This is a genomic window from Christiangramia aquimixticola (assembly GCF_048285835.1).
In the GTDB taxonomy this organism is placed as follows: Bacteria; Bacteroidota; Bacteroidia; order Flavobacteriales; family Flavobacteriaceae; genus Christiangramia; species Christiangramia aquimixticola.
The window spans coordinates 546,883-590,559 of record NZ_JBLVTL010000002.1; the positions used below are offsets into that span (position 1 = coordinate 546,883).

At 39.2% G+C, this 43,677-nt stretch carries 37 protein-coding genes; 24 read left to right on the top strand and 13 right to left on the bottom strand.

Going from position 1 to position 43,677, the window contains the following annotated elements; translation table 11 throughout:
* Positions 1–158 precede the first annotated feature (158 nt).
* Positions 159–1,178: an LLM class flavin-dependent oxidoreductase gene (locus tag ACNKXV_RS06135; protein ID WP_417906822.1), complete on the top strand. Its 1,020-nt coding sequence runs from the start codon at positions 159–161 to the stop codon at positions 1,176–1,178.
* Between the two features lie 56 nt (positions 1,179–1,234).
* On the opposite strand, the gene ACNKXV_RS06140 is transcribed toward ACNKXV_RS06135, so the two are convergent.
* On the bottom strand, positions 1,235–1,690 hold the full coding sequence (locus ACNKXV_RS06140; protein ID WP_417906823.1) for a hypothetical protein: 456 nt from the start codon (positions 1,688–1,690) through the stop codon (positions 1,235–1,237).
* A 594-nt stretch (positions 1,691–2,284) separates the two neighbouring features.
* Between ACNKXV_RS06140 and katG the strand changes: the two genes are divergently transcribed.
* Positions 2,285–4,531, top strand: coding sequence for a catalase/peroxidase HPI (gene katG / locus ACNKXV_RS06145; RefSeq protein ID WP_417906824.1), 2,247 nt, complete (start codon positions 2,285–2,287; stop codon positions 4,529–4,531).
* 105 nt (positions 4,532–4,636) lie between these two features.
* Here katG and ACNKXV_RS06150 read toward each other — a convergent pair whose 3' ends face one another.
* Positions 4,637–5,593 carry a proline iminopeptidase-family hydrolase gene (locus ACNKXV_RS06150; RefSeq protein WP_417906825.1) on the bottom strand — a complete coding sequence of 319 codons (957 nt, stop codon included), beginning with the start codon at positions 5,591–5,593 and terminating at the stop codon, positions 4,637–4,639.
* Positions 5,594–5,823: 230 nt separating this feature from the next.
* Between ACNKXV_RS06150 and ACNKXV_RS06155 the strand changes: the two genes are divergently transcribed.
* Entirely contained in the window at positions 5,824–6,759 is a 936-nt protein-coding gene (locus ACNKXV_RS06155; RefSeq protein ID WP_417906826.1) for a ribose-phosphate pyrophosphokinase, read from the top strand.
* Between the two features lie 61 nt (positions 6,760–6,820).
* Here the strand turns inward: ACNKXV_RS06155 and ACNKXV_RS06160 are convergent, their stop codons facing one another.
* Entirely contained in the window at positions 6,821–8,434 is a 1,614-nt protein-coding gene (locus ACNKXV_RS06160) for a Ppx/GppA phosphatase family protein (RefSeq protein WP_417906827.1), read from the bottom strand.
* A 407-nt stretch (positions 8,435–8,841) separates the two neighbouring features.
* On the opposite strand from ACNKXV_RS06160, the gene ACNKXV_RS06165 reads away from it, so the two are divergent.
* From ACNKXV_RS06165 to ACNKXV_RS06215, 11 genes are all read left to right on the top strand, one after another.
* Positions 8,842–9,498: a 50S ribosomal protein L25/general stress protein Ctc gene (locus tag ACNKXV_RS06165; RefSeq protein ID WP_417906828.1), complete on the top strand. Its 657-nt coding sequence runs from the start codon at positions 8,842–8,844 to the stop codon at positions 9,496–9,498.
* Between the two features lie 136 nt (positions 9,499–9,634).
* Positions 9,635–10,261, top strand: coding sequence for an aminoacyl-tRNA hydrolase (pth, locus tag ACNKXV_RS06170; protein ID WP_417906829.1), 627 nt, complete (start codon positions 9,635–9,637; stop codon positions 10,259–10,261).
* 6 nt (positions 10,262–10,267) lie between these two features.
* Positions 10,268–11,203, top strand: coding sequence for a bifunctional riboflavin kinase/FAD synthetase (locus ACNKXV_RS06175; protein ID WP_417906830.1), 936 nt, complete (start codon positions 10,268–10,270; stop codon positions 11,201–11,203).
* A complete protein-coding gene (locus ACNKXV_RS06180; protein WP_417906831.1) occupies positions 11,196–12,515 on the top strand; it encodes an HTTM domain-containing protein in 1,320 nt (439 codons plus the stop codon). The genes ACNKXV_RS06175 and ACNKXV_RS06180 overlap by 8 nt, the downstream gene beginning before the upstream one ends.
* A gap of 69 nt (positions 12,516–12,584) precedes the next feature.
* A complete protein-coding gene (gene serS, locus ACNKXV_RS06185) occupies positions 12,585–13,856 on the top strand; it encodes a serine--tRNA ligase (RefSeq protein WP_417906832.1) in 1,272 nt (423 codons plus the stop codon).
* A 46-nt stretch (positions 13,857–13,902) separates the two neighbouring features.
* Complete coding sequence (locus ACNKXV_RS06190) at positions 13,903–15,687, top strand: tetratricopeptide repeat protein (protein WP_417906833.1); 1,785 nt, start codon at positions 13,903–13,905, stop codon at positions 15,685–15,687.
* 129 nt (positions 15,688–15,816) lie between these two features.
* The gene (locus ACNKXV_RS06195; RefSeq protein ID WP_417906834.1) at positions 15,817–16,125 is read left to right on the top strand and encodes a DUF4286 family protein; all 309 of its coding nucleotides are present in this window, start codon (positions 15,817–15,819) and stop codon (positions 16,123–16,125) included.
* A gap of 86 nt (positions 16,126–16,211) precedes the next feature.
* Positions 16,212–17,045, top strand: coding sequence for a 16S rRNA (adenine(1518)-N(6)/adenine(1519)-N(6))-dimethyltransferase RsmA (rsmA, locus tag ACNKXV_RS06200; protein WP_417906835.1), 834 nt, complete (start codon positions 16,212–16,214; stop codon positions 17,043–17,045).
* The gene (gene mgtE / locus ACNKXV_RS06205) at positions 17,026–18,375 is read left to right on the top strand and encodes a magnesium transporter (RefSeq protein ID WP_417906836.1); all 1,350 of its coding nucleotides are present in this window, start codon (positions 17,026–17,028) and stop codon (positions 18,373–18,375) included. The genes rsmA and mgtE overlap by 20 nt, the downstream gene beginning before the upstream one ends.
* Before the next feature lie 116 nt (positions 18,376–18,491).
* Complete coding sequence (locus ACNKXV_RS06210; RefSeq protein ID WP_417906837.1) at positions 18,492–19,472, top strand: 2-hydroxyacid dehydrogenase; 981 nt, start codon at positions 18,492–18,494, stop codon at positions 19,470–19,472.
* Between the two features lie 3 nt (positions 19,473–19,475).
* On the top strand, positions 19,476–19,868 hold the full coding sequence (locus tag ACNKXV_RS06215; RefSeq protein WP_417906838.1) for a VOC family protein: 393 nt from the start codon (positions 19,476–19,478) through the stop codon (positions 19,866–19,868).
* A gap of 51 nt (positions 19,869–19,919) precedes the next feature.
* On the opposite strand, the gene ACNKXV_RS06220 is transcribed toward ACNKXV_RS06215, so the two are convergent.
* The 5 genes from ACNKXV_RS06220 to ACNKXV_RS06240 all read right to left on the bottom strand — a co-directional run bounded on the left by ACNKXV_RS06220 (position 19,920) and on the right by ACNKXV_RS06240 (position 24,774).
* A complete protein-coding gene (locus ACNKXV_RS06220) occupies positions 19,920–20,573 on the bottom strand; it encodes an SDR family oxidoreductase (protein ID WP_417906839.1) in 654 nt (217 codons plus the stop codon).
* A gap of 88 nt (positions 20,574–20,661) precedes the next feature.
* The gene (locus ACNKXV_RS06225; protein WP_417906840.1) at positions 20,662–22,461 is read right to left on the bottom strand and encodes a GNAT family N-acyltransferase; all 1,800 of its coding nucleotides are present in this window, start codon (positions 22,459–22,461) and stop codon (positions 20,662–20,664) included.
* Positions 22,462–22,502: 41 nt separating this feature from the next.
* Positions 22,503–23,753 (bottom strand): aspartate kinase, encoded by a 1,251-nt coding sequence (locus tag ACNKXV_RS06230; protein WP_417906980.1) that lies wholly within the window; start codon positions 23,751–23,753, stop codon positions 22,503–22,505.
* Positions 23,753–24,229, bottom strand: a complete 477-nt coding sequence (locus tag ACNKXV_RS06235; RefSeq protein WP_417906841.1) for a GNAT family N-acetyltransferase — start codon at positions 24,227–24,229, stop codon at positions 23,753–23,755. Before ACNKXV_RS06235 ends, ACNKXV_RS06230 begins: the two co-directional genes overlap by 1 nt.
* 56 nt (positions 24,230–24,285) lie before the next feature.
* Positions 24,286–24,774: a GNAT family N-acetyltransferase gene (locus ACNKXV_RS06240; protein ID WP_417906842.1), complete on the bottom strand. Its 489-nt coding sequence runs from the start codon at positions 24,772–24,774 to the stop codon at positions 24,286–24,288.
* A gap of 104 nt (positions 24,775–24,878) precedes the next feature.
* Here ACNKXV_RS06240 and fbp point away from each other — a divergent pair, with 104 nt between their 5' ends.
* Positions 24,879–25,925: a class 1 fructose-bisphosphatase gene (gene fbp / locus ACNKXV_RS06245; RefSeq protein ID WP_417906843.1), complete on the top strand. Its 1,047-nt coding sequence runs from the start codon at positions 24,879–24,881 to the stop codon at positions 25,923–25,925.
* On the opposite strand, the gene ACNKXV_RS06250 is transcribed toward fbp, so the two are convergent.
* Positions 25,898–26,329 (bottom strand): tellurite resistance TerB family protein, encoded by a 432-nt coding sequence (locus ACNKXV_RS06250; protein ID WP_417906844.1) that lies wholly within the window; start codon positions 26,327–26,329, stop codon positions 25,898–25,900. The two genes, fbp and ACNKXV_RS06250, sit on opposite strands and share 28 nt — an antisense overlap.
* Positions 26,330–26,482: 153 nt before the next feature.
* Here ACNKXV_RS06250 and ACNKXV_RS06255 point away from each other — a divergent pair, with 153 nt between their 5' ends.
* Positions 26,483–27,505 carry a ligase-associated DNA damage response exonuclease gene (locus ACNKXV_RS06255; RefSeq protein ID WP_417906845.1) on the top strand — a complete coding sequence of 341 codons (1,023 nt, stop codon included), beginning with the start codon at positions 26,483–26,485 and terminating at the stop codon, positions 27,503–27,505.
* Positions 27,502–29,094 carry an ATP-dependent DNA ligase gene (locus ACNKXV_RS06260; protein ID WP_417906846.1) on the top strand — a complete coding sequence of 531 codons (1,593 nt, stop codon included), beginning with the start codon at positions 27,502–27,504 and terminating at the stop codon, positions 29,092–29,094. The genes ACNKXV_RS06255 and ACNKXV_RS06260 overlap by 4 nt, the downstream gene beginning before the upstream one ends.
* Positions 29,095–29,098: 4 nt before the next feature.
* Here ACNKXV_RS06260 and ACNKXV_RS06265 read toward each other — a convergent pair whose 3' ends face one another.
* The gene (locus tag ACNKXV_RS06265) at positions 29,099–30,148 is read right to left on the bottom strand and encodes a hypothetical protein (RefSeq protein WP_417906847.1); all 1,050 of its coding nucleotides are present in this window, start codon (positions 30,146–30,148) and stop codon (positions 29,099–29,101) included.
* 117 nt (positions 30,149–30,265) lie between these two features.
* On the opposite strand from ACNKXV_RS06265, the gene ACNKXV_RS06270 reads away from it, so the two are divergent.
* Both ACNKXV_RS06270 and ACNKXV_RS06275 read left to right on the top strand, forming a co-directional pair.
* Positions 30,266–30,925 (top strand): bestrophin family ion channel, encoded by a 660-nt coding sequence (locus ACNKXV_RS06270; protein WP_417906848.1) that lies wholly within the window; start codon positions 30,266–30,268, stop codon positions 30,923–30,925.
* Between the two features lie 60 nt (positions 30,926–30,985).
* Positions 30,986–33,454 carry a ligase-associated DNA damage response DEXH box helicase gene (locus ACNKXV_RS06275; protein WP_417906849.1) on the top strand — a complete coding sequence of 823 codons (2,469 nt, stop codon included), beginning with the start codon at positions 30,986–30,988 and terminating at the stop codon, positions 33,452–33,454.
* Here the strand turns inward: ACNKXV_RS06275 and ACNKXV_RS06280 are convergent.
* The gene (locus tag ACNKXV_RS06280; protein WP_417906850.1) at positions 33,451–33,960 is read right to left on the bottom strand and encodes a DUF1440 domain-containing protein; all 510 of its coding nucleotides are present in this window, start codon (positions 33,958–33,960) and stop codon (positions 33,451–33,453) included. The two genes, ACNKXV_RS06275 and ACNKXV_RS06280, sit on opposite strands and share 4 nt — an antisense overlap.
* Before the next feature lie 105 nt (positions 33,961–34,065).
* Here ACNKXV_RS06280 and ACNKXV_RS06285 point away from each other — a divergent pair, with 105 nt between their 5' ends.
* Entirely contained in the window at positions 34,066–34,845 is a 780-nt protein-coding gene (locus ACNKXV_RS06285) for an amidohydrolase (RefSeq protein WP_417906851.1), read from the top strand.
* Here ACNKXV_RS06285 and ACNKXV_RS06290 read toward each other — a convergent pair.
* A complete protein-coding gene (locus ACNKXV_RS06290) occupies positions 34,832–36,436 on the bottom strand; it encodes an Ig-like domain-containing domain (RefSeq protein ID WP_417906852.1) in 1,605 nt (534 codons plus the stop codon). The two genes, ACNKXV_RS06285 and ACNKXV_RS06290, sit on opposite strands and share 14 nt — an antisense overlap.
* 56 nt (positions 36,437–36,492) lie before the next feature.
* Positions 36,493–37,173, bottom strand: a complete 681-nt coding sequence (locus tag ACNKXV_RS06295; protein WP_417906853.1) for a ComF family protein — start codon at positions 37,171–37,173, stop codon at positions 36,493–36,495.
* A gap of 63 nt (positions 37,174–37,236) precedes the next feature.
* Between ACNKXV_RS06295 and ACNKXV_RS06300 the strand changes: the two genes are divergently transcribed.
* The 4 genes from ACNKXV_RS06300 to ACNKXV_RS06315 all read left to right on the top strand — a co-directional run.
* Positions 37,237–38,118, top strand: a complete 882-nt coding sequence (locus ACNKXV_RS06300; protein WP_417906854.1) for a hypothetical protein — start codon at positions 37,237–37,239, stop codon at positions 38,116–38,118.
* Positions 38,119–38,182: 64 nt separating this feature from the next.
* Positions 38,183–39,727, top strand: coding sequence for a glycine--tRNA ligase (locus ACNKXV_RS06305; protein WP_417906855.1), 1,545 nt, complete (start codon positions 38,183–38,185; stop codon positions 39,725–39,727).
* 125 nt (positions 39,728–39,852) lie between these two features.
* Entirely contained in the window at positions 39,853–42,849 is a 2,997-nt protein-coding gene (locus tag ACNKXV_RS06310; protein ID WP_417906856.1) for a GEVED domain-containing protein, read from the top strand.
* Positions 42,850–42,926: 77 nt separating this feature from the next.
* Positions 42,927–43,677, top strand: a 751-nt coding sequence (locus ACNKXV_RS06315; RefSeq protein WP_417906857.1) for an exodeoxyribonuclease III, incomplete at its 3' end; no start/stop codon positions are given.

Genomic DNA, 43,677 nt, shown 5'->3' on the forward strand with positions numbered 1-43,677 from the left:
TCGAGTACTTCTTTAAAACCTCTGTATTTGCAGGGGTTTTTTTTATTTGTGTTATAGACGTCTGAAAAATCTTCTCTATCCATTAAGGTGTAAGGAAATAGAAAAGAATAGACCAAGGTGTAGCCCAATTGAATCCGGCCTAAATAATATTTTATTATATGCTCCCAGATAAACCTGTTAATTATTCCATTCTTGACCTTGCTGTTGTAGGCCAGGATATTTCTCACGCTAAAGTTTTTGAAAATAGCGTGGAACTGGCTAAGGAGGCAGAGAGTCTGGGATATAAGAGATTTTGGCTGGCAGAGCATCATAATATGGTAAGTATTGCCAGTTCTGCAACGACAGTTTTAATGGGCCATGTGGCAGCGCGTACTGCAAAAATCAGGATAGGGTCTGGCGGGATCATGTTACCCAATCATTCTCCATTGCTTGTGGCAGAACAGTTCGGAACTTTGGGAACGCTATTTCCGGGTAGAATCGATATGGGACTTGGAAGAGCACCCGGGACAGATCAGGTAACGGCTCATGCTATTAGAAGCGACCGGATGAATTCAGTTTTTCAGTTTCCACACGAAATAGATGAGATTAGAAAATACTTTAAGAATGATAATTCTTCAACAAAAGTTAGGGCGACTGTAGCCGAAGGTGTGGATGTGCCTATGTATATTCTTGGATCGAGTACAGATAGTGCTCATGTTGCTGCAGAAAAAGGCTTGCCTTATGTCTTTGCGAGTCACTTTGCCCCTTCACAGTTGTTTGAAGCGATGGAGATATATTATAATAATTTCCAGCCTTCAGAATATCTGGAGAAGCCTTACAGTATTGCCGGGATCAATGTTATTGCAGCCAATACTAATGAGGAAGCTGAAAAAATCTCTACCAGTTCGCTAAGAATGATGGTTGGAGTGATGACGGGTAATCTTGATTATCTTCAAAAACCGGTGGAAATGAATGATGAGTTGAGAGCGGTTAGAGATAATCCCTCTTTACAAAGAATGCTTAAATATGCGTTTACCGGAGACAAGCAAATGGTCAAAAGTAAAACCGTAGATTTTATCAAGCAAACCGGGGTAGATGAGGTTATAGTCGCATCACATATATATGATCAAAAGGACAGGCTCAGGTCCTTTAGAATCTTCTCCGAAATTATGGAAGAAGTGAATTGCCTAACGGTTTAGACAATCATCCATTATAGCGGCAATTTTCACATGCCTGAAATTATGCTATTTCAAATCTAACTGTTCCCGCCTAAATAGAGAATTGCAAAAACAAATGGAAGGCTGATTAATGTTGAAATCAATGCCGGTTTGACCCAGTTCTTTTTTAAATATTCTTTATCCTTTCCAATATAGCGGTTCCAAAAATATTCATTCAGGATTATAGCGCCGGAAATGTTCAGGATCAGACTAAATTTATTGGATTGTAAAGAGCTTACCGTGATCATCTGGCCAACGGTGAAAATTATTCCAAAAACTAAAACCTGAAACATTCCTTTTCTTTCATTTAGATTCTTAAGATTACTCATAAGAATCACCGCTCCAAAAATGGTGGAAAATAAAGCGGAAAAAGTAATTATAACTCTTTTGGAATATAATCTGGGAGGAAGCGCGGTTATTTCATTTTCTTCTAACTCTTCGTTTTCCTGGTCGGCATTTTTAAATTCTGAATAACGAGAATTTTTTTCAGTCATATAGTTATAAAGTGCTAAAGGAGAATAATCCCGGAATAGGCTGGTCTAATATTTTAAAAGCTTGAGGTTAAAAAATTCCGGAAAATAACTCAGCGAAATCTTCCCATTCAGAAATGATAATATTTATCACGATAAATACTATCATTATAAACAGTACCAGAAGCCAATTTGTAGATTTTATTCCCTCTTTCATATTTGATACTTGAACCAATTTAAATTTAATTCAACTTTAAATTAAGAGACACGATTGTAGGGAGTAAAATTAGTATTTAATTTAATAAAATTAACGGTTAGGTTTATAAAATTGTAAGAATTCAAGATAATTTCCAAACCAAAGTTTTTCATTGATGAATTTGTATTTATAGCTGCTCAATCAATTTTAAATTTCAAAATTCTCAGTAAAGCTGTTAAAATATAAAATCCGATCTAACCTAAAAAGTCCTGTACCAACAAATGTAATGACCTCAAACATTCAGTTTATATTATTCCTATCCAGTTTATTTATGGTTCTATAAAAAGTATAGATAAAAATTATAGAAGTGAAATTCGTAAATTGGAATGTAAATCTTTTAAAAATTAAAACTAAACTTAAATATGGATAATCATTCTGGAAGTAAAGATAATCACAAGGTATGGGAAGTTAATGAATCAAGCAGGTGTCCTTTTATGGGCGGTTCGCTCAAAAATACAGCCGGCGGTGGAACCTCCAATAGGGATTGGTGGCCAAACCAGCTTAACCTGGGAATATTAAGGCAGAATTCTGCTTTATCCAATCCAATGGAAGATGATTTTGATTATGCCAAAGAATTTCAAAGCCTGGATCTGGCTGCGGTTAAACAGGATCTATATAATTTGATGACCGACTCGCAGGACTGGTGGCCGGCAGATTTTGGACATTATGGTCCATTTTTTATAAGAATGGCCTGGCACAGTGCGGGAACTTATAGAATAGGAGATGGCCGTGGTGGCGCAGGATCGGGACAACAACGTTTCGCTCCTTTAAACAGCTGGCCAGATAATGCTAATCTTGATAAAGCAAGGTTATTACTTTGGCCGATCAAGAAAAAATACGGAAGAAAAATTTCATGGGCAGATCTAATGATACTTGCCGGGAATTGTGCTCACGAATCTATGGGCTTAAAAATGTTTGGTTTCGCCGGGGGTAGAGAAGATGTTTGGGAGCCTGAAGCCGATGTTTACTGGGGTTCTGAAGATAAATGGCTTGATAATGAAGCCAGATATGGTGATGGCGAATTAGAGAATCCGCTTGGTGCTGCTCATATGGGGCTTATTTATGTAAATCCGGAAGGCCATAATGGGAACCCGGATCCTGTGGAAGCAGCTCAATATATTCGTGAAACCTTCGGAAGAATGGCCATGAACGATTATGAGACGGTAGCTCTAATTGCGGGAGGACACACCTTTGGAAAAACTCATGGTGCGGCAGACCCTGAAAAATATGTAGCCGAAGAACCTGCTGCGGCGGGAATTGAATTACAGGGCTTAGGCTGGACCAATAGTTACGGGACTGGAAAAGGTGCCGATACCATTACCAGCGGAATCGAAGGTGCCTGGACAGATACTCCAACCAAATGGAGCAATAAATTCTTCGATAACCTTTTCAAATATGATTGGGAATGTATCAAGGGGCCGGGAGGAGCGTACCAATGGCAGCCTAAAAACAACGAAGGTGCCGGTACGGTGCCAGATGCTCATGATCCGGATAAAAAGCATGCTCCTTTTATGTTGACTACAGATCTTTCATTGAAAATGGATCCTGAGTATGAAAAAATCTCAAGGCATTTTCATGAAAATCCTGAGGAGTTTGCCGATGCGTATTCTCGTGCTTGGTTCAAGCTTACTCACCGTGATATGGGGCCAAAAGAGAGATATCTGGGACCGGAAGTGCCACAGGAAGAATTATTATGGCAGGATCCTATCCCGGCAATTAATCATGAATTGATCAATGAGCAGGATATTCAGAATTTAAAATCACAAATCCTGGATTCCGGACTGGCGGTTAAAGAACTGGTTTCTACTGCATGGGCTTCGGCATCGACCTTTAGAGGATCCGATAAAAGAGGAGGAGCTAATGGCGCAAGAGTGAGACTTCAGCCTCAAAATGGCTGGGAAATTAATAACCCACAGCAACTTGGTAATGTGATACAGACATTGGAAGGAATTCAGGAGAATTTTAATAATTCTCAGGATTCGAAAAAGGTTTCAATTGCAGACCTTATTGTTCTTGTCGGATGTGCTGGAGTTGAAAAAGCGGCGGCAGCAGCAGGTCACGATATTAAGGTGCCTTTTTCACCGGGAAGGGCTGATGCAAGTCAGGAACAAACCGATGTGGAAGCGTTTGCTCCACTGGAACCAAATGCAGACGGTTTTAGAAATTATTACCGAAACCGGGATCACATTTCTGCTACTTCAGAAGAAATGCTGATAGACAGAGCCCAGTTACTAACGCTTACTGCTCCAGAAATGACTGTTTTAGTTGGAGGTCTACGGGCAATGGATGCGAATTATGATGGTTCTAAAAAGGGAATATTTACAAACAGACCCGGTCAATTGACCAATGATTTCTTCAGAAATCTTATCGATATGAATACAACCTGGAAAGCGACTTCAGAAGCTGAAACAGAGTTTGAAGGACGCGATCGTAAAACTGGCGAGGTTAAGTGGACCGGAAGCAGAGCAGATCTTATTTTTGGATCAAATTCTGAATTGAGAGCTCTGGCTGAGGTTTATGCCTGTGACGACATGGAAACTAAATTTGTAAATGATTTTGTCAAAGCATGGAATAAGGTGATGAACCTGGACCGCTATGATTTAAAATAAAAATCACCATAGATTTATAGGAAAGGTGGCTAATGGCCACCTTTTTTATTTCCAGCTTCCCTGATTTCGATAATTTAAATCCAGTAGTATTGGAGCAATTTTTGCCTAATTGGTTTCTATGGAATCAAGAAAAGATCTTACTGCTTCTAAGGCTTCTGAAGGGTTGTCGTTCAAAGTTGCATGACCGGAATTAGAAATTTCCACAAACCGGGCGTTAGGAACCAGATCCTGATAATATTTCACTGTTTCCGGCCGGGCTTCATCATATTCTCCTGTGAGAAATAGAACAGGAACTTCCACTTTGGATAATTGATCTATTCGGTCATAATTTAGTAAAGTACCGGTGGCCGTGAATTCACTTGGTCCCCACATATATTCATATACATTGGTTCCAAAATATTTACCGGCAGTATCCTTTTGAGCTGCAGTTCGTTCCTTCCTGCGTAAAAATTTGCTGTAGAAAAGACTTACGGCATCCTTGTATTCCTGATTGTCAAAAGTTTTATTTTTTTCATTACGGCGAATAACCTGCTGGAAGGAATCAGGAAGAGTTTTTACCAGTTCATTCGCATCTTTAATCCATCTTTTTGTGCTGAAATACGGACTGCTAAAGATTATTCCTTTTACATGATCAGGATATTTCAGATAATATTCCAAACTAAGCGCGGTGCCCCAGGATTGGCCGTATAAATATACTTTTTCAAGATCCAGTTCTTTTTTCACCTGTTCTACCTCTTCAATATACCTTTCCACCGTCATCAAGGTGGTATCGGTGATCCGGGCTGATCTCCCGCTTCCCAATTGATCATAAAAAACTATGGGTCTCTCGTTGCTTAATTTTTTTACCGGCTCAAAGCCATAACTTGAGGAGCCGGGTCCTCCATGTAACAGAAGAATAGGAGTTTTATTCCCACGACCATTTATGCGATACCAAACTTCACCCCCCGTAACTTCAATTTTACCTTCAGCTGGTTTTAAGGTTTTTTCCTTATCTGCACAGGAAACAAGACATAGCATAATTGAAATAATCAGGAAGGAAAAAGAAGGTTGATGGAATTTCATGTTTAAAAAAATAGTAGTTAATCCGTGAATTTAATAATTCAATTCGGTAAACCAATCAGCCATAGAGGGAGTATTTTAAATTTTGATTTTTAAGGAAGAATGGAATTCTCGGAGGGCGATATTTTTAATACTTGTAATCTTTATAATTTCCGTCAGCTTTAAAACTGTTTTCGCAAGGAATAATTTCTAAATTTGCATGCACAATAACTCAACACAACAAAACACACAACATGCCTACCACAGAAGCAAAAATCTTTAACTGTACCCAAAGCCGGGAGCTGGCCGAAAAAATAGCGGAGCGTTTCGGAACCAAACTTGGAAATGTTATAACCTCCACTTATAGCGACGGGGAATTTCAGCCTTCGTTTGAAGAATCTGTACGCGGATCCAGAGTATTTATTATTGGATCTACACATCCTGGAAGTGACCACTTAATGGAAATGCTCTTAATGCTTGACGCAGCTAAAAGAGCTTCTGCCAGACATATCACTGCGGTAATGCCATATTTTGGTTGGGCAAGGCAGGATAGAAAAGATAAGCCAAGGGTTCCAATTGCGGCTAAGATGATCGCAAGTATCCTGGAAACAGCAGGTGCAACCCGTATTATTACTATGGACCTGCATGCAGATCAAATTCAGGGATTTTTTGAAAAACCTGTAGATCATTTATATGCCAGTACTGTATTTCTTCCATATCTACGAGAACTTGGGCTGGATAATTTAACTATTGCTTCGCCGGATATGGGTGGTTCAAAAAGAGCTTATGCCTATTCCAAGGCGCTGGAAAGCGACGTGGTGATCTGCTACAAGCAGCGCGCAAAAGCAAATGTTATTTCTCACATGGAACTAATTGGAGATGTAACAGGAAAGAATGTGGTGCTGGTAGACGATATGGTAGATACTGCCGGGACACTTACCAGAGCAGCCGATCTTATGATGGAGCGCGGGGCAATAAGTGTGAGAGCCATTTGTACGCATCCCGTATTGTCTGGTGATGCCTATGCGAGGGTTGAAAAGTCAAAACTTCAGGAGCTTATCGTAACCGATTCCATTCCACTAAGAAAAGAATGTAAAAAAATAAAAGTGGTGAGCTGCGCGCATCTATTTGCTGATGTAATGAAGAGGGTACATGATAACAAATCAATCAGTTCAAAATTTATCATGTAATAAATCTTTTACTGAAATATTTTTTTAAACCCTCTTTTTGATCATTCTAAAAAGAGGGTTTTTAATTTGTGGTAGAAAGCTTTTCGGTTGTTTTGGATTCATCCTCTTCCTCGTTTACAGCGTAGATCTCCACAGTTTTTCCGGTGATTTCCTGAAACAGATCACTTTTTCTGGTGGCTCCCCAAATTTCAAGTTCCGGATCTCCTAAAGTGGTTAGTAGAAGTCGAATTTTACTCTTTCCATTCTCAATTTCGAATTGTTGAACATTTTGATAATGGCTGCGGTCAAGTCCATCGGCAATTCTTAATATCGCGGAGAGTTTTTTCACCTTTTTCCTCACCGGTTTTGAAAGATTACGGTATAAAAAATGTCTTTTAGCCGGAGTGCTGCGGCGATGATATCTGGCTACATGAGCCATAATGTTGATCTCATGCTCGTTAAAACCCCGTAGATCTGCATGTCTAATAATGTAAAGCGCATGCTTGTGATGTTTTCTATAGGAGATATAATATCCTATGTCATGCATAAGGCTTGCATATTCCAGAAGTTCCCGGTCACCTTCTTCCAGGTTTAGGTCAGCTTTAAACTGGTCGAAAAACTGGAGTGCCATTCCAGCTACGTGTCGGGAATGCTCTTCCATCCAATTGCATTTTCGTAAGAGTTCATGAATACTTCGCTTTCGGGGATCCGGGAAATTCGCGACCAGATCCAGTTTAGGTCTTTCTTTGTTGATAAAATCCAGGATCATCCCATCCCGCAAAGCGGCTTCAGAAATTTTTATCTGTTCTATTTCAAATTTCTTGATCATATATTTTAATAGAACCATCCCGGGATTGATAATATCAATCCGTTTCTCGTCAAGCTCGCTTATTTTGGCCCTTTCCTTCCCGGTCAATCCAATAAAATCTGAATAAAGTGAATTGAACTCTTCAGCTTTAAAACTTAGTTCGTTAAGGGTCATGTCTGCGGTATGAGAATTCCTTCTGGCGATCATAGCTCCAATATTCTCCATGGTTCCGGAAGATCCAATGATGGTTTTAACCTTATACTCTTTTACAATGGATTTGATCTCCTTCAGCTTCTTCTTAAAATGTTTCTTAAGCGCTTTTTTCTCCTTTTTTTCAATAGGATCTGTAGTCACAAATTTGGCAGACATCCTCGCCACTCCCTGTTTCAGACTGTTCCGGTAAACAAATTCTTCATTATTTCCAATGATAAATTCAACGCTTCCTCCACCAATATCAACCATTAAAACCATTTCCTTGTCCATGGCAATACTGTGTCGTACTGCATACCCAATCAATTCAGCTTCCTTTTTCCCGGGGATTGCTCTAACCTTTATTCCAACATGGGAATGGACCTGATGTATAAAATCCCCACCGTTTTTCGCTTCTCTTATCGCAGAGGTGGCGAAAGCAAGAATTTCCTCCACCTGCTGACTATCGCATAAAAATTTAATTCTTTTCATCGCTTCCAGGCCTCTTTCCATAGCGGCCTCGCTTAAGCGGTTTTCCATTCCCCTTTCCGCCAGAATTACCATCTCCTTAAGTTTATCGATTGTTCTAAAACTTCCGTCCGGATAAATATCCACCAGTACTGCGTGAAACGAATTGGTTCCAAGATCTATTGCAGCAATGCGTTTTGTGGGCGAAGGGAGTTGAGAATTATTTTCCATAAGTTGAATAATAAAAGAATAAATATTCCGGTCACTTCAATTTAAGGATTTTTGATTCGGATTATTTAAAAGCTTTGTGAAATAATAGAAGCTGCTTCCGGTTAATTCTATCATTTTGAAATAATTCAGAAACAATTAAAAATATTTAGTTTGAAAGGTCATTTCTATCGGAGTATGGTTAGGGAAGGATATTTTTAAATTAAACTGCTGTAAATCAATAATGTGACAAAAAATTTCAGTAATTTAATGCAGCTTTCCCCTCAATTTAAATTTACCGAAGTTTTTAAGTAACAGGGTTTTATAGATAAATAAAAACCCTTACTTTTGCATCCTGAAATTTTTGCGCAAATGAAGGCAGTCCAGAGCGGACCCGACGACATTTGCTAATAATAATTTAAAACAAACAGATGAAATCAATTACGATCAACGGATCTAAAAGAGAAAGCGTAGGCAAGAAGGCAACTAAGGCACTACGTAATGCTGGACAGGTTCCTTGCGTATTGTACGGGGTAGAAGGTGATCCACTACACTTTGCAGCAGAGGAAATAGCATTTAAAGACTTAGTGTACACAGCAGATGTACATACAGTAAAAATTAAATTGAAAGAGGGAGAATCTTTCAATGCGATCCTTCAGGATATCCAATTTCACCCGGTATCAGACGCGATCCTACACATAGATTTCTATCAGATATTTGACGATAAGCCAATCACTATGGAAATTCCTGTTCACACTGAAGGTGTTGCAAGAGGGGTTAAGAATGGTGGTGTATTAAGATACAACCTACGTCGTCTTAAAGTAAGAGGATTGCCAGGAGATCTTCCAGATTATATCGTAGCAGATGTGACTAAACTTAAAATTGGTCAGAAGTTATATGTAACTGCAGTAGAAAGCGATGACTACAAGATTCAGCATCCAGATAACACTGTAATTTGTCAGGTTAGAACTTCTCGTAACATTGTTGCTCTTGAGGACGATGAGGACGAAGATGAAGTTGCAGCAGATGAAGTACCAGCTACTGAAACTGATGATGTAGCAGCAGTAAAAGAAGGAGAAGATAACTAGTATCCTTTTTAATATTTATAATAAAAAGCATTCCGGTAACGGAATGCTTTTTTGTTTTTGTGAATTTTATGCGCCGGTTTTACGCTTTCTAATTTAAAAGTATCTTATAAATTTTATCTTTACGAAAACAATTTGGATGCTTTCATTCTTCGGAAGGATTTTACGAAAGAAAGAGACCGGGAAGAAATTAGATCCCATGAAGAAATTTTTGATTGTAGGGCTTGGAAATATTGGGCCTAAATATGAGAATACCAGGCATAATATAGGATTCAGGATTCTTGATGAACTTGCCCGCGAAAAGGAAGTGACCTTTGAAACCCAGAAGCTGGGAGATGTGGCTACTTTTAAATTTAAAGGTAGAACTTTCGTCATGCTTAAGCCAAGTACTTATATGAACCTTAGCGGGAAAGCAGTGAACTACTGGATGCAAAAGGAAAAGATCTCTCTGGAAAATCTTCTGGTAGTTACAGATGATCTTAACCTGCCCTTTGGGACACTTAGATTAAAAACCAAAGGCAGCGATGGTGGCCATAACGGTCTTAAGGATATACAAACCCAGCTTAATACTACAAAGTATAACAGGTTCAGGTTTGGGATAAGTGACGAATTTCACAAAGGACAGCAGGTAGATTATGTGCTGGGTGAATGGGATAATGAAGAAGAAAAGAAAATGCCTGAAAGATTAAAAACCTCAGTAGAGCTAATTTTGTCTTTTGGAACAGCCGGGGTATCCAATACCATGAATTCATTTAACGGAAAATAGCAGGATTTGAAAGAGTATAAAGGCGCTAACTCATTTTTAAGCGAAAGGCAAACAGTTGTTACCATAGGTACATTTGATGGTGTACACGCCGGTCACCGAAAGATCATTGATCGGCTGGTAAATTCTGCCACTGCCAATAATCTCGATTCTGTTGTATTAACATTTTTCCCTCATCCCAGAATGGTGCTTCAGCAGGAAAGCGGGATCAAATTGATAAATACCATTACAGAGCGTAAACAACTGCTTGAAGAAACCGGGATCGACCATCTGGTAGTACACCCGTTTACACATCAGTTTTCAAGATTGACCGCACTGGAATTTGTGCGGGATATCCTGGTAAATAAACTCAAGGCTAAAAAGATCATAATTGGGTACGACCATAGATTTGGTCGCAACCGTACAGCAGATATCAATGATCTAAGACAATTTGGACGCGAGTTCGAATTTGAAGTTGAAGAGATAAGTCAGCAGGATATTGAACAGGTAGCGGTTAGTTCTACCAAAATTAGAAATGCCCTTTTTGAAGGGAAAGTAGAAAAGGCAAACACTTTTCTCCAGCATCCTTTTAGTATCCATGGTACTGTAGTGAAGGGCCGGGGAATAGGAAAAGATCTTGGCTTCCCTACGGCAAACCTTGAGGTGGCTGAAGATTATAAGTTAATTCCCAAAAACGGGGTGTATGTTATCAGGTCGGTAATAGAAGGCGAAACTGTTTTTGGAATGATGAATATTGGTACTAATCCAACTGTTGGAGGTAAGGAACAAACCATAGAGGCAAATTTCTTTGACCTTGACAAAGACCTTTATGGACAGGAGTTAGATGTTGATCTACTGGTTAGAATCAGAGACGAGAAAAAATTCTCTTCCATTGATGATCTAAAGATCGCAATGAAACAGGATCAGGCTTTTTCATTTCAATATATCAAAGATAATTATGCTTAACCGATGGCTTTTTAAACAGGTTGATAATTCAGCTCTGGTAGTTTTTCGTGCCTTATTTGGATTTTTGATCGCAGTTGAAGCTTTTGGTGCCATTTTTACCGGTTGGGTTCGCAGAACTCTTATGGAACCGGAATTCACTTTTAATTTTATTGGATTCGAATTTTTGCAGCCTTTACCCGGCAATGGAATGCTGTGGTATTATGGCGTTTTGGGGGTGGCAGGTATATTTGTAATGCTTGGTTTTAAATATCGCCTATCCATCATCATTTATACGATCATGTGGAGTGGCGTATATCTCATGCAAAAATCCTCCTATAACAACCACTATTATCTTTTAATGTTGTTGTGTTTCATCATGTGCTGGTTGCCCGCGAATAGGTGGTTTAGTATTGATGCCTGGTTAAAACCCAAGATCAGTAAAATTTCCATGCCCCGGTTTATTTGGATTATTATCATTCTGCAGTTATGGATCGTGTATACCTACGCTTCCGTTGCCAAGTGGTATCCAGATTGGCTGGATGGGAGTTTTCCGGCTTTACTTATGCGTTCCAAAAAGGATTACTGGCTTGTGGGTGAATTTCTTCAGCAAGGCTGGATTCGTTATGCGATCGCATATTTTGGGTTGTTATTCGATTTGTTGATCATTCCTTTGTTGCTGTGGAAACGAACACGATTATGGGCTTTTCTTGCGGCTATATTTTTCCATTTGTTCAATAGTTTCATTTTTCATATTGGGATATTTCCTTACATGTCTCTGGCTTTCTGTATTTTCTTTTTCCCTTCAGCAAGTATCAATAAGATATTTTTATTAGGCAAAAAGAAGTTTTACAATGCCGGGGAAATAATTGTGCCTTCCTGGAATAAGATCCTGATAGGAGCTATGGCTATATGGTTTGTAATTCAAATAAGCCTTCCTTTAAGACACTGGTTTTTTACAGATGATGTTTTGTGGACAGAAGAAGGTCACCGGCTTAGCTGGCGAATGATGTTAAGAGGAAAAACCGGGAACATTAGCTTCAAGGTTGTGGACAAAGCCACCGGAGAAACTGAAATTATCGATAACAAAGAATATCTTACCAGGAAGCAGCTTCGAGCCCTTCCCTCAAAACCTGATATGATCTGGCAGTTCGCGCAGCGACTTGAAGAGAAGTACGCTGCTCAGGGTAAAAAGGTTGAAATTTATGCTGAAGGGAAAATTAGTGTTAATGGAGGCCCTTATAAACCTCTTATAGATCCAACAGTAGATCTGGCTGCTGAAGAATGGCAGCATTTTAAACACCATGACTGGATTTTACCATCAGGATCAGAGTAATTTTCTTGCCTGCTTTTGTTACATTTGCGGCTTAGAAAAATTTTAACGGCAAATAAAAATTCAGGTCTCATGTTACAGGTTAACAAAATTGCAGAACATAAGGAAGAATATATCAAGGCACTCAAAAAAAGGAATTTTGATGCCGAATCTGTTTTTAACGAGATTCTAAGTCTTGACGAGACCAGAAGGGCTACTCAGGCAGAGCTGGATAACACTTTGGCAAATTCCAATAAGATGTCAAGGGAAATTGGTCTCATGTTCAAGAATGGCGAGCATCAAAAGGCTAATGTTCTTAAGGAAAAGACCAGTCGGTTAAAAGAAGAGTCTAAACAACTTTCAGAAAAGTTGTCTTCTACGGTTACTGAATTGCAAAACCTGCTTTATACGGTTCCAAATATCCCTCACGAATCTGTTCCTGCGGGAAAATCTGAAGAAGATAATGAAGAGGTATATAAGGAAGGAGATATTCCGGTGCTTGCTGAAGGATCTTTACCTCACTGGGAACTGGCCAAAAAATATGATATTATAGATTTTGAACTGGGTAACAAGATCACCGGAGCCGGATTCCCTGTTTATAAAGGAAAAGGTGCCAGGTTACAAAGAGCCCTGATAAGTTATTTTCTCGATAAAGCTACCGAAGCGGGTTATACCGAATTCCAATTACCATTGTTGGTGAATGAAGCTTCAGGTTATGGAACAGGTCAGTTGCCCGATAAAGAAGGGCAGATGTATCATGTAACTGAAGATGATCTTTATTTGATTCCAACGGCTGAGGTACCTGTAACTAATATGTTCAGGGATAATTTGATGAGCGAAAAGGATTTTCCGGTGATGTGCACCGGTTACACGCCATGTTTTAGAAGAGAAGCGGGATCTTATGGAGCTCACGTTCGTGGCCTTAACCGTTTGCATCAGTTTGATAAGGTAGAAATAGTAAGACTTGAAAAACCGCAAAACTCATACGCAGCTTTGGATAGCATGGTTGATCATGTAAAAGGATTGCTTAAAGAATTAAAACTTCCATACAGGATCTTACGTCTATGTGGTGGAGATCTTGGTTTTACCGCTGCGCTTACTTACGATTTTGAAGTTTTTTCAACTGCTCAGGACAGATGGCTGGAAATTAGTTCGGTTTCAAACTTTGAAAATTTCCAGGCTAACCGATTAAAGCTTAGATATAAGAATAAGGAAAATAATAAAGAACTGGCTCATACTCTTAACGGAAGTGCGCTTGCATTACCAAGAGTGCTTGCAGGAATTCTGGAAAATTATCAAACCCCTGAAGGTATTAAAGTACCAGAAGTACTTGTACCTTATTGTGGTTTTGAGATGATAGATTAATCTGATATTCACCATACTAAAACAGCGCAAATGTTTATATTTACATATGCGCTGTTTTGTTTTTATAGCTTTATGGTGGCTGGCTGGTTGCGGACTATATGCCCAAAGTGAACAGCTGGCAAAGAACTTTTTTGATCAGGGAGAATATAAAAAAGCCCTGAGTATCTACGAGAAACTTTACAAAGAAAACCCTTCCAATTCTATTTACTTCAATGGGGTAGTTTCCACTAATCAGCAGCTTGAAAATTTTAAAGAAGCTGAAGAGCTGTTAGTGGCTAAAATGAATAACTCGGCCAACAATCCCGCGATCCTGGTGGAATTAGGGCACAATTACCAGCTACAAAATAATGATGACCGAGCCACCCGTTTTTATGATGAAGCGCTCCAAAGTATAGAAGGGAGGCCAAATTATGCCTATTCTATTGCTCGTACTTTTGAACAATATAGTTTACTGGATTACGCGGTTAAAGCTTATGAGCGTGCCATGGAAATGAATGCAGACCGCAATTATAACCTGCAGTTAGCCAAAATTTATGGAGAACAGGGCAAGATCGAGGAAATGTTTAGCAATTACCTCGATCTTATAGAAAACGATATGAAGTTTTACGGGCTGGCCAACCGGGAATTCAATAATTATATTTCTGAAGATCCAAATGCGGAACCTAATATCATCTTTAGGAAATTATTATTAAAACGACTTCAGGAAGATCCGCAGCTTTTATATAATGAAATGCTTAGCTGGCTTTTTGTTCAGCAAAAAGAATATTCCAAAGCATTTGCTCAGGAAAGGGCGATCTATAAAAGAGGTGATAAAAACCTTCAGGGGATTTTAAATCTGGCAATTCTGGCCAGAGATTCAAAAGACTTTGAGGCTGCCCGCCAAATTGTGGAGTATGCTATTGAGGAATCTCCTTCAAGGGCTTTCAATTTACAGGCAAGACATTTTTTAATCAGCCTTAAGTTAGAAACCGCTTCGGCAAAAGAGCTGCCGGGTATTGAACAGGAATTTAATGCATTGCTGGCCGAGTATGGGAAAAATCCTGAGACACTTAATTTGCAGATAGATTATGCAAATTTTTTCGCCTACCGTTTAGATCAAAAAGATAAGGCAATAGAGCTGCTGAAAAATACTTCTGATCTTCCCTTATCATCTTATGGCAAAGCTCAGGTTAAAATGGCTCTGGCAGATATTCTGGTAATTCAGGAAAAATTTAATGAGGCACTTATATATTATTCGCAAATTCAGAATCTGGTAAAGAACGATGGGATGGCGCAGGATGCGCGGTTTAAGGTGGCCAAAACCAGTTATTATAAAGGTGATTTTAAATGGGCAAAAACGCAGCTTGATATTCTTAAGTCCTCAACTTCTCAATTGATCGCAAATGATGCCATGGAATTAAGTTTGTTGATCAGCGATAATTCCTTAGAGGATACCACTCAAACAGCTTTAAGAAAATATGCCCGGGCCGATTTGCTGGCCTATCAGAAAAAAAATGAAGAAGCTATAACCCAACTGGATTCGATTATCTTTTATCATAAAGGAGAAAAGATTGAGGATGAGGCTTTGTACACTCAGGCTAAATTATTCGAAAGGGAAAAAAATTATCAAAAAGCAGAAAATAACTACTTGGAAATCATCAATTCATTCGGGCAGGATATCCTTGCTGATAATGCACATTATTTTCTGGCAGAACTTTATGCCAATCAGTTAGCAGAACCGGAGAAAGCTAAAGACCTGTATGAGCAAATTATCTTTAACTTTGCAGACAGTATTTATTTTGTGGAAGCCCGCAAAAAATATAGGATATTGCGGGGAGATACTATCGAGTAATTGCAAAACAGCAGGAAAACCTGAATTTTTAGTTCCGGAAAATACTTTTCAATTTATCAGGTTACCTTTGCAACCAGAAATGTCAACCTAGTTAGGATCTTTTATCCTTTTTTAATACAAAACGAACAGATGTATATATATAATGTAACCATAAACGTGCAGGAAGAGATCCATGATCAATGGGTTAAATGGATGAAAGAAGAGCATATTCCGGAAATGCTGGATACCAAAAAATTTCAGAAAGCTTTAATGACCCGTGTGTTGGTGGAAGAACCAATGGGAGGGATCACCTATTCGGTTCAATATACTACCGAGAGTAAAGCAATGCTGGAAAAATATTACGCTGAGAATGCTGATAAGATGAGGTCCAAATCAAAGAAGTTCGAAGGTAAATTTGTTGCCTTTAGAACCGAACTTGAAGTGATTTCAGAGCAATAAAGGCCTTGCTTGTTTTGGCGCTTCGGCAGTGAAGTGCATTCTCCTATCTTACGGGTTATCCCCGGCCTACCTAATCAAAAAATATCATGAAAAAATATAAGCCAACATTTAACAAGCCTTCAGCTAAGGATGACCAGAGTGTAAGAGCAAAAAAACATCTTGGGCAACATTTTCTAACCGATGAAAATATAGCCTCCAAAATTGCCGATACCCTTGGATACGAAGCTTATAATAAAGTTCTTGAAATTGGGCCGGGAATGGGCGTGCTTACCAAATATCTTTTGGAAAAAAAGGCTGAGGTCCATGTGATCGAAATTGATACAGAAAGTGTTGAATATCTTGAAAGCAATTATCTTCATTTACGAGGGAGAATTCATGAGAAAGATTTCCTGAAACACGATCTGTCAGAGATTTTTGGAGAGGATCAATTCGCTGTGATCGGGAATTTCCCGTATAATATATCCACGCAGATAGTTTTTAAGGTATTACAGCTAAGAGACCAGATTCCGGAATTTTCAGGGATGTTTCAAAAAGAAGTTGCCAAACGTATCTGTGAAAAGGAAGGCAATAAAACTTATGGGATCTTAAGCGTTTTAGTTCAGGCCTTTTATGAAGCCGAATACTTGTTTACGGTGCCTCCGACAGTGTTTAATCCTCCACCAAAAGTGGATAGTGGAGTGCTTAGGCTCAAGCGTAAAGAAAATTTTAACCTGGAGTGTAACGAAAAGCTGTTTTTCACCGTTGTAAAAACTGCCTTTAATCAGCGTAGAAAAACCCTTCGTAATAGTTTAAAAAGTCTTAATCTCCCCGATAATTTGAGGGAAGATGCTATATTTGGCAGTCGGCCGGAACAACTCGGTTTCCAGCAGTTTATTGAACTGACGCAAAAAATTGAGCCGTATGCAATTTCAAATAACTGATGAATTAATAGACAAGATCCAGTTTCTCATCGAAGAAAAGAACGATGAGGAGTTGTTGCTGCACCTTGAAGATGTGCATCATGCTGATATTGCTGAAATTCTAACCGAAATCAACCTGGAAGAAGCTACCTATCTGGTAAAGCTTTTAGACAGTGAGAAAACGGCTGAAGCTCTTATGGAACTGGAAGAAGGGGTGCGGGAACGCATTCTTGAAAATCTTTCCCCAAAAGAGATCGCTTCAGAGCTTATTGAAATGGATACCGATGATGCTGCCGACATCATTTCTGAACTTTCCTTCGAACTCCAGCAGGATGTAATTTCTGAAATTACAGACGAGCAACATGCCGATGATATTGTAGAATTACTACGATATGATGAAGATTCGGCAGGGGGACTTATGGCCAAGGAGCTGGTAAAAGTCAACGAAAACTGGAGTGTTACTGGGTGTATGGCTGAAATGCGCAAGCAAGCCGAAAATGTGACCAGAGTCCATTCCATTTATGTGGTGGACGACAAAAATAAGCTCAAAGGAAGACTTTCACTTAAAGACCTGCTAACTGCATCAAGCGATGCCAATATCAGCGATATTTATATCCCTAATGTAGATTATGTAAATGTGCATACAGAAGGGGAGGAAGTGGCCAGGATCATGCAGAAATATGACCTGGAAGCCATTCCTGTTGTTGATGAAATGAGCCGACTTGTAGGTAGGGTCACCATTGATGATATTGTGGATTTCATTAAAGATGAAGCTGAAAAAGATTATCAAATGGCGGCCGGTATTTCTGAAGATGTCGAGGCAGATGCCAGCATCTGGAGACTTACCCGGGCGCGTTTACCCTGGTTGATCCTGGGGCTATTTGGCGGACTTGGAGCTGTTTATGTGATGAAAAGTTTTGATGAAGCTTTGTCTGAATATGTTGAGCTATTTTTCTTTACCCCTCTAATCGCTGCGATGGCAGGTAATGTTGGAGTACAGTCCAGTGCGATTATTGTTCAGGGACTGGCGAATGATAATCTTAAAGGCAGTCTGTTTAATCGTTTATTAAAGGAAATAGGATTAACGCTGATTAACGGGGTGGCTCTTGGAACCCTGGTGATCATATTCGGTTGGATAGTAGGGCAACCTCAAATTGTTAGTTTAACCATTGCCCTTTCCCTTATAACTGTAATTATTATAGCGGCTCTTATTGGAACTTTTGTGCCAATCATTCTGGATAAGCAGGGTATAGATCCGGCAATCGCAACAGGTCCTTTTATCACCACCAGTAATGATATCTTTGGGATCTTTATTTTCTTTTATCTGGCTCAAACCATCCTTGGTTTTTAGATTCACTGCGAGGTTTCTTCACAGGCTTATAATCATTCTTTAAATTTGTTGGTGTACCTTTTAATTCAGTTTTAGGGTGCGTAAAATTTAATTATTCAATTTAAAATTTAATACGAATGAATATTCTTCATGCCGATACCAATCATCCTGCTTTAATTGAAAAACTTCAGCAAGCGGGGCATCATAATATTGAGGGTTATGAAATGTCGCGGGAAGAGATTTTACAAAATCAGCAACAATACGACGGGATCGTGATCCGAAGCCGGTTCAGAATAGATCGGGAATTCATAAATGCAGCTCCAAATTTAAAATTTATTGCCCGTGTAGGTGCTGGTCTTGAAAGTATAGATGTGGAATATGCTGAAAGTAAAGGCATAAAATTATTTTCGGCTCCGGAAGGCAATAGGAATGCTGTTGGAGAGCATGCGCTGGGAATGTTGTTGTCTTTATTTAACCGTTTGAACAAAGCCGATAGAGAAGTGCGGGAAGGTCTCTGGCACCGGGAGGAAAACCGTGGGGAGGAACTTGACGGTAAAACTGTAGGTCTTATAGGTTATGGAAATATGGGGAAAGCCTTCGCTAAAAAATTACGCGGCTTTGATGTAGATGTTATGTTTTACGATATCAAACAGGGAATAGAAGACGAGAACGCAAGGCAGGTGGATTATGACGAATTTTTTGCCAAGGCAGATGTGGTTAGTTTGCATACCCCCTGGACACCCCAAACCCATCAAATGGTCAACAAAGAATTTATTAGTAAATTCAAAAAACCTTTCTGGCTTATCAATACTGCCCGGGGGAAAAGTGTGGTAACAGCAGACCTGGTGCTGGCTTTGAAAGAGGAGAGAATTCTGGGAGCCGGGCTCGATGTACTGGAGTATGAAAAATCCAGTTTTGAAAGCCTTTTCAGCAATAAGAAAAATGTTTCTATAAGTGCTTCAGATAAAATTCCAGAAGCTTTACAGGAATTGATGTTTATGCCTCATACCATTTTAAGTCCTCATGTGGCGGGATGGACAAAAGAATCGCATAAGGGACTGGCTGAGGTTATTGCCAATAAGATCAATGCTGAATTTGAACCAGCAAAAACCGAATAAACCATGAAAAAAAGAGTAACCGGATTGGGTGGATTTTTCTTTAAAACGGAAGATCCCGATAGCATTAAGAAATGGTATAATCAACATCTTGGCCTGGATACAGATCAATATGGCTGTACCTTTTGGTGGAAAGACAAAGATGGTAATGATTGCTCCACACAATGGAGTCCTATGGATAAAAAAACAGATTATTATAAGCCTTCTCAAAAGGAGTTTATGATGAACTTTCGGGTTGAAAACCTGGAAGAGCTATTAAAAGTTCTTAAAGAGGAAGGTGTGGAGATCGTAGGTGAAATGGAAACTTACGAATATGGTAAATTTGGCTGGATCATGGACCCGGATGGCAATAAGATCGAATTATGGGAGCCTGTGGACAAAGTATTTCTTAAAGAATAATATAAAAAAAGCCATGCGATGCATGGCTTTTCTATTATATATAAAATTGTTTTATCCCTGAGCGCTCAGTTCGATTAGAGCAGACTTAATGGATTCTTCACCTTCAATGGCTTCAAAGGTCATGTTTTTCACAAGAGGATCTGCTAGTGACATCACCAGAATAAAAGCAACATCATCCCGGCTAATTTCTCCGCGTTTATTAAGTGAATCTTTCGCTACTTCCACTTTAGCAAGCCCAAGATCGTCTGTCAATGCACCTGGTCTTACAATGGTATAATTCAAACCGCTGTCTCTAAGATATTCATCGGCTTCTTTTTTAGCTTCCAGGTAGTCTTTTAGATCTTCATTTTTGGATGGATCATCAGCTCCCATGGAACTAAGCATGATGAACTTTTTTATATTGGCATTTTTCGCAGCATCGATCACTTTTTTTGCACCATCTCTGTCTACGGCTATAGTTTTTTCTTTAGGTGTGTCTCCGCCAGAACCTGCTGCAAAGATCACTTTGTCTATGCCCTTCATCACATGGCTAACATCGCCTTCAAGGTCACCCATTACAGCTTCTACCTCCATGTCTTCGAACTGCTGCCGCTGTTCCTCTTTTCTTATAAGGGCAAGAGGATTAAAACTTTCAGTATTATTAAGGATTTCAACGATTCTTTTTCCTGTATCACCGGTTGCTCCGGCTATCAATATATTTTCCATAATTTTTCTTTTCTTTTGATTTGCAAGATAATAAGGATTGTAGCCAACCCCAATCCTGCAGGCCGGAATAACAGTATCTTAACAAGGTTTATACAACTGAAGTCCGGGCTTCAAGCTCTTTCTGAAATTCTTCCATTACCGGTTTAACCGTACTTTCGGGAAGATCGGCAATTTTTATATACATAAGACCATCCACGGCATCATTAAATAGCGGATCCACATTAAAAGCTACCACCTTTGCATTCTGCTTGATGTATTTTTTGATCAAAACAGGAAGTCTGAGATTCTCCGGTTCAAGTTCGTCGATTATCCGGTCGAATTTATTGAGATCGGCTTCACTTTCATCAAATACCAGATCCTTATCTGCATCCTCCAGTTTTACCTTAAATTCTTTTTTAGGATGTACATATTGAGCTACCTGGGGATCGTAGTAATTCGATTTCATGAATTCGATCATAAGAGACTTAGAGAAATTGCTGAATTTGTCACTTATCGTAACTCCACCAATCAAATATTTATGCTCAGGAAATCTAAGAGTACAATGCACTATTCCTTTCCAGAGCAAAAATAAAGGCATGGGTTTTAACTGATATTCTTTTATGATAAAAGCCCTTCCCATCTCTATACTCTGGCTCATCATTTTATGCAATTCCGGGTCGAATCTAAAGAGGTCCTGAAGGTAAAAACCGTCGATCCCATGATTGGCATAGATCTCATTCCCCATCCCCATTCTGTACGCCCCGGCAATTTTTCCGGCCTCATTATCCCATAAAAACAGGTGGTGATAATGTTCATCAAATTTATCCAGATCTGTACTCTTATTGGTGCCTTCTCCAACCTCTCTAAATGTGATCTCTCTTAACCTGCCAATTTCATTAAGGATGTTGGGAATTACTTCTCTTTTAGCCAGAAACACTTCATAATTTTTACTTTGCAGTAGTCGCTTATCCAATTGCCGACAAATTTCCACCTCCCGCTGCATGAGATCAGCATTAGTTTCTGTAGCTATATCTTTTGGAGATCGTGGAATTTTAAGGGATTTGGGAAGTTTATCCAGCAGTTTTTTCTTTTCAAAAACATTGGCCAGCATGTAGGTTTTTCTTCTTAAAAAGGCAGTGTAGGTTTCCAGGTTGGTATGCTCCTGTTGATCTTCCACAGAGATTGGTTGGCCAATTCTAACTTTGATCTTTCTGCGTTTTTGTGATAACATCTCACTGGGCAGTTTGGCAGTTCTAAGCACATCGCTCATACTTGCCAGCCTGTAAAAGAATAAGCTGTTTTTTGCATGAAAATAGATGGGTACTACCGGAACTTTCGATTTTTGAATCAATTTCATTGCCGAAGGTTCCCAGGGTTTATCCACGATTATTTTTTTGTCACGGTTGGTTGAAACCTCTCCGGCAGGAAAAATTCCCAGTGCATTTCCTTCTCTTATATGCGCAATGGCTTTTTTCATTCCCCCAAGACTTGATTTGGCGTCTTTGTGGTCTTCAAAAGGATTTACCGGAAGTATATATGGTTTTAAAGGATCCAGCCGGTGTAATAAAAAATTAGCTATTACCTTATAATCAGGTCTTCTTTCAAGTACCAGTTTCATTAGCAACATCCCATCAATTCCTCCAAGCGGATGGTTGGAAATGGTAATGAAAGGGCCTTCTTTTGGTATACGTTTTAGATCCTTCTCCGGGATGTCAAAATCGATCTCGAATTCACTTAAAATAGAATCTATAAAGTCGGTACCCTTTAAGTCCTTACGTTTGTCATACTCACGGTTTATTTTGGAGAGCTTGGTGGTCTTCAATACCAGCCAGCCAATCCCGGTGCCTAAGAACCCATATTTTTCAAGGTTTATAACAGAGGCAACTTCTTTTGCGCTTACGATTCCCATAACTGGTTAAATTGGTTCGATCAAAAATAAGAAATCAAACATTAGTTTTCGGCTACCAGTTGTACAGTGTTTTGGGTAAGTTGTTTTAAAAGTACCTTTTTATCTTTTTCCAGGCTGTTAATGGCAGCTTCGTTAAAATGCCGAATCGTATACAGAGAAACTCCTGTTTTATAATCCACTTTGAACCTTGCCTTTAAGTGGCGAATAAGTTTATCAAGTTGATTGAATCTATTATCCACACATACTTTAAAGCTAATCGCCGAATTCTGAATAAGATCCACCTTTATTTGATATTGGTGAAATAGCTTAAAGATTTCAGAAATATTCTCTTCTACCATAAAGCTGAAGTCCAGTGATGAAAGGGAGATCAAAACCTGATTTTTCTTTACGATAAAACAGGGGACTTCGGGGAAAATTTGTTTTCCTTTTGTTACGGCTGTACCTTCTTCTGAAGGGTTTATAAAAGACCGAACGAATAACGGGATCTCTTTTCGTTGTAAAGGCTGAAGGGTTTTTGGGTGAATTACCGATGCACCATAAAATGCCAGCTCTATCGCTTCTTCATAAGAAATTTGATTTAGGAGCTGAGTCTGGCTGAAATATCTTGGATCTGCATTCAAAACACCGGGAACATCTTTCCAGATAGTTACATTTTCAGCATTCAGGCAATATGCCAGAATCGCTGCCGAATAATCTGAACCTTCCCGGCCGAGTGTAGTGGTGAAATTATTGGAATCAGATCCTATAAAACCCTGAGTGATATTAAGTTTTCCAGGATCGATAAATTCTGAAATCCTGTTTTGAGTTTTGGTCCAGTCTACCTGTGCATCCCGGTAAGTTGAGTCGGTTTTTATAAATTTTCGAGCATCCAGCCAGTTGGAAACGATATTTTCAAAATTCAAATATTCACTAACGATAGTGGTAGAGATCAATTCCCCAAAACTTACGATCTGGTCGTAAACAAAATCATATTTATTGGATTTGTTATGCTGCAGGAAATTTTCAAGCTCGGTAAAAAGTGTTTCAACCCGTGAATGAATCGATTCCTGCCGGTTTGGAAAAAGTTCGTTTAAAATTCCTGAATGATAAGCTTTGACCTCGTGAAGTAATTCCGGAGTTTCTCCAGATTGCAGGTAATTTGCAACTACCTGTTCCAGCATATTGGTGGTTTTTCCCATAGCTGAAATTACGATAAGCTTATTTTGAGTACCGGTTACTTTTAGAACTCTAAGCAGATTTTTTACTCCTTCGGCATCTTTTACAGATGCTCCCCCAAATTTAAAGACTTTGATCACTTCTTTTTCGCGATTTCCTCGATTCCTCTTTCTTCCATATGCACTGTTTTCCAGCTTTCCTTTATTTGTGCGCCTGTATTTTCATAGAATTCAATGGCGTTCTTATTTCCTTCAGAAACCACCCATTCAATTCGCTTCACTCCATTCTCGTGACCATATTTTACAACCTGTTGATAAAGTGCGCCACCAAGACCGGTACCTCTCATGGATTCCCTAACAATTAGATCTTCCAGGTGAACAGTTCTTCCTTTCCAGGTAGAAAATCTGAAATATACCAGTGCCATTCCTTCAATCTTTCCTTCCACATCTGCTACGAAGCATTTGAAATTTTCATGATCGAAACCTTCCTTTTCCAGATCACTTACATCGACATCTACATCATCAAGATGATTTTCGTGGGCTGCCAGTTCCTTGATTAGTTCAAGTACCTCTTTCATGTCTTCTCTTCTGGCTTCTCTGATAGTATATTCCATAGTTAAGATTTTTAACAAAAATACAGATTGAAAACTATAAGGCTATTAAAGCCATCTTAAAGGATGCCTTTATTTTCTAAATATTGATGCATGGCCTGTTCTGTCATTTGCACGGTATCCCAATCTTCGAGCACATTTGCACCACTTCTTCTGTAGAAATCTGCAGCCTCTTTGTTCCAATTAAGAACCACCCATTCAGTTCTTTTTACTTTTTCTTCTTTGGCAAATTTGATCACCTGAGTATATAAGGCTGAGCCAAGACCTTTCCCTCGAAATTCTTCTCTTACGATAAGGTCTTCCAGATGAACGGTTTTGCCTTTCCAGGTGGAGTATCTAAAATAGACAAGTGCCATCCCTTCAATTTTGTTATCAACTTCAGCAACAAAACAGTGAAATGCAGGATCTTTCCCAAAACCATCACGAATAAGGTCGCTTTCATTTATAACCACAGCATCCGGTTCTTTTTCAAATTCGGCAAGTTCCCTTATGAGCTTCAGAACCGCTCCCATGTCCTGTTTATCTGCTTTTCTAATATTTATTTCCATGTAGAATCTTTCCAACAAATTTAATCATTCCAACTAATGCTTACGAAAACGTTGTAGTAATTTTAAAATTTAATACTTTAGCGGCCAGAAAAGAAAAATATCCCATGCCAAAGACAAATCAAACTTTAGGAGAATTTATAATCGAAAATCAGTCAGATTTTCCGGGTTCTTCAGGAGAGCTTTCCAGATTGATCAACTCGATAAGGCTTGCGGCCAAAGTAGTGAACCATGAGGTGAACAAAGCCGGGCTTGTGGATATTATTGGAGCTTATGGAGAAACCAATGTTCAGGGGGAAGATCAGCAAAAGCTAGATGTTTACGCCAACAACAAGTTTATTCAAACCCTTACTAACCGTGAGATAGTTTGTGGGATCGCTTCAGAAGAAAATGATGATTTTATTCAGATTAAAGGTCATAAAGGCGATAATCAGAACAAATATGTTGTTTTGATGGATCCTTTGGATGGAAGTTCTAACATAGACGTAAACGTTTCTGTAGGAACAATCTTTTCAGTATACCAAAGAGTGACACCAGTTGGAACTCCTGTAGAGATCGATGATTTTCTACAACCGGGGAACAAACAGGTTGCGGCCGGATATATAATTTATGGAACCTCAACCATGCTGGTGTATACCACCGGGCATGGGGTGAATGGATTTACTCTTAACCCTGCTTTGGGATCATGGTATCTTTCACATCCAGATATGCAATTTCCTGAGACGGGAACCATCTATTCCATCAACGAAGGGAATTATGTGCATTTCCCTCAGGGAGTAAAGAATTATATCAAATATTGCCAGGAAGAAGAAGGGGATAGACCTTATACTTCTCGATATATTGGGTCAATGGTTTCAGACATTCACAGGAATATGATCAAAGGCGGGATCTTTATGTATCCAAAAAGTTCCAAGGCCAGCGATGGCAAGCTTCGATTGTTATATGAATGTAATCCTATGGCATTTTTAACCGAACAGGCCGGAGGAAAAGCCAGTGACGGTTTTCAGAGAATTTTGGACATTAAGCCTACAGAACTTCATCAAAGAGTACCATTCTTTTGCGGAAGCAGAAAAATGGTAGAAAAAGCTGAAGAATTTATGCAGGAAGCTGAGAATAAATCTCAGTCTCAGTCATTCTCTCTTTCAAGCAAATAGCGGTAATCGTCAAAGCTTAACTGCCCACTAAAGATCTGTACAGAACGTTTGATGATACCTTCAGAAGCCTGACTTGAGAAACCAAGGCCAATTGCGTATTTTTTGATAAGTTCCATCTCTTCGTCATCAATTTCATGATCGGCGAAAATGATCTTGAATAAATCGTGTAGACGCTCCAGTCTTCTTTCTATACTATTGTATCCGGAAAGTGGGAAAGCCAAAGGATTATCTATGATCTTGGCATATTCTTCTTCATTAATATCCAATTTACGCGCAAACCTTTTAAGCAATTCTTCTTCTTGCTCATTAATATCTCCGTCAACTGCCGCAAGGTTAACGATGGATGCGAAATGACTTAAATTTCGTAGGTGCTCTCCTGAGCCAAATAAATCTGAAAAGGACATTCTAAATATGATTTTGTACTACAAATATATATAAACCCTCAGGTTTTTAGTCTCAAAGCTCTCCAAAATTAAGTATTCACAATCGCTAATCTTTTCTTAATCCTTTTTGGTTAAAAGTTCTATTAATTAAATTCCATGTTGTTCGATAATATTATGGAGATACCACTACTGGCTTTTAATGAAAAAGGAATTTACTGTGCAGAGGCAGATGTCTATCTGGATCCATGGAAACCCGTGGATAAAGCAATAATCTCCCACGGTCATGCCGACCATTCCCGCTGGGGGCATAAAAATTACATTACGCATCATTCCAATGTTCCTATTATAAAACACCGGCTTGGTGATATAAGCGTAACGGGAAAAGCGTGGAATGAGACTTTTACCATAAATGGAGTGAAGTTCTCACTTCATCCCGCGGGACATATTATTGGATCTTCCCAAATTAGGGTAGAATTTAAAGGTGAAGTATGGGTGTTTACCGGCGATTATAAAACCGAAGATGATGGGGTGGCCGTCCCCTATGAACCCGTGAAATGTCACACTTTTATAACCGAATGTACCTTTGGACTTCCCGCCTTTAAATGGATCCCACAGGCGCAGGTCTTTCATGATATTAATTCCTGGTGGGCTCAAAACAAAAATGATGGGCGTACTTCTATTCTGTTTGGATATTCCCTGGGCAAGGCTCAACGGCTTTTAAAGCATCTGGATCCCTCCATTGGAAATATCTATACCCATGGAGCCATAGAAAATATGACCGATGTACTGAGAGCTCAAATGGATTTCCCTGAAACGATAAGAGTAACACGGGAGACTAAAAAAGAAGATTTTAAAGGTAGTATTGTACTTGCGCCGGGTAGTGTTCATGGTTCAACCTGGATTCGAAAAATGGTGCCTTATGTAACTGCTTCTGCAAGTGGTTGGATGACCTTTAGAGGAGCCCGTAGACGTAGAGCCATCGATAAAGGATTTGTTCTCAGCGATCATTGTGACTGGCAGGGATTACTAACCTCGATTAAAGAAACAGGTTGCGAAAAAGTGATCTGTACTCATGGATATACAGATATTTTTTCAAAATTCCTTCGGGAGCAGGGATATGACGCAAGAACTGAAGAAACTCAGTACGAAGGTGAAATGGGTCAGTTAGAGAGTGAAAAAGAAAAAGATTCAGAATGAAGGCGTTTGCAGAACTTATAAAAGCACTGGACAGTACCAATAAAACCACTTTAAAGGTAGAGGCGCTTACCAGTTATTTTAAGAATGCCGCGCCGAAAGACAAAGTTTGGACCATTGCTATTCTGAGCCACAGGCGGCCTCCACGTCCAGTTAATACCACTTTGATGCGGGAATGGGCCTCAGAACTTGCAAAAATTCCCCTGTGGTTATTTGAAGAGAGTTATCATATAGTTGGTGACCTGGCTGAAACCATTGCATTGGTAATCCCAAAATCTGATGCTAATTCAGAAAAAAGTTTAAGTCAGTTTCTGGATGAGATCATAGCGCTTAAGAAAAAACCTGAAGAAGAGAAAAAAGAATATCTGTTTGATAATTGGTTAAACCTAAACTACTATGAGCGCTTTGTTTTCACCAAATTGATCACGGGAAGTTTTAGAATTGGAGTCAGTCAAAAGTTAATGACCCGGGCTTTGGCCAAAGCTACAGATATAGATGAAGATATTCTGGCCTACAAATTAATGGGAAACTGGGAGCCGTCCCGCATCACCTTTGACAAATTAATCCTTGAAGAAAATGAGGAGGATTATTTATCCAAACCTTATCCTTTTTATCTGGCCTACGCAATTGAAGGTGATCCTGAAGATCTGGGGGATGTTGGCCAGTGGAGTGCAGAACATAAATGGGATGGTATACGTTCTCAGGTGATCGTGCGCAACAATGACTTATTTGTCTGGTCCCGGGGAGAAGAACTGGTAACCGATAAATATCCTGAATTTGAAGTTTTTAAAGAAGCTTTCCCCAATGGTACCGTAATAGATGGAGAAATCCTGCCCTATCCCGGTGGAGAAATTGGAACTTTTAATGATCTGCAAACCCGGATTGGACGTAAAAATGTGAGTAAAAAATTACTGGAGAAAACCCCGGTAATTTTGAAGGCTTATGATATTCTGGAATGGGAAGGCAAGGATATTCGCACTATGGCGTTTGGAGACAGGCGAAAAATACTGGAGAAATTATATCACCAAATTAAGGCTGAAGATTTCCCTTTACACCTTTCAGAAACCATCAGGTTTAAAACCTGGGAAGAAGCTGCGATCGAAAGAGAGAATTCCAGGGAAGTAAAGTCTGAAGGATTAATGCTCAAAAGGCTGGATTCCCCATATCTGGTGGGTCGAAAAAAGGGAGACTGGTGGAAGTGGAAAGTAGATCCTTTAACCATTGACGCGGTATTGACCTATGCCATGCGAGGTCATGGGAGAAGGAGTAATTTGTTTACAGATTATACTTTTGGCCTTTGGGATGAAGAAAAGAAAGAACTGGTGACCTTCGCCAAGGCTTATTCCGGATTAACAGATCAGGAATTCCGTAAACTGGATGCCTGGATCAAAAAAAACACCCTGGAGAGATTCGGGCCGGTAAGAAGCGTAACCCCACACCATGTTTTTGAGATCGCCTTTGAAGGTATAGCTGAATCAAAACGTCACAAAAGTGGAGTCGCTACAAGATTTCCCAGAATTTTGAGATGGAGAATGGATAAAACAATTGATGATGCCAATACCCTTGAAGACCTTAAGGCATTAATTCCTTAGGAGCTTATTTAATTCTTGCGACATCGAGGATGTTTTTCTGAAACTTTTTGTCATCTTCCAGTATTTCAAAAAATTCATCGATATACTTGATCGTAGTGGCAAATTGCCTGTCGCTTTCGAACATATCTTTACCTTCCTTAAGTACGTTCATTATGGAAGATTGGTTTTCTAAAAATTCTTCTCTAACCTGCATATAAATTCGTGGATTCCTTTTAAATCCGCGGTAAACTCTTTGGGTAACCTCTTCTATATTCAGTTTTTGATCATTTATTTGAGAAACGGTAGCATAACTGGTATTTACCAGGCCAGCCATATCGAAATCGTAAGGCACAGGGATAATTCTGTCTTCAAGTAAGATCAGCTTACAATTGTGGAGATATGCGGTGGAAAAATCTGTATTCCCGATCATATATTGAAAAAATGCATTTCTAACCGATTCCAAAGAGGCCTGGTTTAGAGGGTGGGTATTAGCATCTATAACCTTTCCACCCAGCCGTTTTGCCACGTTTTTATCATCCTCGACCAGAAATCCTCTAATATTATGAAGTTTGATCTTTTTCGCCCTTTCTTCCTCATAACTAATTTCAAGGAGGCGGGTTTTGAAATGGAATGGTGAAATAACCTCATATAACTTATAAGCCAGATATTCTTTCAGGATATTATCGTTTCGGTCCCGTTCTACCAGGCAGGGCAAAACCAGTTTTAAATTTTTATGTCCTTCAAACAAGGTATTCTTTGCTGCCTTTTTTTTGATCTTAATTTTAATAGGAGCATAAAAGCAATTTTTTAATCTGAAGTTGCCACGTTTTCTTAATCTTACTTCGATAGAATCTAAACCGGCACCAGGATCTTCAAATTTAAGATAGGTAATTATATAGGTTGAATCGTTAGTTTCTTTTTTGATATCTTTATTAGAATACCGAAGGTTAATTGGCAGTACTTCCTTTTTATGGAACAAGGAGCCGTTTTCTGAGACTTCATTATTATCCTGGGAATAAGAGCTAAATATTGCTAAGAGCATGCTTAGCGAGAAAAGTTTTACACTCTTATTCATAATTATGATATATTTATCTAAAATATTAAAAATCAGTTTATTAGAAAGTATTTTACCATTATTAATTACAGAACATTTGCAACCACAGCGATTGCTGCTCTGGTTACGTTCCTGGCATTGAAATTTGATCTCAAATTCAATGTAGATCTTACATTGTTAAGTATTGCGATAATTTTTCCGCTGGTCTTTACTATTCGAGGGTCATTTAAAAGAAGGGAAAAGGCACTTGAACATCTTAGTGATTTTATAAGTTCGGTAAAAACGGTGAAGTATTTTTTATTGATAAACGAGACGCTCACACCAGTTCAAAAAGAAGAAGCTGAAAGGCTTCTGGTGGAGATCAACAATAAAACTCTCGAACATCTTGCAAAACGCAATAATGATATTAAGATCCTTGATGAGAATTCTCATATGATGTATAAGTTCGTACTTGAGAAGGAAAATCTAATTCCTTATAAACTTAAAGACCGGATCTTTAAATATATGAAGGCTATGCATGAGTCTATTGAAAATCTTCATGCTATACATACTCACAGGACCCCTATAAGTTTGATGGCTTACTGTGAGGTTTTTATATACATCTTTCCACTAATTTATGCGCCTACCATTATTTACAATCTTGGCATACAGGGTGCCGATTGGATTGCTTATTTTATCGTTTTGTTAACCCAGTTTATCCTTATCTCTTTGTATAATATCCAGAACCAATTGGAGTACCCGTTTGATAATATCGGGATGGACGATATCGACCTGGATAATTTTAAAATTGAACGTTAGAAATTGCCCACGCCTTCAATGGTAATCTAGATTAATTGTGAATTAAAACATACGCCGGAATTGAAAAGAGCGGATTTGGTGAAATTGGCTGAAAACTGGTTTGAAGGCCAGGGCTGGAAGCCATTTAAATTTCAGAAGGATACCTGGACAGCCTATCTTCAAAAAAAGAATGGACTCCTAAATGCACCTACCGGAAGCGGGAAAACCTATGCTTTATGGATTCCCATTGTTCTGGATTACATCAAAAAGAATCCCGATTATAAAACCAAGCATAAAAAAGGTTTAAAAGCGATTTGGATCACCCCACTTCGAGCCCTCTCTGTAGAGATCGAACAGGCAGCCAGCCGTTTTGCTGAAGAAATGGGTACTCAGTTTACCGTTGGAATCAGAACCGGAGATACCCCCCAAAAAGAGAGAGCAGCACAAAAAAGATCAATGCCAGACCTTTTGATCACAACGCCTGAAAGTCTGCAGTTACTGTTATCTTCCAAAAATTACGATAAAATGTTCGGCGGCCTTCAGGCCATAGTCATTGACGAATGGCATGAGCTGTTAGGAACCAAAAGAGGGGTGCAGGTTGAACTTTCTCTATCCCGATTGAAAACCATTGCGAAAGACCTCAGAATTTGGGGGATTTCGGCTACTATTGGAAATCTGGATCAGGCCCGGGAAGTGCTGTTGGGACCGGATTCTCCGGCATTGAAAAATTCAGTTTTGATAAAGGCTACCTTAAAAAAGAAGATTGAAGTTCGTTCTGTTATTCCTCAAACAATGGAAAAATTCCCCTGGAGGGGGCATTTAGGTTTGCATTTAATAGATGAAGTGGTTCCAATTATAAATAATTCCCGAACCACCCTGCTCTTCACAAATACCCGTTCCCAATGTGAGTTGTGGTTTCAAAAGCTCATGAATAAATATCCCGAATTCGCCGGGGAAGTAGCTATGCATCATGGGAGTATTAATAAAGAAACCAGGTTATGGGTGGAACAGGCCATCAGGAACGAAAGTTTAAAGGCGGTAGTGTGTACCTCAAGTCTGGATCTGGGTGTGGATTTTGCACCGGTGGAAACCATTGTTCAAATTGGAGGACCTAAAGGGGTTGCCAGATTTTTACAAAGGGCGGGAAGAAGTGGTCACCAGCCGGGAAAAGTGAGTCTAATTTACTTTTTGCCAACCCATGCTATAGAATTGATCGAAGCTTCTGCACTGCAAAAAGCTGTAGAAAAGAAGGCGGTGGAAGACAGGGTGCCATATTTAATGAGTTTTGATGTGCTGGTGCAATATTTGAATACGCTGGCGGTCTCTAATGGCTTTTTTCCTAAGGATATTTACCCGGAGATCGCTTCAACATTCTGCTTTCAAGGAATAACGGAAGATGAATGGAGATGGGTGCTTAATTTCATTACCAAAGGAAGTCAAAGCCTTCAGGCTTATGATGAGTATAAGAAGGTCGAAATAGAGGAAGATGGAAGGTTTAAAATAAACGATCGCGGGGTGGCCATGCGCCACAGGCTTCAAATAGGAACCATAGTTAGTGACGCCATGCTAACGGTAAAGTACATGAAAGGGGGCTATATTGGAACTGTCGAGGAATGGTTCATTTCTAAACTTAAACCGGGCGATGTATTCACCTTTGCCGGGCGAAATCTTGAGTTGGTCCGTATAAAGAATATGCAGGTGCTGGTAAGAAAATCAAAGAAAAAAACAGCTCGCGTCCCAAGCTGGCAGGGAGGAAGAATGACCTTTTCAGCTCAAATGAGTGAATTGTTGCGGGATGAAATGTATCGCGCTTCAGATCTTAAGGAAAATGAGAAAACAAATGAAGAGTTTGAAGCTCTAAAACCTATTTTTAAACGACAAAAACGGGATTCCATAATTCCGAAAGGTGATGAATTTCTTATTGAAACTTTCAAAACTCGTGAAGGTTATCATGCTGTTTTTTACCCTTTCGATGGGCGATTTGTACATGAAGCTTTAGGGAGCCTTCTGGCTTACAGAATAAGTTTGTTGACACCTATAAGTTTTTCCATCGCATTTAATGATTACGGGTTTGAATTACTTTCAGATCAGGAAATCGACATGCAGCAGGTGCTGGATAATAACTTATTCAGTTCAGATTTTTTGATGGATGATCTTTATAAAAGTTTGAACGCAACCGAAATGGCTCGTAGAAAATTCAGAGATATTGCAGTTATTGCCGGACTGGTTTTTACAGGCTATCCCAATAAACTGGTTAAAAACAAGCATCTTCAGTCTAATTCCCAGCTATTATTCAGTGTATTCAGGGATTATGAAGAAGATAATTTACTTTACCGTCAGGCTTTCAGAGAAACCTTTGAACATCAGCTGGAAGAAGGCAGATTGAGAATTTCTCTGGAAAGGATAAAGAACCAAACCATCGTGTGGAAACAATGTGAAAAACCCACACCATTTTCTTTCCCCATTATAACCGATAGGTTACGGGAAAAATTATCTTCAGAAAAGCTGGAAGACAGGATTAGAAAAATGCTTAAATCTCTGGAGAATTAAGCCTGCTCACGCATTTGTTTGTCAATATAATGCCTTACCACTTCGGTAGTAATTCCAAATGCCACGTGGGCAAACAATTCGTTTAATTGCATTCTGATAGGAACATCTGTTGGTTTAGGTTCCAGTCCCAGGATTGGAAGTGAAGTTTCATGGGTAGTCGCCCAGGTGGTTGCACCAAATATCACTCCATCCATAGGTTTTAACCCATAACGTTCTTTTTTACCATATCCGTAAGCAGCACCAAGAGAACCACCCATGGGAATATTCACTAATTGCTCGGCCAGAGCTTCATTTTCAGAACTAACAGGAGAACCGGTGATTTTTGTAGAAAGATCATCCACGATCTTGATTTGAGCCGATCTTTGTTCGATCTTTCTAACAGGTAAAAATTGTTCTATAAGAGTTTTTACCGCTGTTCCGGCAAGTCCGCCAACGAAGCCGGCTATCAATCCGCGACCGGTATTAGAAATATAGGAATCTTTTTGTAGAAAGGTACTCACGCTCATAATCGTTTCTTTTTTTATTAGAATAAAACTATTTATTCGATAGCTTTTGTCCAATCATTTAACATGTATTTGGCAGTGTTGCTACAAAATTTAATAATTTTGAGTATGAGCGAAAAACTAAATGTAAGTCTTATTCAGGCTAACCTGGAGTGGGAAAATACAGATGCGAATTTGCAGATGTTTTCAGCAAAGATTGAAGAGATTAAGGGCGAGACAGATCTGGTGATTTTACCTGAAATGTTTACCACCGGTTTCAGTATGAACGCCGAAAGCTTAGCCGAAGGCACGGAGGGAAAAACCCTTGAGTGGATGAAAAAGAAGGCTAAAGAAGGAAATTTTGCCATTACCGGGAGTGTGATAATAAAAGAGTCCGGAAATTTTTACAATCGGTTAATCTTCGTTTTTCCAGATGGTAATTATCATACTTATGATAAACGCCACACTTTTACCCTAGCTAAGGAAGATAAAATCTATACAGCAGGTACAGAACGTTTAATCGTAGATTATAAAGGCTGGAAAATTTGTCCGCTGGTATGTTACGATCTTCGATTTCCGGTTTGGGCCAGAAATACGGTAGATTACGATTTACTGATCTATGTGGCCAACTGGCCGGAAAAAAGAATTGCAGCATGGGATGCACTTCTCAAAGCACGAGCCATTGAAAATATGAGTTATTGCATAGGTTTGAACAGAACTGGTAAAGATGGAAATGACCACAATTACAATGGACATAGCGCAGTGTACGATATGCTTGGAAATGCTTTATCCCATCCTGAAAAAAGTGAGGTTTTCGTTTCCACCTTTTCCTTATATAAAACTGAGTTAAAGGATGTGCGGAATAAATTCAAATTCCTTCAGGACCGGGATGATTTTAGTCTAAACTAAAACTTTCATTGATATCCCAGTTAGCTCTTACTTCCAGGGTGTCTGAGTAATAACGAATAACTTCCGGCTGGCGTTTCCTTAAGTAATCCCCGGTATCCCACATTTTATTACTGTTCCTGTCGAAGATAATTCTTACCAGAACCTGTCCCGGATTAAGGTATCTAAAAGTGAAATTTCCTGAGTCTTCAGAATATTGCTCTGCTAAAACTTCGCCTTTTGTATTGGTTAGCTGAACAATTACGGGGAATTCTTTGATATTGCGAATATTCAGAAGTATTGTTCCAAAATCGGCCAGGGCTTTGGTGTTGAAAGTCTGATAGATCGTATCATTGGTTTGCTCGAACAGGTCTGTAATCGCTCCGGGAAAAGCAGCTACCTGATAATTATTGGCAGGAGTCTTTTCAAACTTCAGGATCAATTCATTCTTTATTGGATGGAATTCTGTAGTAAAAGGAATAACTACAGAGTCTTTATCCATAACGCTTATTTTTTCTTCGGAATATTCCAAAATAGGTGTGGTGGCAACAAATTTAAAGTCCTTTAGTAAACTTCCATTTTCTGTCGAGACACGTAGAGAATCCCGGTCAAGTTTTGCCAGTCTCGCAACCATGGTATCCCGGGTCGTGGGGCTCGTTATCTCAAAAATTAGACTATCCCTTTCCGGTCTTTTATTGAACCAGTAATAGAGACTGTCCTTTGCTATGTCTTTGGTGATCCTGTACTTAAAGCCTTCAGGTTTCGAACCAATCAAATTTATTTTTACACTATCAGGATCCACACTGCCTTCATATCCAAAAAGCAACTGATGGCCTTTTAATAATTTTGGTCGTTTCGGTTCAAAATTAAGTTTCTCCTTAAAAACTGTAATTACATAATTGCTATCTGTAGGGACGGTGATGTCCTGATCTATAAAGCCTATTTTCTCTTTTTTCGGGTTATAGAGGTAATTATCATTAGAATCCATAAGTCCTATCATTCGATAAGTTCCGGCCTTCAAATTTTCAAGCGAAAAATTAAAAGTACTATCCTGAGAATAGGTTACATAACGTGGTGTTTTTTGATATACAACCGAATCTTTAAACGTGGAATCAACCTCATATAACAAAACCGTTATAGGCTTTGAAGGTGATTTTAGAACTGCATCTTTAACGCTTCCATTTATGGTAAGAGAATCTATATAGCTTCCTGTGGAAAATACATATTTAAAATAATCGTATGGATTGGATTCATTATTATCAATTATGCTTTTCCCAAAATTGATTGTATAGGTCGTGTTTTCTTCAAGCGTGTCAAATATTTTGATCTTGATATCCTTACGGGCAGTTCCCAATGGTTTGATCGATGGTTTGGGATCCATGGGAGGGGAAATTATGATCTGCTGTTGAGGTTTATCGAGTTTGATATATTCATCAAAAAAGATCCTGATCTCATCCTCATCAAAATTAGTGGTATAGTTTTCCGGATTCGCACGAAGGAATTTAGGTGGTTCTTCGTCTATAGGCCCACCTTCAGGCATCCCTTTCTTGGCACAATTAACTGTGATTAAGACTAATATTATTACTGTAATGAATCCGGGTATTCTCTTTTTCATAAACGAAAATGAATCTTTTAGCAAAGAAACGATTATTTTAAATTCCATCCCACAGCTCAATGGGTAAAAGCCATGGTAGCTATGCTTATTCGGGTTCCGGGAACTTCTAATAGCTTATGTGCACAGGCCTCGAGTGTTGCTCCGGTAGTTATGAGATCGTCCACTAAAAGGATATTTTTGTCCCTTATTTTTTCCTGATCCTGAATTTCCAGAGTTTCCTCGATCTTTCCCCATCTCGAGATTCGGCTTTTAAGAGTTTGAGTTTGGGTGGCGTTGGTTTTTATAAGCACTTCATTTAAATATTCCGCATTCAGAGCTTTGGCCAGTTCCTTCCCAAATCCTTCAACCTGGTTGTATCCCCGTTCCTTAAGGCGTTTTTTATGTAAGGGCACGGGGATGACCACTTCAATATTATTATAAGCTTCCACAGATTTTAATTCTTCGCCAAGCCATTGCCCTAAATAGTGTCCAATTTCCTGATGACCTCTGTATTTAAGGTCATGAATTAAGTGTTGCACACCAGATTTCTTTCTAAAATGCAATAAAGAAGTTGCTTTCTCTATCTTTACCCTGCCGTAAAACACTTTACGTACAGGATTTTCGTTATCAAGATGAAAATTTGTGACAGGAAGATCATGGAGACAGGAGGTGCAAATTACCTTTTCGTTTTTTAGTAGTTCGGCTTCACAAATGTGACAAACGGAGGGGTAAAGAAGATTTACAAAATCGTGAAACATTTGTTAATGACTTGTACTATACATGGTTAAACATATAAATTTACTAACTAATTTAATTTTATAATGACAGAAACCAAAAACAATACAGCTTTAAAGGTGTTAACCGGGATCCTTGCGGTTGCCCTTATCGCACTAAGTATTTACACTATAAAGTTCTATAACGAGGAAAAAGAGAATAAAGAGATCCTTAAAAAAGAAAAGGCGGTTATCGAAGATGAACTCAATGAACTTATCGTAAAATATGATGAAGCCATTCAGGAAAATGAAATTATGGATCAGGATCTGGTAAATGCCAGAGACAGGATTTCTAAACTATTGGATTCTGTAAAGGATAATGAAGCTAATCTGGTTTTAATTTCAAGATACCGAAGAGAGATTGGAAGTTTAAAAGCAGAAAAGGACAGGCTGTTTCGTGTTGTGGATAGTCTAAGCACTCAAAACAAGATGCTTTCAACTTCTTTGGACAGTACCAGTGTTGCTTTACAGCAAAGAACCAGAATGTCTGATTCTTTAAAAACTACCAATCAAAACCTTTCTACCAAAGTAGATAAGGCTTCCCGATTAAAAATTGCCGGACTTAGAGGAGAAGGAGTGATCGTTAGAAACAGCGGTAAAATTGTAGAAAACGACCGTACAGGAAGAGTTGACCAGATTAGAACCTGTTTTACCCTTGCTGCAAACGATCTTGCTGAAGCAGGAGAGAAGAATCTTCACGTTCAGGTTTATAATCCCGAGAATGAACTTGTAGGCGACGAGATCGTAGTGCAACATGAAGGCGGAGTTATGGTTTATAGTGCTTCTTCTAAAGTTTTCTATGAAAAAGAAGAACTTGACGTATGTATCCTGGCAAATACCAATGAAGATAAATTGCTTGAAGGGAATTATAAGGTGTATGTATATAACGACGCCGTTCTACTTGGAACAGGTAGTTTTAGCCTTAGATAGTCTTAATTTATAAATAACCCACCGCCTTGGATATTTTTCAAGGCGGTTTTTTTATTTTTGCGCCATGGCAATACAAGAAGATCTTTTTAAGAACGTAATATCCCATGCTAAAGAGTATGGATACATTTTTGGGTCCAGTGAAATTTATGATGGGCTGAGCGCAGTTTATGATTACGGTCAAAACGGAGCTGAATTAAAGAAAAATATCAAGGAATACTGGTGGAAAAGCATGACCCAGATGCATCAAAACATCGTGGGAATAGATGCCGCCATTTTAATGCATCCTAAAACCTGGAAAGCTTCAGGCCATGTTGATGCATTCAATGATCCTTTGATTGATAATAAGGATTCCAAGAAAAGATATCGTGCAGATGTTCTTGTAGAGGATTATGCTGAAAAATTACTTCAGAAGGCAGAGAAGGAAATCGCCAAGGCTAAGAAAAGATTTGGTGAAGATTTCGATGAAGAAATGTACAAGCAAACGAATCCGCGGGTACAGCGTTATTTAGGAGACCGAAAGGAAATCCTGGAAAGGCTGGCGCGTTCGCTTACCAACGAAGACCTTGCCGATGTTAAAGCCTTAATTGAAGAACTGGAAATTGCCGATCCTGATACGGGTTCTAAAAACTGGACTGAAGTAAGACAGTTCAATCTAATGTTCGGTACCAAGCTTGGAGCTTCAGCAGATTCGGCGACTAACCTATACCTGCGACCGGAAACAGCTCAGGGTATATTTGTCAATTTCCTTAATGTTCAAAAAACCGGAAGGATGAAAATTCCTTTTGGAATTGCTCAAATTGGAAAAGCTTTCAGAAATGAAATTGTGGCCAGACAATTTATTTTCAGGATGCGTGAATTTGAACAAATGGAAATGCAATTCTTTGTTCGTCCCGGAGAAGAACTGGAGTGGTATGAGAAGTGGAAGGAAACAAGATTAAAATGGCATAAATCATTGGGTCTTGGAGAAGAGAATTATAGATTCCATGATCATGAGAAACTGGCGCACTATGCAAACGCCGCTGCCGATATAGAATTCAATTTCCCATTCGGCTTTAAAGAACTGGAAGGAATACATTCCAGAACAGATTTTGACCTGAAAGCACATGAAGAACATTCAGGAAAAAAACTAAGATTTTACGATCCTGAACTTAAGGAAAACTATGTTCCTTATGTTATTGAAACTTCTATTGGTTTGGACAGGATGTTCCTTGCCGTACTTTCATCTTCATTAAAAGAAGAAGATCTGGGTGATGGGAATAGTAGAACGGTATTAAAATTACCGGCGGTACTTGCACCTACAAAAGCAGCGATCTTGCCATTGGTCAAGAAAGATGGGTTGCCGGAATTGGCTCAAAAAATAGTAGATGACCTTAAATGGGATTTTAGAGTTCAATACGATGAAAAAGACGCTATTGGAAGAAGATATCGTCGACAGGATGCAGCCGGAACTCCACTTTGTATTACTGTAGATCATGATTCACTGGAAGATAATAAAGTGACGGTAAGATTCCGTGATTCTATGGAGCAAAAAAGAGTCGCTATTAGTGACTTGTATGATCTTATTAAAAAGGAAACCGATTTTAGAACCTGGATGAAAGATTTCGTGTAGAAAGCTGGATTCAGTTTTAATTAGCAAATATTTAAGAAAGGCAATTAATTTATTAGTTGCCTTTTTTATTTCCATTAAATCGATAATGTCTATTTTTAAGAAAATATTGCCGTAGACATTTTTAGATGAAAAAATATATCCTCCTACTTTCACTTGCGTTTTTATGCCAGTTTAACTTATTCTCCCAAAACAGGGAAAAGGCAGGTCCCACTTTTATAGATTCTGCTAATGTAATTTTGTCCGGGCCGCTTTCTAAAGCGAAACTTCTCCCTACTTCAAAAAAAGCAAAACTTTATAATCCGCGAAACCGGGGGATTAACAAGATAGTCCCGGGGAAGGGTTTGCCAAAGACAGGGGACCCTGTGATCCAGAAAAAAATGGGTGATATTCCAGGAAAATCACCTATCCTTAGTTTTGAGGGCGCTAATACATTAGCCACACCATCAGACCCTACAGGAGCGGTGGGTAGAAATCATTATATGAATGCCTGGAATTCTGAATTTTCAATTTGGGACAAACAGGGAAATCAAATAGTTCCCCCCGCATCTCTTGCCAGTATTGGGGGTAGTTTTCAGGATGAGACAGATGGTGATCCCATTGTGTTTTATGATGAACCGGCAGATCGTTTTATCATGATGCAGTTTAGTGATGATCTTCCTCCTGAAGGTGATAGCGAAACTCCGGCGGCCCTACTTATTGCAGTGTCACAAGGTCCCGACCCGGTTAATAGTGGTTGGTATACATACAGGTTCGATATTGAGTCTCTCCCGGATTATCCTAAAATTTCGCTGTGGAGTGATGGCTATTATATCACAACAAATAAAGATCCCAGAGCTCCTCAGGAAAATCAGGTGGTATTTGTTCTTGAACGGGATAAAATGCTTGCAGGAGATAACGGAGTAAAAATTATAGGATTTCCTTTACCCGGAATCGAAAATAATGGATTTTATAGTCCTGCTGGATTCAGTGTAATGGGATCAGATCTTCCTCCACCCGGTAATTCTCCCATAATCTATTTGCAGGATGACGATTGGGCGGGTGTGAATCAGGACCATCTTAAAATTTGGCTTATTAATACAAACTGGACTAATCCTCCAAATTCAACTATCGAAGAAAGTCAGGAATTAACCAATGGGGTTTCCCCGTTTACAGCCACTTTTGATGGCGGTGGTTTTAAAAATCTTGATCAGCCCGGAAGTGATGTAGACATTGATGCACTGCAGGGAGCCATGATGTATATGACCCAATACAGAAGGTTTGAAGGATATAACTCTGCGGTTATGAATTTCGTGGTAGATGTGGCTGCAGGTCCAGCCGAACATGCTGGAGTAAGATGGTATGAATTAAGACAGCCTGCCGATGGCGCTCCCTGGACCGTGTACCAGGAAGGAACTTATGCGCCGGATGGAAGCGACAGATTCTGCGGAAGTATTGGAATTGATAAAAGAGGAAATATAGCGCTTGGTTACACTGTGGTCAATGACAATCCAGTAAAACCTATATATCCGTCAATAAGATACACCGGAAGGTATATGGGTGATCCATTAGGAATAATGACCATTGAGGAACAAACCATCGTTAAAGGTGAAAGTCCGCAGCCCAGTGCTTCCGGACGATATGGGGATTATGCTCATTTAAGCATCGACCCTTCAGATGATCTTACCTTTTGGCATAATGCCGAGTACTTTAGCGGAGCCCGAAGATTAAATAAAGTAGGGGTTTTTAGATTTTCGGCTACAGAAGAGAATGATCTGGGGGTAATCGCACTTTTGAGTCCAAAGGATGCATCCCTTACCGCTTCAGAAAAAATTATAATTAAAATCCGTAATTATGGATTGAACCCTCAGTCCAATTTCGAGATATCTTATAGTATAGATGGCGGGCCGTTGGTGACTGAAGTTTTTACTCAAACCATTCCGGCTGAGAGTACGGCAGAGTTTACATTCAATCAAACGGCAGATCTTTCAGCAGAAGGGCAAACCTTTAGCATCAATATTACCACCAATCTCGAAAATGATCAGAATTCCGGTAACGACGGGATCACCGAAGTGGTGAAGAATTTACCGCCAAAGGATGTTGGAGTAACCTCTATTGCGGCACCAAAAACACAGGAAAATCTTTCTACTTCAGAAGCGGTAAGCATTGTAATTGAAAATTTTGGAGGCGAAGAGCAAACAAATATCCCGGTTAGTTACCAGATAGGGAACAATCCGCGGGTTGAAGAAATGTTTAGAGGGGTGTTGGAAGTTGGGGGAGTTGAAACTTATACCTTCAGCAAAACCGCCAATTTTTCTGCTTCCGGACGTTATACGGTGAAAGCACGGACCCTGTTGCCGGGGGATTTTGATCCGTCAAATGATTCTGAAACCACCTCCATTGCCAATCTGGATTGTATTCCTGAAGGGTCTGACTGTTCTCAGGGAGATGGAATTTTCTACTTTGAACTGGAAGGATATCTAAACGAACGAATTCCATGTACTTCCGGGTATATTGATTTTATAGGAGGATCTGCCAACCTGGACAGATCTAAGAAAACATTTACGGTGACCGTTCAAACAAACTTTGCTGAAGATAATGTCGAAAAATTCTCCATGTGGATCGACCTTAATGATAATGCTGTTTTTGAGGATTCTGAAAGGTTGATCACTTCAGAAGTTATTCCTGAAGAGAATAAGTCGTTTTCGTACGATTTTGACCTACCGGCAAATGCCAATCTGGGCCAACACTTATTGAGAATCAGAGCTGGAGACACCAGTTTTAGCGGAGATCTAAACGACCCATGTTCGGTTATGGCTTATGGTACCACCCATGATTATTCCATAAATATTGTAGACAGTACTCTGGATCTGGAGGATTTTATACTGAACGAAGCTGAACTTAAGATAGTGACAGATCCTAATAAGGATGGTCTTTACAGAATCTTACTGGAAACAGATTTTTCAGAACCACTTAGAATTAGTGTTTATACCATTCTTGGCCAGCAATTACTTGAAAACCATATCGAAAATGACGGTGATGGCTATTTTTATGAGCTTGACATGTCCTATGCGGCTCCCGGCGTTTATTTGTTAAGAGTTGGAACCAGAAAAGTGGGGAAAGTAAAACGTTTTCTTGTAAAATAATTTTTAAACATTTCATAATGCTATCGGGACTTGGATAAAGTTCAGATAGCATTATTTTTGACCAAAATCTACATTTAATGACTATTATCTCGTATAACGTTAACGGAATAAGAGCAGCAATACGAAAAGGCTTTCTGGAATGGACCCAGCAGGCGAACCCCGATGTAATTTGTATCCAGGAAATAAAAGCCAATCCCGACCAATTGGACCTTGAGATGTTTGAAAAAGCAGGGTATCCTTATCATTACTGGCATCCTGCGACAAAAAAGGGTTATAGCGGAGTGGCTATCTTAAGTAAAATTAAACCTAACCATGTTCAATATGGAACCGGGATAGATTATATGGATCATGAGGGAAGAGTGATCCGTGCAGATTTTGATGATGTTTCTGTTATGAGTCTATACTTACCATCAGGAACCAATATTGCCCGTTTAGAGCATAAATTCAGGTTTATGGATGATTTTCAGGAATACATAAATAACCTGAAACAGGAAATTCCAAACCTTATAATTGGTGGTGATTATAACATTTGTCACGAGGCAATTGATATTCACGATCCTGTTCGTTTAAAAAATACTTCAGGATTCCTTCCCGAAGAAAGAGAATGGATAGATGGGTTTATAAAGAATGGTTTTATAGACAGCTTCAGGCATTTTAATGAAGAGCCTCATCAGTATTCCTGGTGGAGTTACAGAGCAAATGCACGTGCCAATAATAAAGGATGGAGAATTGATTACAATCTGGTTTCAGAAACTCTGAAAAACAGGTTGAAAAGAGCAGTTATTCTGCCCGAAGCATACCATAGTGACCATTGTCCCGTTCTTGTAG

Coding starts and splice junctions, on each gene's coding strand:
- ACNKXV_RS06135 (WP_417906822.1), top strand. CDS start 159: ATGCTCCCAGATAAACCTGTTAATTATTCCATTCTTGACCTTGCTGTT.
- ACNKXV_RS06140 (WP_417906823.1), bottom strand. CDS start 1,690: ATGACTGAAAAAAATTCTCGTTATTCAGAATTTAAAAATGCCGACCAG.
- katG (WP_417906824.1), top strand. CDS start 2,285: ATGGATAATCATTCTGGAAGTAAAGATAATCACAAGGTATGGGAAGTT.
- ACNKXV_RS06150 (WP_417906825.1), bottom strand. CDS start 5,593: ATGAAATTCCATCAACCTTCTTTTTCCTTCCTGATTATTTCAATTATG.
- ACNKXV_RS06155 (WP_417906826.1), top strand. CDS start 5,824: ATGCCTACCACAGAAGCAAAAATCTTTAACTGTACCCAAAGCCGGGAG.
- ACNKXV_RS06160 (WP_417906827.1), bottom strand. CDS start 8,434: ATGGAAAATAATTCTCAACTCCCTTCGCCCACAAAACGCATTGCTGCA.
- ACNKXV_RS06165 (WP_417906828.1), top strand. CDS start 8,842: ATGAAATCAATTACGATCAACGGATCTAAAAGAGAAAGCGTAGGCAAG.
- pth (WP_417906829.1), top strand. CDS start 9,635: ATGCTTTCATTCTTCGGAAGGATTTTACGAAAGAAAGAGACCGGGAAG.
- ACNKXV_RS06180 (WP_417906831.1), top strand. CDS start 11,196: ATGCTTAACCGATGGCTTTTTAAACAGGTTGATAATTCAGCTCTGGTA.
- serS (WP_417906832.1), top strand. CDS start 12,585: ATGTTACAGGTTAACAAAATTGCAGAACATAAGGAAGAATATATCAAG.
- ACNKXV_RS06190 (WP_417906833.1), top strand. CDS start 13,903: ATGCGCTGTTTTGTTTTTATAGCTTTATGGTGGCTGGCTGGTTGCGGA.
- ACNKXV_RS06195 (WP_417906834.1), top strand. CDS start 15,817: ATGTATATATATAATGTAACCATAAACGTGCAGGAAGAGATCCATGAT.
- rsmA (WP_417906835.1), top strand. CDS start 16,212: ATGAAAAAATATAAGCCAACATTTAACAAGCCTTCAGCTAAGGATGAC.
- mgtE (WP_417906836.1), top strand. CDS start 17,026: ATGCAATTTCAAATAACTGATGAATTAATAGACAAGATCCAGTTTCTC.
- ACNKXV_RS06210 (WP_417906837.1), top strand. CDS start 18,492: ATGAATATTCTTCATGCCGATACCAATCATCCTGCTTTAATTGAAAAA.
- ACNKXV_RS06215 (WP_417906838.1), top strand. CDS start 19,476: ATGAAAAAAAGAGTAACCGGATTGGGTGGATTTTTCTTTAAAACGGAA.
- ACNKXV_RS06220 (WP_417906839.1), bottom strand. CDS start 20,573: ATGGAAAATATATTGATAGCCGGAGCAACCGGTGATACAGGAAAAAGA.
- ACNKXV_RS06225 (WP_417906840.1), bottom strand. CDS start 22,461: ATGGGAATCGTAAGCGCAAAAGAAGTTGCCTCTGTTATAAACCTTGAA.
- ACNKXV_RS06235 (WP_417906841.1), bottom strand. CDS start 24,229: ATGGAATATACTATCAGAGAAGCCAGAAGAGAAGACATGAAAGAGGTA.
- ACNKXV_RS06240 (WP_417906842.1), bottom strand. CDS start 24,774: ATGGAAATAAATATTAGAAAAGCAGATAAACAGGACATGGGAGCGGTT.
- fbp (WP_417906843.1), top strand. CDS start 24,879: ATGCCAAAGACAAATCAAACTTTAGGAGAATTTATAATCGAAAATCAG.
- ACNKXV_RS06250 (WP_417906844.1), bottom strand. CDS start 26,329: ATGTCCTTTTCAGATTTATTTGGCTCAGGAGAGCACCTACGAAATTTA.
- ACNKXV_RS06255 (WP_417906845.1), top strand. CDS start 26,483: ATGGAGATACCACTACTGGCTTTTAATGAAAAAGGAATTTACTGTGCA.
- ACNKXV_RS06260 (WP_417906846.1), top strand. CDS start 27,502: ATGAAGGCGTTTGCAGAACTTATAAAAGCACTGGACAGTACCAATAAA.
- ACNKXV_RS06265 (WP_417906847.1), bottom strand. CDS start 30,148: ATGAATAAGAGTGTAAAACTTTTCTCGCTAAGCATGCTCTTAGCAATA.
- ACNKXV_RS06280 (WP_417906850.1), bottom strand. CDS start 33,960: ATGAGCGTGAGTACCTTTCTACAAAAAGATTCCTATATTTCTAATACC.
- ACNKXV_RS06285 (WP_417906851.1), top strand. CDS start 34,066: ATGAGCGAAAAACTAAATGTAAGTCTTATTCAGGCTAACCTGGAGTGG.
- ACNKXV_RS06290 (WP_417906852.1), bottom strand. CDS start 36,436: ATGAAAAAGAGAATACCCGGATTCATTACAGTAATAATATTAGTCTTA.
- ACNKXV_RS06295 (WP_417906853.1), bottom strand. CDS start 37,173: ATGTTTCACGATTTTGTAAATCTTCTTTACCCCTCCGTTTGTCACATT.
- ACNKXV_RS06300 (WP_417906854.1), top strand. CDS start 37,237: ATGACAGAAACCAAAAACAATACAGCTTTAAAGGTGTTAACCGGGATC.
- ACNKXV_RS06305 (WP_417906855.1), top strand. CDS start 38,183: ATGGCAATACAAGAAGATCTTTTTAAGAACGTAATATCCCATGCTAAA.
- ACNKXV_RS06310 (WP_417906856.1), top strand. CDS start 39,853: ATGAAAAAATATATCCTCCTACTTTCACTTGCGTTTTTATGCCAGTTT.